The 43,669-nt window shown below is 44.0% G+C and carries 21 protein-coding genes (1 of these 21 cut by a window edge); 2 read left to right on the top strand and 19 right to left on the bottom strand.

Annotation, left to right across the window (positions count from 1 at the left end; translation table 11 throughout):
* Nucleotides 1-446: 446 nt before the first annotated feature.
* From AB4114_RS17565 to AB4114_RS17505, 13 genes are all read right to left on the bottom strand, one after another.
* Nucleotides 447-2,348, bottom strand: a complete 1,902-nt coding sequence (locus tag AB4114_RS17565) for a substrate-binding domain-containing protein (protein ID WP_441989619.1) — start codon at nt 2,346-2,348, stop codon at nt 447-449.
* Nucleotides 2,349-2,352: 4 nt separating this feature from the next.
* Complete coding sequence (locus AB4114_RS17560; RefSeq protein ID WP_441989618.1) at nt 2,353-3,555, bottom strand: response regulator transcription factor; 1,203 nt, start codon at nt 3,553-3,555, stop codon at nt 2,353-2,355.
* A gap of 11 nt (nt 3,556-3,566) precedes the next feature.
* Nucleotides 3,567-5,354, bottom strand: a complete 1,788-nt coding sequence (locus tag AB4114_RS17555) for a cache domain-containing sensor histidine kinase (protein WP_441989617.1) — start codon at nt 5,352-5,354, stop codon at nt 3,567-3,569.
* Nucleotides 5,355-5,405: 51 nt separating this feature from the next.
* Nucleotides 5,406-6,434, bottom strand: coding sequence for a galactofuranose ABC transporter, permease protein YjfF (gene yjfF, locus AB4114_RS17550; protein WP_441989616.1), 1,029 nt, complete (start codon nt 6,432-6,434; stop codon nt 5,406-5,408).
* Complete coding sequence (locus tag AB4114_RS17545) at nt 6,418-7,458, bottom strand: ABC transporter permease (RefSeq protein WP_441989615.1); 1,041 nt, start codon at nt 7,456-7,458, stop codon at nt 6,418-6,420. The genes yjfF and AB4114_RS17545 overlap by 17 nt, the downstream gene beginning before the upstream one ends.
* The gene (locus tag AB4114_RS17540) at nt 7,445-8,965 is read right to left on the bottom strand and encodes a sugar ABC transporter ATP-binding protein (RefSeq protein WP_441989614.1); all 1,521 of its coding nucleotides are present in this window, start codon (nt 8,963-8,965) and stop codon (nt 7,445-7,447) included. Before AB4114_RS17540 ends, AB4114_RS17545 begins: the two co-directional genes overlap by 14 nt.
* A gap of 106 nt (nt 8,966-9,071) precedes the next feature.
* Nucleotides 9,072-10,103, bottom strand: a complete 1,032-nt coding sequence (locus AB4114_RS17535; protein ID WP_236286665.1) for an ABC transporter substrate-binding protein — start codon at nt 10,101-10,103, stop codon at nt 9,072-9,074.
* A gap of 187 nt (nt 10,104-10,290) precedes the next feature.
* Nucleotides 10,291-13,095, bottom strand: a complete 2,805-nt coding sequence (locus tag AB4114_RS17530) for a family 43 glycosylhydrolase (RefSeq protein ID WP_441989613.1) — start codon at nt 13,093-13,095, stop codon at nt 10,291-10,293.
* A gap of 782 nt (nt 13,096-13,877) precedes the next feature.
* Nucleotides 13,878-14,930 (bottom strand): S-layer homology domain-containing protein, encoded by a 1,053-nt coding sequence (locus AB4114_RS17525; protein WP_441989612.1) that lies wholly within the window; start codon nt 14,928-14,930, stop codon nt 13,878-13,880.
* Nucleotides 14,931-14,960: 30 nt separating this feature from the next.
* Nucleotides 14,961-20,408 (bottom strand): family 43 glycosylhydrolase, encoded by a 5,448-nt coding sequence (locus AB4114_RS17520; RefSeq protein ID WP_441989611.1) that lies wholly within the window; start codon nt 20,406-20,408, stop codon nt 14,961-14,963.
* 606 nt (nt 20,409-21,014) lie between these two features.
* A complete protein-coding gene (locus AB4114_RS17515) occupies nt 21,015-22,217 on the bottom strand; it encodes a multidrug effflux MFS transporter (RefSeq protein ID WP_441989610.1) in 1,203 nt (400 codons plus the stop codon).
* 154 nt (nt 22,218-22,371) lie between these two features.
* Nucleotides 22,372-23,316: a hypothetical protein gene (locus AB4114_RS17510; RefSeq protein ID WP_441989609.1), complete on the bottom strand. Its 945-nt coding sequence runs from the start codon at nt 23,314-23,316 to the stop codon at nt 22,372-22,374.
* Nucleotides 23,313-26,648 (bottom strand): DUF5107 domain-containing protein, encoded by a 3,336-nt coding sequence (locus tag AB4114_RS17505; RefSeq protein WP_441989608.1) that lies wholly within the window; start codon nt 26,646-26,648, stop codon nt 23,313-23,315. The genes AB4114_RS17510 and AB4114_RS17505 overlap by 4 nt, the downstream gene beginning before the upstream one ends.
* A 178-nt stretch (nt 26,649-26,826) precedes the next feature.
* Between AB4114_RS17505 and AB4114_RS17500 the strand changes: the two genes are divergently transcribed.
* Nucleotides 26,827-27,654 carry a helix-turn-helix domain-containing protein gene (locus AB4114_RS17500; RefSeq protein WP_441989607.1) on the top strand — a complete coding sequence of 276 codons (828 nt, stop codon included), beginning with the start codon at nt 26,827-26,829 and terminating at the stop codon, nt 27,652-27,654.
* Here the strand turns inward: AB4114_RS17500 and AB4114_RS17495 are convergent.
* From AB4114_RS17495 to AB4114_RS17470, 6 genes are all read right to left on the bottom strand, one after another.
* Entirely contained in the window at nt 27,623-29,713 is a 2,091-nt protein-coding gene (locus AB4114_RS17495; RefSeq protein WP_441989606.1) for a hypothetical protein, read from the bottom strand. The genes AB4114_RS17500 and AB4114_RS17495 overlap by 32 nt on opposite strands.
* 20 nt (nt 29,714-29,733) lie before the next feature.
* Complete coding sequence (locus tag AB4114_RS17490; RefSeq protein WP_441989605.1) at nt 29,734-31,587, bottom strand: hypothetical protein; 1,854 nt, start codon at nt 31,585-31,587, stop codon at nt 29,734-29,736.
* Nucleotides 31,588-31,844: 257 nt separating this feature from the next.
* Nucleotides 31,845-38,399 carry an S-layer homology domain-containing protein gene (locus AB4114_RS17485; RefSeq protein ID WP_441989604.1) on the bottom strand — a complete coding sequence of 2,185 codons (6,555 nt, stop codon included), beginning with the start codon at nt 38,397-38,399 and terminating at the stop codon, nt 31,845-31,847.
* A gap of 97 nt (nt 38,400-38,496) precedes the next feature.
* The gene (locus AB4114_RS17480) at nt 38,497-40,095 is read right to left on the bottom strand and encodes an ABC transporter substrate-binding protein (RefSeq protein WP_441989603.1); all 1,599 of its coding nucleotides are present in this window, start codon (nt 40,093-40,095) and stop codon (nt 38,497-38,499) included.
* A gap of 90 nt (nt 40,096-40,185) precedes the next feature.
* Nucleotides 40,186-41,079 (bottom strand): carbohydrate ABC transporter permease, encoded by an 894-nt coding sequence (locus AB4114_RS17475; protein ID WP_441989602.1) that lies wholly within the window; start codon nt 41,077-41,079, stop codon nt 40,186-40,188.
* Between the two features lie 34 nt (nt 41,080-41,113).
* Entirely contained in the window at nt 41,114-42,094 is a 981-nt protein-coding gene (locus tag AB4114_RS17470) for an ABC transporter permease (protein WP_441989601.1), read from the bottom strand.
* A gap of 243 nt (nt 42,095-42,337) precedes the next feature.
* Between AB4114_RS17470 and AB4114_RS17465 the strand changes: the two genes are divergently transcribed.
* Nucleotides 42,338-43,669 carry the 5' portion of a response regulator transcription factor gene (locus AB4114_RS17465; RefSeq protein ID WP_441989600.1) on the top strand. The gene runs 270 nt beyond the window's last position, so 1,332 of the gene's 1,602 nt are visible here — the first part of the coding sequence; the start codon lies at nt 42,338-42,340; the stop codon falls past the right edge of the window.

The following is a 43,669-nucleotide window of genomic DNA, read 5'->3' as shown; positions in this document are numbered from 1 at the left end:
GCAGTAGCACAAAACATAAAAAAGATCGCCCGACAGCTTGCGAAGTGCGCAAACAAAAGGGGGATCTTTTTTATTGCATGTAAATATGCGTGGAAAGCAAATTGGAGGGTATTGAAAGTTTCATGAAAGCGCTTTACTCGACAGCCTGATTTTCTACATCTATTTTCGCCAAAAGTAACTCGTCGAGCTCGATTGGCTGAAATTAACAACAGAAAATCCATCTATTTACTTTAACAGCCGAAATCCTGTCCATTTAGATGTATAAAATCCATTTATTTACCGCATCACTTAGGTGGAAGTTTTCGTCCAACGCACACGGATTCTTAATGCGCGTTGGGGCAGACACATGTCGGCGGTCAACATACTTTCTGGCGTACAAATGAAAAACAAGTCTAGTAAATGGGCTCAATCGTGCGCCCTTTACTAGACTTGTTACCCTAATTTCTTTAGTATTTCCGTGTCGTAACATCCCGCTTGGCTGTGTCTTGCGCGAAGATTCCCTCGGCAGTAATAATATTGACCGGAATTTCTTTCCCTGCCGCAAGCTCCTTGGCGGCTTTAATAATTTGCGGTCCCAAAAGCGGATTGCATTCTACAGACATATTCAACTTACCAGCGGTCATAGCCTGAAAAGCAAGCTTCGTGGCATCCACGGAAATCACGCCAATATCTTTGCCAGGCTTCATCCCCGCCTGTTCAATGGCCTTGATGGCCCCAAGCGCCATATCATCATTATGAGCAAACACATACTGAGGCACATGACCTTCAGCAATGATCTTCGACATCAATTGTTGACCGCTAGCATACGTAAAATCGCCTACTTCCGAGGCAATAATATTGAAATTGGCTTGCTGAGAAAGCACTTCCTCAAAGCCTTGTCTCCGTTCAATCGCGGGAGCTGACCCCGGTGTACCCTGCAACTCTGCAATTGTCGTGACCCCGCTCACGTTTTTCTTATTCTCGACAAGCCAACGCGCTGCGCGGCGTCCTTCTTCAACAAAGTCAGACCCTATGAACGTCGTCCATAAGGAATCATCCTCGACTTTCACCTTACGATCCGTCAATATAATCGGAATACCTGCAGCTTTGGCCTCAGCCAAAACTTCATCCCAGCCTGACTCAACAAACGGCGTAAATGCGATCACATCCACCTTGGACTTAATAAAGTTGCGAATAATGGCTATTTGTCTTTCTTGATTTCCTTCTGCATTCTGGATGAGCAAATCAATGGCAGGATCTTTCCCCGCAGTGGTCATAATCGATTCCGTATTCGCTGCACGCCAACTGCTTTCGGAGCCAACAACGGCAACGCCAAGCTTCATCTTCTTCGTGTTTCCAGTCCCCGGAATGATTTTTGGCAAAGACTCAGCTTCGTCACCGTCAACATTACCAGGGTAAGCGTTATCATTTGTAATCACATGACTGCGTAAAATAATCTTCTTCGGAATAACCTTTTCTTGATTCAAAATATCAAGGGCATACTGAATGGACTCTTTCCCACCAGTTGGACTTGTTACCGTACCGCTAAGCGTGCCTTGCTTGACCAGATCGTAACCACCGTTCATCGTCTCGAGTCCATCAATTCCGATGATTTTCACATCATGCAATCCGAGGGACTCGACAGCACGATACGCCCCAAGCGCCATGGCATCACTGTGAGCAAATACGAGCTTAATATCTGGTTCTGCCGTTAATGTTCGTTTCAACTCATCTTCCGCCTGATCACGCCGCCAATTGCCATCAATGACTTTGGTAATATGCAGCGCCGGAGTCTTCTCCAGATAGTCACGAAAGCCGAGACTTGTTTCCTCCACGGATGAGGAGCCTATTGCTCCTTTGATCTCAACAATTTTCGAAAACTTGCTTCCTAATAAATCAGCAGCCAACTTACCCGACTTCTTACCTATGGCTAAATTATCAGAGCCAATGAACATGGAATAATCATACCCTGTGACGCCTCGGCCAAGTACGATAACCGGCATATCCTTATAGGCCTCTTTGACAATAGGCGTGAGCTTCTCCGAATCATTTAAAGAGATGATGAGAAGATCAATTCCATAATGTAAAAGTTTTTGCACATCATTGATTTGCTTTTCACTATTTTCAGCGGCATCCGTAAAAATAAGTCTGACATTCTTATGTTTCTCGGCCTCATTGCGAATTTCATTGTACATGGCAATTTGCCTGGATTCATTCAAGTTCGGCTGGCTGATCCCGATCAGGAAATCCTTGTCGGCCTTATCCGACTTTAAACTAACAACGCCAAAAATGGCTAGAATGATGGCCGTAAGCGCCATCACTCCAATAAATCCATATCCAACTAAACGCTTCTGTGAGTTCCCAATCATATGTCTATTCCCCACGTCTTCTATATTCCAATGGCGATACACCCATCACTTTTTTGAACGTATGACTGAAATAATGCTGTGATTGATAGCCAACTCGCCTCGAAATCTCATACATTTTAGATGTGGGGTCGTTCAAATATTGAATCGCTTTTTTAATTCGGATATCCGTTAGACAATCAATAAATGATTTGCCGAGATCCCGTTTTAACAATTTGCTTAAATAGGTCGCATTCACATTCATCTGCTCGGCAACCTCAGACAATGATAGATCTTCTCTGTAATAGTAGGTTTCCAAATATTTCTTCGTCATCATTACAATCGGTGTCAATGTATTTTCTTTGCTGAGGCTGTTCTTCAACTCATGATAAAGCGAAGGAATCTCCTCCAGCTGTTCGGTGACAACATGGGTAAGGAGCATGCTGACACCCAAATATTGCTGCACGGAATGTTCAAACTCCTCATACTTCGCATGCAGAGCCGTCAGATCGCTTACTTGCGAGATCGCAACAATGAATCCATGTTCAACGCTGAGAACTGCAGATATCGGAACCTCAGGAAGCATTTCGGTCAAAATATTTTTGATTGCAAACTCGAGCAGCTGCGGATCCCATGTCTTCGCCGGTGCATTGATCGTCATTTTGCCCAGAGATTTCACTAGAAGTAGACTGACAGGTCCTTGAAAATTCAGCTGATAGAACTCATGATCCTCGTCAAATTGATCCTGAGTTAGTCTTTCCGTAATCCAACTGCGCAAAAAATCTTCCCGCATGGTCACGGCTTTGTCTTCAAATTTATGATTCATCCACTGTGTGTATCTTTGCTGAATCCGATCTTTGTTTAAAACCTCTGCTGCTTTGCTTACAACGGCTTGAAGTTCTGATTTCTGAACAGGCTTCAATAAATAATCGAAGACATTCAGTCTAACTGCTTGTTGCGCATAAGAAAACTCATCATGCCCCGATATCACAATGACTAAGCATCCAGGAACCTCATTTTGCAAGCGTTCAATAAGTTCCAGTCCACCCATAATAGGCATATTAATATCGACAAACATGAGATCAGGACGTACGGTAGCAGCTACTTCAAGAGCTTGTTGGCCATTCTCAGCTTCAGCCACAACCTGTATGCCCATATCTCCCCATGGCAGCGCTTTACATAGACCATTGCGAATGCGAGGCTCATCATCTGCAATCATCAGTTTCAACATCCGTTGTCACCTCATCCTGTTTTTTTAACAACTTGTATCAAAGGATGCCTCACTTCAATAGTTGTCCCTTTGCCAAGTTCACTAAAAATCTGAAGGCCATAAGCCATACCGTAGGTGAGCTGTATCCGCTCATTCACGTTGAACAAACCGATGCCATACTGATCCGAACGATGCTTCTCACCGCGTAAAATCTGATTAAGCTCTTCCAATTTCTCTGGCGGAATACCTGCCCCATCATCCTGAATACGGAAATAGATCATATCCAAATGCCTCTCTGCACTAATGCTGATCGTACCTTTCCCTGTTCGCGCTTTGATCCCGTGATAGATCGCATTTTCAATCAAGGGCTGCAGAATGAGCTTCAGCACAAAGTATCGGTACAGCTCTTCCGAAATGTCAAACTGAATATCCAACTTATCCATATAACGTGACATCTGAATAATCATGTAGCTTTCTGCGTGTTTCACTTCGTCTCGAATCGGAATCCACTCATAGCCTTTATTCAAGCCAATCCGGAATAAATTCGTCAGCGCCCCAATAATTTCAATGATATCGTCAGCTTCATATTCCTGAGCCATCCATTGAATGGTATCCAGCGTATTGTAGAGGAAATGCGGCTTTATTTGCGCTTGCAGCACTTGCAGCTCCGCTTCCCGCTTTTTCTTCTGTTCCACATAAACAAGATTGATTAGATTGTTAATTTCTTCCAACATATGATTGAAGCTGTTCCCTAATTGGCCAATCTCGTCTTTACTTTTTGGAACGAAACGCTGATTTAATTCCCCATTCTTGACATTGGTCATCAGACTCATTAACTTGCGTATAGGTCGAATGAGCGTCCCCGTAAAATACGTCGATAAGAAGACTGCCAGCGCCAAGGTAATAATGGTTACAATCAGGGTGTACAGTTGAATATCCTTAACAACCTTCTCATAATCATCATTCGGAATGACACCGATAAACTTCCAATTATTCGTAGTGGAGTCATTATACAGAATGCGATACCGCTGATCTTTAATCGTTTGCGTAAAGCTACCTTGCTGACCGTTATGCAGCATATCACTTTGAATCCGATACACAATATTGTTCGTTGGCGCATACAAAATTTGGTCTTGGTAATCGAGAATATACATAAATCCAGACTTACCTAGTTTGAGATTCTCGAATATCGATTTCAGCATATCCATGCGCAGATCCATCAGAACGACACCTAGGATTTCATGAGTTTGCGGATCCTGCACAGCGTGTACTAACGATAAGACATCGTAGGAACTGTAATTCTGTGAGGTGGCAACATTACGTCCAATGGGATTACTAATGATCAACGTTTCGCCTGGTGCTTTAATCGCGTCCTGATACCAGTCTTCTTCGGTTAGCGAGTCCCGTGTGATCCGATCCATTTCATAAGACACATAGGACCCCTTCTGGTTGACCAGCATGATTCCGGTTACTTCCTTGTTTCTCATGGCATACATCGTCATCATTTTCGTAATCTGTGAATTGTCTCCAGTTAATGGGCCTGAAACCGTAGCCATTCTCAAAAACTGACCGGAAGATGCATCCTCACTAATATAGGAGAGCACATCTTCTAGGTGACGGATATAGAGATCGACATTACTTTCAACTTGATGAATCATTTGCAGCGTATTCGCATCTGCTTGATTTTCAGAGAACGTGCTGTAGGCCCTGCTCCCCCATAAACTTAACGCAAGAATCGAAATGAGAATAATAATTAGAAAGATACTATTCAGCTTAAATCGGATGCTGCGATCCTGCCAGTAACGAATGAGTACACTCACCCCGATCCTCCTCTGTCGTATCTTCCTCTCTTTCTAGTTCTTCTTATACTATCATATCTCAACGGCATTTTGGATTCGCTTTTTCAACTTCTTGCTCGTGGCTGGATTGCGGTTTCTTTCTCTTCGAGCAACAATGACACGCTGTAACGCGATGAAAGCAAACAGGAGGAATCCGATTACGATCTTCGTCCACCACGAACTAAGTGAGMCTTGAAACATAATAATCGTTTGGATAACGCCTGCGCTTAATACGCCAAGCATAGGACCAACTAAATAACCGAATCCTCCTGTTAGCAAAATACCGCCAATGACACAAGCCGCAATCGCATCCATCTCTCCGCCCATCAAATGCAAACCATAACCAGAAAGCATATAGAAGGTGAACACAATACCGCTTAATGCGGAGCAAAAGCCACTGATCGTATAAACAGCCATTTTCGTTGCATAAACGGGCAGACCCATTAGTTCAGCGGAACGTTCATTCCCGCCAATCGCATACACATTGCGGCCAAATGCTGTGAATTTGGACACATAGATGGCTGCTGCTACCATAACTAGGGCGATAACAACTCCAACCGAGATAGTACCGCTGCCTGGCATTGGAATTCTGTAGTTCGAAATGGCGCTATAGATCGAATTATCGATCACAATACTTTCAGGACTTATCAAAAAGCACGTACCTCGCGCCAAAAACATACCGCCTAACGTAACAATCCAAGGGTGGATGTTAAACCGGCAAATCAGATACCCTTGCACACAGCCAAATCCTGTACCAAGCACCAGCACAGACGGCATCACGACAAAAGGATGAATACCTGCTCGCAGCATTACGGCTGAAATAACACTGATTAAAGCAATTAAAGAAGCAACTGATAAATCAATTCCGCCTGTAATAATGACGAAGGCCATGCCCGTTGCTACAATAATAAGAAAGGCATTATCTACAAATAAATTCAGAAATACTTGCATGGAAAAAAAGCTATCAAACATCGCTGAACCCGCAGCGTACAGCGAGAGGAATAAAACAATCGTCGCTAGAATGGTGATGTTAGCCGATGTAATTCTAAATCGTAGTTTCATTAACAAGCACCTTCTTTTCGCTTTTTCTATGGAACAGACTGTTCAATTTCAAAGTTAATACTTCGGATTGAACCAAGCTTACTAGAATAATCACGACAGCTTTTACGACCATCACAGATTCCGAAGGAACACCTAAAGTATAGATGGTGGTCGTCATGGTTTGAATGAACAGTGCCCCTAAGACCGTGCCTCCTAAGTAAAACCGTCCTCCACGCATTGAGGTACCCCCAATGACTACAGCGAGTATGGCATCTAGCTCGAACCACAGCCCTGCATTGTTGGAATCGGCTCCTGTGATATTGGAGGAAACGATGATGCCAGCAAGCCCGGCGCAAAATCCACAAATAATATAAACCGTCAACAGGATACGGCTTGCATGAATCCCCGTAAACTCACTGGATACACGATTGGAGCCAACCGATTCCAAAAACAAACCAAAGGCGGTCTTCCGCGTGACCAAATAGAGAGCTAGGAAAACAAAGGCTGCAATTACGACAGAGAAAGGTATGCCTAACAAATAGCCACCGCCTACAAACCGATAGGCTTTGTTGGAGATCGTAATAATTTGACCTCTCGAGATGAGCTGTGCGATACCACGACCTACTGTCAACAGAATCAGTGTTGCGATCATCGGTTGTATCTTCAGCTTGGCGACCAGTATGCCGTTCCAGAAGCCGCAAAGGGCACCTATAGCTAAACCTGCTCCTAAAGCGAAGACAAACGGAACGTGCTTTTGCATCAGAAAAGCAGCCAAGGAAGCCGAAATGGCTAGTACCGAGCCTACGGAAATATCAATGCCTTCCATCGCAATGACAAGCGTCATCCCAAGCGCAATAATTAATATCGGTGTTCCACGATTCAGAATATCAATGAGACTCCCAAATAAGTGACCATCTTGCATACGAATATTGAAAAAGCCCGGTGTAAAAAAAGCATTGAAGATCAAGATTAAAATAATGCCAACAGAGGGCCACAATAACTTCTTTTGTGCCAAATTCTCATATAGGGTGTTAAATGGCTTCATCTCTGCTCCCTCCTTCTGCAATCATATGCATAATCCGTTGTTCCGTTATATCTTCACCCGTCAATTCGCCGATAATATCGCGATCTCGCAATACCATGACACGATCACAACATCCAATAATCTCTTCCCATTCCGATGTAATCATCAGAATCGTCATGCCTTCCGCTGCGAGCGACAATATTAATTTGCGAATTTCCGCTTTGGAGCCGATATCGATTCCCCGAGTCGGTTCATCCAAGATAAGCAGCTTCGGATTCGTAGCCAACCAACGAGCTAAAATGGCTTTCTGTTGATTTCCCCCACTCAACTGATCAATGCGTTGTTCCATACTGGACGCTTTAATATGCAGAAGATCCGTATAGTGGTTCGCAATCTCCTGCTGTTTACGCAAGGATAACGGCTTGAACAATCCGCGTTTGGCTTGCAAAGCGAGAACTATATTTTCTCGGACCGTCAACTCACCGACAATCCCTTCAACCTTACGTTCCTCTGGGCAAAAGGCAAACCCATGTTCAATCGCTTTCATAGGAAACATCGCTCTCATCTGTTCACTGCCGATGGATAATGYTCCCTCATCCGCCTTATCGATACCAAAAATCAGCTTAGCCATCTCTGTTCGCCCAGAGCCGAGCAGCCCAGCGAGTCCCAAAATTTCTCCTTTATACAACGTTAAATCGAATGGATTGATAGAGCCCTTGCGGCCCAGTTGCTTCACCGAAACCCATACTTCGTTTTTCTTCATGCCAGCCACTTTGCTCTTGTTCTCTTCTACTTTCCACTCTCTGCCAATCATTTTGGAAATCAACTGCATTCTAGGAAGTTCTTCTGTTGGATATTCCCCAACAAGTTCACCATTTCGAAGAACGGTAATTCGATCAGATACCTCATACACTTGGTCCATAAAATGGGTGACGAAGACGATCGCCATTCCTTCATCTCTCAGCTTTCGCATGATTCGAAATAGCTCTTTGACCTCCTGTTGATCAAGACTCGATGTCGGTTCATCTAGAATAAGCAATCCCGATGAAATATCGACCGCACGTGCAATGGCAATCATTTGTTGGAGTGCGATGGAGAATTCGGCCAACGGTTTGGTTACATCGATTAGAATGCTCAGTCGCGCCAGCAGTTCCTCCGATTTGCGATTCATAACACCCCAATCAATGGCCCCTCCCTTTTTGCGAGGCTGTCGACCGATAAATAAGTTCTCCGCTACGGAGATGTTGGGACATAGATTCACTTCTTGATACACCGTGCTAATCCCCAGTGCTTGCGCATCTTTCGGTGACTTAATGCGTACGTTCTGGCCGTTAAGGAAAACTGTGCCTTTATCCATCTCATAGACACCTGTCAAAACTTTAATCAAGGTGGATTTTCCTGCGCCATTTTGTCCCATCAATGCATGAATTTCTCCTCTTCGAAGCTGAAAATCCACATTCGTTAAAGCTTTGACACCGGGAAAAAATTTACTGACTCCGCTCATCACTAACAAGGGATGTTCTTGCATATGGCACTCGCTCCTCTATCGATTTATGAAACGAAATCAAGAGCATCGAACCCGCTCTTGATTTCGTTTTCTCTCTATGACTCCTGTATGTTGTCAACCATTAACATTAGTATTTACGATTTGGAAGCGCATCGATTGCTTTTTGGCCGGAGAACACGTCTTCATTGGATTTAATCCATTTCGGAACTGTTTTACCCGCTTTCAAATCTTTCGCCGCTTGATACAATTGTGGTCCTAGCAACGGATTACATTCCACAACGGTATTTAGCTTGCCAGCTTTAATCGCTTCGAACGCTTCTTTAATCCCATCGATGGATACGATTTTCACATCTGTGCCTGGCTTTTTACCCGCTTCTTCAATGGCTTGAATCGCACCTAGCGCCATGTCATCGTTATGTGCGTAAACGCCTTGAATATCTTTACCTTCTGGCGATTTAAGAATGGCTTCCATGACTTGTTTACCTGTTGCACGGTTAAAATCACCGCTTTGGGATTTTACGATTTTAATGTTCGGATGTTTTTTCATTTCATCATCAAAGCCTTTTTTACGATCATTTGCTGCGCTCGCGCCAACTGTTCCTTCAAGCTCAACAACGTTCCCTTTGTCTCCCATGTGTTCAGCCAACGCTTTAGCTGCATTCTGACCTTCCGTGATGAAGTCAGAACCGATGAAGCTTGTGTACAAATCTTCGTTTTTCTTATCAATACCACGGTCAACTAGAATAACTGGGATTTTAGCGTCTTTTGCTTCTTTTAGAACAGCTTCCCAACCTGTTTCAACAACAGGAGCCATGGCGATGACATCTACTTTTTGAGCGATGAATGAACGGATTGCTTTGATTTGGTTCTCTTGTTTTTGTTGCGCATCGGAGAACTTTAAGTCAATTGTCGGATCAGCTTTCGCTGTATCTTGAATGGATTGTGTTTCCGCACCGCGCCAGCCGCTTTCCGCACCAATTTGCGAGAAACCGATCACTAGCTTGCTGTCGCCAGCTTTGGCAGTCGCTTCCGTTGTCTTTGCCGTGTCAGGCGCTTTCGTTGCCGAAGTTGTTTCTGTTTTGGTCCCGCATCCGGATACCAATGTTGCTAAAACCGTTGCTGCCACTAGGGCCCCCATGAATCTCTTTTTTTGCACCATTTGTGTTTCCTCCTCTAATTAAATGCTTACAATGTAATTGTAGCTTTCTGCGGTGTAAGCGTCTTTACACGCAAAAGTCATTTTTTGCACTATTCCGTCATACCCACTGAAAAGTGGGGCATAGATGTTAAGAAGGGCAGATCTCATGGATCTGCCCCTCTCTGCAACGCGCTATACCTATGCCATGTTATTGGATAATTGCTCTTGCTAAGGCTGCCAGATCGACAATATCAATGACACCATCGTTGTTCAAATCTAACTTCTGCACTTGCGCCCAATTCGGACTGGATGAGGAGAGGCCATAGCTGAAGGCTAGAATGCCAAGATCGCCAATACTCACTTTGCCATCTGAGTTAACATCCGGCGAGTTTGGAGTTCCCCCGCCTGTCACTTGCACGTTGAACGAGACCGGTGCCATTAACGTCTCCACGCCCTTTGCATTGGCAATTCGCGCTGGAGAGATTGAGATGCTCGCATTGTCTGTTGCCCTTAGCGCTTTCCAATGTAGCGTTAGCAAATCGCCATCTGTGGTTACAGTATTCGCTGCGCCAAGACTTGCAAGCAAGATATGTGCTTGCCCTGTGGCAACCTTTTTAAAGCCAAGTACAACGAGACCTTCCTTCTTGGATACGGCCGATTCAAGATCAAGCTTATCCCCATCATAGTTAATGAGGAGATCCTGAGCATAAACCGCATCCTCTGCTCTACTCGGCACATGCGTCAAGCCATATGTCATCTCGAATTGTTGGCCAGCTGGAACGGCCGTCGTACCTGACAATTTTCCCGCTACTTCGCTCGTATCGATGACATTCGGTACATCTGCCTTATACATCGTCAAATAGTCCAAATTCACATTACCAATGGAACTGTTATCAATGCGATAACTGATGACGTTTTTACCTGCTTGCAGACGCAAACGCTGCGAATCGGTAAACCATTCATTCCAATTAATGGCAGTTTTATCAGGGAAAATAGATTTAGCAAATACACCATTCACATAAACATTGATTTTGGCTCTGCCTGGCAATTGCGTTGTCGGGTTATTCGTGGATTCCCCATTCACTTGTTCACCATAGGCATAACGTGTACCAACGATATAATCACCGGCTTCATGGGCCTGTACGACGAAGCTAGCTTCAGCTCCAGATGTTGTTGGCAAATGAATATAACCTGTTCCTTGATAATTGGTATGCGTATTGTCCGGGGTAATATCACCGTAAAGAACCGCATTTTCAGCTTGATACATATCCCCTTGACCGAGATCTCCAGAAGGCAGGTCTTGCCATTCATTCGGTGAAACGGGCTGGCCAAAGTTAGGTGTACCATCTGGATTCCAATCAAATTTCTTAATATTCACTTCACGCCACCAATTGCGACCTGTATCTTTATACACTCGTGAATGATAGATCATCCAATCTTCCGTGCCGTCAGCGGATTTCACAAATCCAGCTCTAGCAGGGCCCGATATTTCACTCGTTGCTACGAAAACATCATTCGTGCGCGACCAAGAACTCGGATTTAATATATTTCCATCGGTATTCATAAAATAGGACAACCGATAGCCATTGGACGCGTAGTCACCTTCTGACATGGTGATAAATACTTTACCGTCTTTTTGTAACACACGCGGACCTTCCCCGCCTCCGCCTGGCAAGAAGGAGCGATCTACTGAAATCGTATACGGATTATCCATTGGAGCAATAGCGGGCCCAATCGGTTCACCTGCACCTAACGTCCCCCAAACCGCATATAATTGTCCCTGATGCTCAAAGACTGTAAAGTCATTCGCTTGCTTATAGACGCCATTCTCACCGGCATAAATAGCCCCTTTATCTATGAATGGGCCTTGCGGATCTGAAGTGGTAGATTCCAATACCGTTGCCATATGTTGATAGCCGTAATCCTGCCGATCCGCACAGTAATAGATGTACCATTTTCCATTAAAGAAGAAGATTTCGGGTGCAAATATACGCGTTTGCGTCCCCATTGAATCAAATACAAGCACCTTTTCACCTTGATCGGTCAGTGTGCGCGATTTGGACACATACACTTTATTATTGGAGTCCAAGTTGCTTGAGGATACGAAATAATAATACCCATCGTGATACGTGACGAAAGGGTCCTGCCCTTGATAAAGCGGGTTGTTAAACTTGTTAAATACCGCCCTGCTTGTGACGCCCATTTCTTTCATAAAATCGGATCTGGCAACCGACACGTTTTGGATCGCTTGCGAGAGACGCGCCACCTTTTCATCATCATTTAATGCTTGGGAATCAATGGTGTTTAGCGTTGTCTGGGCAGTTACCTTCTGGGTGTGAAGGTTGTTTAGTTCGTCTGAGGTGACTTTATTTGCGAAATTGTCCGCTAAGTAATCCATCTTTTGAATTTCAGCAGTCAAATCTTCTTTTTTCGTGACGAGGACATGTTCAGATGGCAGATACAGTGCTGATTCAGGCACGACTTCTCTACGTTGACTTGCGCTTTCCCACTCCATGCGCAGCCAGGAGCCGCCCCAGCCTTGCAGATATTCAACCTTGATATCATAATGCTTCCCTGCTTCTAACGAAATGGCAACACTGTCTTGCGGGTTATCCCATGTTTGTTGCCAGAAATCAATAATCTTTTCGCCGTTAATCCATAATCGGAAACCATCATCGCCAACCATATGGAATGTGTAATCCTCGGAATAATTAGGGACAATGGTGCCTGTAAACCGGGCTGTATTATAATCGGGTGTACCCGACAATTGGTTGAAAATACTTGTAAACGAGTCCCCATTTAGATTAGCAACAGCTCTTTCTCCTCGGAAATCATCGAAGTTAAACACTGTAATATCTTGACGATCATTCGGATTTTTTTCACATTTATAGAAATCTCCCATCAATCCATGACCATCCGAAGTTGGATCTGCTGCACGAACGTTCAATGGTACGTTTACTGTGCCTGTGACCAGAATGCAGGCCATGAGTATGCCGATGACTGCTTTTTTCATTTGTTGCTCCTCCTACGTTCTCGAATTCATTGCTATCGCTACATGTTAGTAAAACAACCGATTGGACTCCTACACTTGCCTACCTAATTCCTCCTTTTCCCATACTTAACGCTTGACTTAAACTTAGCATATTTATCCAAATTTAGATTTGTAATATCCCGCACTTTTGTTCAAATTTCTTCCTTTACTTCAGCCACAACTTCTACCGCTACTTATACCTCTACCTCTACCTCTACCTCTACCTCTACCTCTACCTCTACCTCTACCTTTACCTTTACCTTTACCTTTACCTTTACCTTTACCTCTACTTCTACTTCTACTTCTACTTCTACTTCTACTTCTACTTCTACTTCTACTTCTACTTCTACTTCTGCTTCTGCTTCTGCTTCTGCTTCTACTTCTGCTTCTACTTCTACCTCTACTTATACCTCTACTTGCTGCAAACAACCTCCCCCCGCCACCGCTCCAAACAAATTAGATGGATTTTATGTCGTTATTTTTGCTGATTATCTCCATCTGGGAGTAATAGATGGATTTCCTGCAGTTAATTTAAGCTAAAATCTACCAGACGGCCAATCTGGATCAAATTAGATGTATTTTTTCCATCTATTTACCAATTTAAAGGGGAATCTGAAGAATTAACTGTACATTTTACATTTAATTGGAAAACCACCCACTCGCAACCAATAGATCTCCAGCATCACGCCCTGTTAAGCTTGGAGTGCGCTTCCCTCCCCCGAAAAAAGACCCTCAGGGCACTTACCCTGAAGGTCTTCTGTGTACTACTTCTTTGGCAATAAGTCTGGCTTCTTCAATATGTTATAGATCAGCATCGCTGCTTGCCCACGATTTGTTGAATCTTTCGGGTGAATGCCATCCMCGTAACCGTGAACGAGCCCTAATTTGACCAAGGTGGATACACTGTTTAACGCATAATCTGAGATATCCGAGACATCGTTGAATGGTTGCAAGGCCGCTGCGTCTTGTTGACTCGCTAGTTTCGTAACTTTAGCCAAAGCCCGCTCGGTAAGTACCATCATGTCTTCTCTGGTTACGGATGCTTGTGGATGGAAGAAATTGTTCTCATCTCCTTGGACGATCCCCAGATCTCTGGCTGTGTTGATGGCTTCCTCGTAGTATTTCCCCTGTTCGACATCTCCGAATTGTGCTCCCGCAGCTCCCTTCAGATTTAGCGCTCTCATCAGAAGTACAACATAGTCTGCACGCGAAACAAGAAGTTCTGGGCTAAATACACGATCGCCAGTACCATTTACAACACCTTTGCCTGCTAAGTAGGCTATCGCATCTTCCGCCCAGCTGAAGTCACCTAAATCATCAAAAGGCAGCGAGCTGTCGATTCGGAATTCAGCTTTGGCATCTGGCTGCTGATTGGTACTAGCAAGGTGGGAATCGACCGATTTCACTTTACTTAGCGACATTTCAGCCTTTCCTTGACCAATTGCCTCGAACACCAAGGTATACAACGTTTGATCGCCACTATCTCCATCCACTTTCCCAACCCGCGTATGTGCCAGTTGTATGTGGTTATCCTTCACGACATAAGGAACCGAGAAACCCGGGATTTGCGTCGTAGCGGTCTTCAAAGTTAGAAGTGCTGGATCAAAGTCCACATTCAATTCATACGCATACAAATCCTTCAACTCATGACCCTTGATGACCACTTCTACCTTCTCCCCTTGGGAAGGACTTGGGTTTGAAATTGTAAGTGTGTAAGACGGTGTTGCTGTTTCGGTTGCCGCAAATGCACTAGGTAGTACAGCACTTGTCGTGGTAATTAACATTAGACAACTTACAAACCATTTATGAAATGTCATGTCGATATGCTTCCTCCCTTACCTATATCCTTATTGCATGATTTCACTAGCAACAATGGAAAGATCTTCGATATCTACTTTGTTATCCTTATTAATATCTGCTTTCACTGCATCTGCATCCCAATCTGCATCGCCTTGCTGCTTACCATAAGAAGCCGCTACCATGGCTAAATCGCCGATTGTAACACCAGCACTTCCGTTGATGTCCGTATGATAGACAGGTGGACCCGATGGCTGTTGAAGCTCCAGAATAAGCCTGTCGATCTCGGCAAAATTCGTCTTTTTCGTTAACTTGATCGTATTCAAACCTTGATTCAACGTTATCGTAATGACAGATGGATTATAACGTCCCCATCCGAATTGTTTGTAATCAATGACTTGATTGGCTCCATCGTTAACGGAAACATCTTGCTGAGCAATAACCGCTCCTCCGGTTCCATTTGCAGCCATGACCGTCATTTGGTAAGTCCCCGCTTTTTCAACGTTTACATGAAATAGGATATAGTCGCTTCCAGCTGTGTCCACATGACCTGCCACTTTGCCGCCAGAAGCTTCGTCAGAATTGTTAATTCTCACAGTTCCTCCAAGAATTGCATCCTCTGCTTCATAGCTGTACATAGAGATCGAAGGTGTGCCTGATGGCTCCTGAATCAATGCCCCATAAGCGACCGGTGTGCCGAAGTTTGGCGTGCCATCCGGATTCCAAGTGAACTTCTGTGCACGAACGGAACGATTCGCCCAGCTTCCGCCAGATTTAAGATCAGCATGATAGACAATCCAATCCTCCAAACCATCCGGCGACTTCGTAAATGAGTTATGTCCAGGACCGAATGCTCCCGCGGATTTGCTGAATACGGAACCCGTTTTCGTCCACGAAGCTGGATTAAGGACATTACCATCGTTATTCGTCAGCATGCCTAAATTGTAATTATCAGTCCAACTGCCGCTTGCCGAATATACGATAAAGATTTTATCATTCTTCATCAAAATTTCTGGACCTTCATTGATCGTCGGCGTACCATCAAGCTCCCAAGCTTGATCAGGTGAAGATAATAGCACGCGAGGTCCACTGATCGTCCATGGATTGCTCATCGGCGCAATGTAAATCTTTTGACTCACATTCGTATCGCCTTCCCAACCAGACCATACGAAATACATGGAATTATCATTTTTTACTAACACAGTACCATCAATGGCCCACTTGTCTGAGGCATCGGCAATTTTACCTTTCAATGTATAGCTGCCTTGCGCATCATTCGTATCGCTTTCGAGCACATACATGCGGTGATTATTGTTATTGCCGTCATCCGCTGCAAAATAAATGTACCATTTGCCATTAATGTTCTGAATCTCTGGTGCCCATAAACCTTTGGAATACATTTGTCCGCTAGGCGGTGTGTAGACCGTAACACGAGGCTCGATTCCAATATCCTGAAGACGTTTCGCTTTCACGACTTGAATCGCAGCATCATTTTCCGATTTCACATAATAATAGTAACCATCTTTGAAAACAACGCTCGGATCTGCCGAACCAGCTCCACTTGAGACAGGTACGATCGGATTTTTGAATTTGCCGCTATCCGTCACCGTGATTACAGCAGAAGCTGTTTTTCCACCAGCCGCCGTGACTGTAATCGTAGCAGTTCCTTTGTTGATTCCTTTCACGTTACCGCTCGTATCCACTTGCACGGTACCAGAGTGGCTGGAACTCCACGTAAGAAGCTGGTTGGACGCATCCGCAGGTGAAATGGTTGCCGTCAGCTTTTTCGTTTCATCCACTTTTACAGTCAACGCTTGCGCATTTAAGGAAACAGCATCTACACTTTTTCCTGCAAAAATAGGGGTTACTGCTTGTTTGGTTAGCTGTGTATGTGACCATTTGACATGTAAACTGGCATCTCCMGTTGCGTGAACATATTCCACTTTCACTGGATATTTTTCTCCAGCCGTTAGTGCGATCGTACCGGTTGTTTCCTCTCTTGTGCTGCTTGTTTTATTGACGACCAATGTCTCGCCAATCCACACTTTCGCGACATTATCGCTATCCACGTAAATCGTATGTGCCCCAGAATTCGTCGGTTGCACCGTTCCCATCCAGCGCGTAGAGAAATGATCCTCTCCAATGCCTACAGTTGGGTCTGGCGAACCTGTTCCCTTCTCATTTCCAAGATCGAAATCAATCTTCGGTGTGAACGATGTTTTAGCTAATGTTGTAAAGTTCTCGTCCTTGAAGTAGCTTACGTTAAATACAGGCAGCGTATCGAAAGCTGTTCCTGTTAATGCTTTAATGTCGTTCACATCCCACGGATGACCATCCGGATACGTAATTCCATGGAATGGCATCGACGGCTCCGAAGTTAATGGATTCGTATCCGATCCCCAAGGGAAGCGTGTGTTATCCCGACCGATACCGAATTCCCACATAACGAAACCGATCTCTTTCTGACCGTAATGTTCCACCATACCTGGAACCGTTTGCGTCGATCTATTCATCGCTTCATCCGCAAGAATTCCCTTGCTGACCCCGTAAGGTGTCGGGTAATCGGACTCATACGGATGCCAAGTGATGAAGTCTGACGTAGCATCGCCGCTAAATTGTCCACCTGTTGAGGATACCGGATGGTTGGTGTCGATTTCTTTGATCCAAATACGTGCATCATTCATGATCTGCTTCGTGATTTGATCCATAAGTCCACTCTCGCCATTGCTCGGCTCATTATAAATGTTCCAGAAAGCAATCCGCGAATCATTTTTATGCGCATTGACAATTCCCTGCACATACGCTTTCAATGCATCTTTATTCGCTGCATAGTTGGATTTAACTGCATCCCCAGGACCTTCTACCCAACGGCTGTTATGCGCACCGTAAAGTGGAGCTAATTGTGGCCCCATGACCGGATTGTCATTCCAACAATCATCGAAAAAGGCAAGTTCCACTTTGATGCCATGTTTGTCGGCAAGTTGCAAGAAATCTTCCAGATTGGCTAACAATCTCGCGCTATCGTTTTCCCATAGCAAGTTATGTACGAATATCCGTACAAAGTTGATGCCATACATTTGCGCATAGCCCAATTCACGATCGTTAATCTCATGATCATATTCGTTCCATTGCTGAATCTGATTCACAACATTCGTTGGTACGAAAACTGCGCCTTGTACCCAAGACCAGTCGTACGTCGGCATCTGAACTTCGCCTAAGTCTTTGACACTAATATTGTCATAGCTTGTGGCAACGTAATGAGCTCTGACACCGATCGCCCCAGTTGTATAGGTCGTATCTACCGCACTTACGATATGCTCGCCATTGATATAGATATCGATATGGCTGCCTACCGCTTTCACCTTCATGCGATAGACTGTATTTTGCGTGACTGGATATATTATGGATGCGAGTTCTTTCCAATTGTTATTCAGTCTTCCTAACTGCACACGTCCATTTGAAGTTAGTCCCGCGTAATAACCTTTCATGTTATCTCCGCCATTGCTCGGATTCGTAACTCGGAAAATTAAGCCTGCATTATCGTTATTCACGCCGTTTTTCAACATAATGTCAGCCTCATATTCAAAGTTATCGAAAGAAGTACCCGTTGCAACTGATTTAAAGCCAGGGCCTTTATCCGTTATTTGATAAGCCTTGCTTGCAACATTCCATGTTCCTTCATAGGTCGTCCAACCAGTCGCATTGTCATCGTTAAAATCATCCAAAAAAGTATGGCTGACTAGCGTGAACGTCGCACTCTGAACCGCGGAGTCAAGCATGCCATATTTAGTTGCCATAGCTTTCACCGTCGATGTGGCTGTCAAAGTGATTGGACCGTTATAGAGAGGTGACGCCGCTGTAGGCGTGCTGCCGTCGGTCGTGTAGTGAATGTCGGCACCGACTGTCGGGCTCGATATGGTGACGATTTGCGAACTTGGGAATGAACCCGAATTCGGATTAATAACCGGTGCTGCCACAGGCAGTACCACAGGAGTTAACTGCTTTAATGAAACATTGTCATAAGAAACTTGTAGATTCTCATTCCATGCTCGTAGCCCAACTGTGCCCACCGAGTAGGTTGCATCTGTAAAATCGTAAGCTAACATCTCATTCACATATATGTAAAAATGAGTTCCGATTGCAATCACTTTCAGATGATTGTAGTCATTCGGCTTGACGCCGCTTACAACTGTTGAGGCAATTTCTGTCCATGCGCCATTCGTTCCCGCAGCGCTCATCTTACCGATTTGAAGCTTCCCGGCAGCATTCATGCCGGCGTAGTACGCATTTATTTTATCCACACCATCAGCTGGCGCCGATGTTCGGAAAACCACACCGCTATTGGAAGATACTGCATCCTGCGGGTTCATATCAACTTCAAAAACAAAGTCTTGATAAACCCCTTCCACGACGGACTTTGCCCCTCTAGGATTAGTAGCCACATAATTATAAACGCTTTGCGTTACAGACCATGTCGTTTGGACAGGTTGGCCCAAATAATTCGTCCAGCCTTGCGCATCGCCATCGTTAAAGTCATCGGTGAATGCTGGTGTACATTCCGCAATAATATAAGAGGATGTCACCACATTCGACACCATTTCGCCTGCTTTTTCCGCGTAAGCTTTGATGATCACATCGGATGTCACCACGATTGGTGAAGTATAGATGGGAGAAGATGCATTCGGCAGTGTGCCATCAAGCGTATATCGGATCGTTGCCCCTGCGGTTGGCGTTGTGAGCGCAACATGCTGTTCGCTGTTGTAAACACCAGCAGGTATATCGAACACTGGAGCAGCTGTCTCCGACGACGCATACTCTTTGACCTCGAGATTATCAAAGTTCGTAGTCCCCCACCATGTTCGAAGACCAATAGAACCAGAGGAAGTAATTTGTTTGCCGTCATTATCAACAAAGTCAATCTTCGGCGTAATCATATCATCGATAAACACTTGAATGTGATTGCCTACCGCGACAACTTTCATATGACCACTACTATAAGGATAGGAGACACTTGTCAATTCCTTATATTCGTTGCCGYCTGCACCAACAACTCTGGAGAGCATAAGCTTTTTGTCCACACGCAGTGCAGCGAAATAGCCATTATACCCATCAGCCACGTCACCAGTCGGCGAAGTGACTCGAAATAATAATCCCGATTGATCTGAGTTGATACCAGATACTTGGAGATCCGCTTCATAAACGAAATCTTTAAAATTAGTAGTTTGAAATACCGTCTTGGAACCTGGTGAACCCGTCGTTCTATACTGTTTCGATGCATTGACTGTCCAAGACCCTCTGTTCCCTGCATTCTCGGATCCATACGTTGTCCATCCGTCTGCAAGTCCATCATTAAAATCCTCCCGAAACACAGGCAATGGATCACCCGTTGCTGCGGATACAGATGCAGCAGGCAATAATGAAACTGTCATACATAACAGCAGCATATACGCCCAAGCTTGTCGAATCTGTTTGCGATGAAAAGCCATTACACGTTTCAACCGATTTCCTCCCTCTACAATCAACAATGTCATTCATGCTTATCCTTATTTTGACTGATGAACACTTTCATGTATTTAGATTATTTGGCATTCCTTTATACTTTTCCGACAATTCGCAAAAAAAAGAGCCCAACCATCTCAATGATGGTTGGGCCGACTTGCTTACTATTGTGTGTGATAATACGACTGTCTCCTTTGAAGGCCTGCTCTCTATGCTTTCCAGGATTGACGCCAAACCTCTTGAGGAATTGGTGACTAAGATACGAGGCATCCCCAAACCCGCATGCAGAAGCGATTTCTGCAAGGCCAACTTTTCTTCTATTAACTGGAAAATATGTAGCTATTCAAACGAAATTTGCTCAAAAAATCGATATAACTGTAAAACATGTAGTTAAAAATGCCTTTTTTGTTCCGATCGCGTAAAATGGATTAAATTAGCTGTAGGTTATCCATCTATTCAGCGCTAGATCGAGAAATCCAAAAATGTAACTGTAGAAAATCCATCTATTTGTCCCTCAAACTTATAAATTCTCTCGTGCAAATAAAAAATGCCCGAGATTATCCCGAGCATTCCAAAACAAACGTACAATTGTGTTAGTGACTTCCTCAAGCCGTTTCTTTCGACCCTTTTTTCACTAAAAGGAAGTAAGACAGCATCGCTGCAGCGCTTGTTGTTAAAATAATGACACCCAGCGGAACCGCCGTGTGTTCCCCAGCAATCCCAACTAGCGGAGAAACGACCGCTCCGAGTAAAAAGGGTACGACACCCATTAACGCGGCCGCGCTGCCTGCCATATGTCCCTGGCTCTCCATCGCAAGCGGAAAAGCTGCTGTCGATGTAATACCGATCGACGCTACAAAGAACACAAGCGGGATCACGAGTGCATATAACGGCCCATGGAATATTCCCACTAGCAAGACGGCAATGCTGGCTGCTCCAGCCATATATAAACCGAGCAACAAGAAGAATTGCTCCGACACACGATGAGCCATCCGACCGACCAACTGAGAACCGATAATCAAGGTAATTCCATTGGAACCGAATAACAATGCAAATACCGTAGGGGAAACCCCATAAATATTTTGATAAATAAATGGTGTGCCCGAGACGTAAGCGAATACCCCCGCGATCATGACCCCCTGCGCAAGCATATAACCCGTGAATGAGCGGTCGCGCAAAAGCGATCCATAATTGCGCAGTTGCTGAGCAAAATTACTAGGACTGCGGCGCTCCATAGGCAGCGTTTCTTTGAGACTCCATTTGGTCATGGCAAGGAGGAACATCCCCAGGAACGCTAATGCAACGAAGACGCCAACCCAGCTTGTTAGCGATAGAAAACCGCTTCCGGCTACAGGCGCCACAAGTGGGCCTAAGTTTCCGACAAGTAAGAGCAATGAGAAAAATTTGGTGAGTTCGTGGCCGCTAAACATGTCACGTGCAATTGCCCGAGAAATGACAATGCCCGCTGACGCAACAAACCCCTGCACAAGTCGTGCAAAGATCAGCAGCCATATACTCGGTGCGATCGCGCAAGCTATGGATGCCACAACATAGAGAGCCATGGAAATGAGCAGCGGTTTGCGCCTGCCGTAGACGTCACTGAGTGAGCCCATAACCACTTGGCCAACACCAAGTCCGAGTAAACAGGCGGTCAGGCTAAGCTGTACGAGGGATGCTGTTGTACCGAATTTCTCTACAATCTGTGGAAAGGCCGGTAAATACATATCAATGGTAAAAGGGCCAAGTGTCGAAAATAAACCGAGCAGCAGCGCTAGTCGAACGACATGCTGATTGTTCTTGTTTGTCATCTTATGAGTTTCTCCTATACTCCCATTCCATATCCGGAACTTTTCTCTGTATTTGGTTACACCATAACATAACTGTATTGTTTTTGACAACAGTTAATTGTGCGCATCGAAATGAAAAACAGACAACTGATCATTCATCAGTTGTCTGCTTCTTTCATTTTATAACTTGCTGCCAATCACCAGCACCAAGGATGAGTTCAACATGCCATTCATAGGAGGTTTTGGCTGCAATCCATTGCGCCGTCCCGTTATCGACGGCCATTTCAAGTGAATCGTAATAACCAATACTAGGCTCTAGTGCACACGTAACTCGATCATTGAACATCCCTTCGTCTATCCATACCCCAAGATAGGGAACCTTCTCAGGAGACACAGATACAAGTAGAAAGTTACCACTATCTTCACCTAGTAAGCCAGACCACCCTTCTGACACCGGTCCATTATAATAAAACTTTCGCCCATCACCCGTCACGACTGGGGAGAGCAGCGATACATCCTTCCAGGGATAGGAAGCGCCATTCTTCAAGGTATGACCCTCGTACACACAGAGCATCTCTTCCATCTCTGCTGGAAGAAGTATGCGTGTAGGCTCTGTGATGGCAAACTGCGGATGTGGCACCCACAGGAAGGGAATAGACTGGTCGCTCGTATTCTCAATCTGGTATGTCAGCCTTACTCGATCCCCAGCTGTGAACGATATTCGTCTCGTAAAGCAATATGGAAGCTGTGGACTCTTAACCAAGCAAATAATCTCGTTCTCTTCGATCGTATATGCCCAAGGGAGTGCCCATACTTCACCATGATCGGGCACATTCACACGCTTATCCAATTCCCACGGACATGCCGCAATCGTTGGAAAACATTCATCCCAGCCGCTCATATCCCAATCTGTGAAGGTAGAGCCGTATTCAGGTACTTGCAGTGCACGATCACCCGAATCCAGCATCCATTCCTTTTCGGTTGTTTTATTCACGATGGAGACCAATTTCCCTCCGAGTTTTGGGACTGTTTCTATACGGATCTGTTCACTCTCAAGCATGATCGATGTAAAGCCTTTATACAATCCCATTTGCACGTGTACGACACAGGGACTACTCATTCAATCCATCCACGATGAATCCGTGCACCCGTATGATTCGCTTCCATAAGAAGCGCTAAGTCAAATTGCTCCTTTGCCAGCTCCTTATGCCCCAAACCAAGATGCCCAAGCCCCATCATGTAACGGCAATGAACTTCATTACGGACATTCAAATTATCTTCGAACACGAGGAAGTCCGGTAAAGAAACCGCGAAATAATCGAATTTCACTTCATCAAATAGATGCTTTTCGGCATAATCAACCAATTTATTAAAGCGACGTTTAGCTTCTTTCTCATTACCTAATGCTAGCCAAGCCATCCCTTGATAGAAAATCATATCTGGCGGCTGATCATTGTAATACATCGCGCTGGCCGGCTCTTCTAATCCTTGCGATGCAATGCCGAAACACTCCTGCGCAAGCTCAGTTTCATGTAATCTTAGATGTGCAAGGCCGAGATAGTAATACACATTGTTTTCTTGTGCGCCTGATAGTTTACCTTCTCCTAAATTATCTGGATAGACGAGCGCATGCCGCAATAAAGTGACCGCCTCTTTATAGCGATTCTCGGCCAATGCTTGTTTGGCTAGTTCAACTTGTGCAAATACATGTTGGCCAGTCACTTTGCCTTCCCCACCTTCCCAAGGGTGGAAACTACGTGCTTGGAGGGCTTGAACAGCTTGCTCATGGAAACCTTGTGCATTCAGTAGGGTAATATACTCGACATAGAGATCGTCGCGCTTGTTAACCAAAGCTTGATGTTCCCCAAGCTTTGCGCAGCGGATCTCTGCTGTGTATCCAAGTTTTTTGTACAATTGATCCAACTCGTAGAAAACACGTGCATCATCTTGTCTGCAAGCGAAAGCCGTCTCCATAGCCGTAAGGGCTGATGCTGCATCACCGCGCTTGTTGAAATAAGCGAKGGACAGATTGCGATGTACCGTTGGGAAATCATCTCGTATTGAACGTGATGCTTCCCAATGCGTAATTGCATCTTCGTGTCTTCGTTTATCGTAATACCAATTTCCCAGATAGTAATGCGCTTTGTCATCGGATGCATCGACTGCGATCACACTTAGCAGCACTTGTAAATCGAATAAGCTATTCGGGAAGCAGTAGTCTGATGCTGCCGTATTGCCAGCCTTACGATACAATGCTCCTCGTTCCGAATGACCAATTCGCTCATTCAGATAGCTCAATGTGTAAGCCAACATAGGATATACGTCTGACTGATTGTGATCTTCCACGACGCGGTCCAGCAATTCAATCGCTTCCTCAAACAATCCGCAATTCGCATAATCGGCTGCTACATTCAAATAATTATGGGCATCTCCGCGCATCAGTCGCACAAGCTCAGCTTTCACTTCGTTAGCTAGGGATTGGTCACCTAGACTGGAAAGCGTAAGGTATTTCTCATTAGCTGAACCGAAATCAGCGATATCAAGGGCCAATGTCTCTTGGGAGTAGACGAATGCTTCTTGTGTCCGTCCAAGCTTGCGAAGAAGCGCAGCTTTCAGATGGCGAGCTTTGTAATTGTGTGCGTTCCGTACCAGTGAACGTTCAACGAGTTCCAACGATTCTCCGTAAACACCTTTCTCACATGCAATTTGTGCAAGTGTGAAGAAACCAGCGTCCTGCCAAGCGGCAGACCATGTCGATTTATATAGCGCAGCAAAAGCTTCTTCCAAACGTCCTTGAAGCTTAAGCGAAACACCTAACTGATAGAGAGCTTCACTGTCATAAGGATTCGGGTTCCGCCACGTGAGCGACTTCACCGCTGTACGGAAATGAGCTTCTGCTTCCGTAAATAAACCGCGGCGGAGTAACAGTGTTCCGTAGGCGACATTAATTCGGCTGTCGCTTGGGTCACGTTTTAATCCTTCCAAGTAATAAGCCTCAGGCTCGAACGTTGCATGGCGATACTGTTCCAGATGCAGCCCAGCCAAATATAGCTGCTCATTCGTTTGCAACTCTTCCGGAGACTGCAGCGGCTTAGCTGCATCGGGCACTTGCTCAATGGATGGTTTCGCAGGCTGATAAGCAATCAGCAAGGTGCCATTGGCGTCCCGAACTGTCAGTTTCAAGTCGTGTGGTTGATCGTTGCCATCCAGTGTAATCACGGACTTGAACGTTTGCGTTGGGGATAGCTCGGCAACTTCCTTCAAATATGTGCGGCCACGGCCTTTCAGTTCCACGACAGCGCCCTCAAATAGGGAAGTCGCATAAGCAAGCACAGTCGCTTCGCCTGTCTTGTCATCAACTTCTAAGTTGATGGCCGCATCGATGGATGCATTTTTCACGACACCGATATTTTTGTAAGGCATGAAATATTGCTTGAATGATTTCTCTTCATACGGCTGAAGCCACGTGAAATCAGGTTGATTGTCTGTGTAAACACCTGTCATCAATTCGATGTAAGGGCCATCTTCATCGGTTAGATTGCGATCCCATGCTTGGCCGAACTCGCCATTCCCCCATGTCCATTGCTTTTTCCCAGGTGAAACATGATGATTCGCTACGTGAAGCAAGCCTGCCCCAACACCATGATCATAACCGCCGACGAAGTTATAGTCGGATTTATAAGCCATATAGGAGGTCGGCACCGGAATATTTTTATAGCGTGAAATATCAACGCCAGCCGAGTAGTCCATTTTGTAATACGTTCCTGTCGCGATTGGAAATCTAGATACATCCCGTTTACCATGGTCGAACACCGCAGTTACATCTGGAGGAAATACCGATTGCGTATGCTCATTCACCGCTACCGCCGGGTTAGCCCACCATAGGAATGTCTGTGGTTCCGGCGTTCGATTGTACAGCTGAGCTGATATTTCCAGATACGCTTTGCCCGGATAGAGGGTGAAACCCGCTGTAACTTTCGTTCCATACATCCGATCAATTTCACTAACCCAAACGGTCGCGCTGCCATCTTCATTTTCGGTTAGCTTATACTCAACTGGACCATACGTATTCGGACGGTGATGCTGAGGCCAGTTAAACTCGATACCGCCTGAAATCCATGGTCCTGCCAGGCCAACCAAGGCCGGCTTGATCACGCGATTGTAATAGACGAAATCGTAATCATTCGTTTTATCTAGGGCACGGTAAATGCGTCCGCCAAGTTCAGGCATGATCTCAATGCGAACATATTCGTTTTCCAACATCACCATTTGATAGGGTTGTGGTTTCTTCTCATCTTCAATTTTATCGATAACCGGATGCGGATACACCTTACCCGAACTTCCTTGATAGACACGTTTCTCTAGGAACATGGGATTGCGATCTGGCTCTCCGATAGCATAAGTCGGAATCGACGTTGTTTCTTCCCAAATGCGAACTTTCTGACTCAACATGATCACTCCTTTATCTTATTGTCTCTACTTTACCCTGACAGAAGCCAATCGCCAATTGACAAAATGCTTAATGTAATGGATTATATTCTTATTTACTTGAAGGAAGTGATGGAAACTGGATACCACTAGAAAACCTGAAGGATTTAAAGAAGAGAAATTATTTATTCTCCCCGATTACATGCAGACGGAACTAAACCGTTCAGAATTGACACGCGATTTATTTATAAGCGATATTGGATTTTTCCCCCAAGCACAGCATCATTATCGAGAACGGCCCGAAGGCAGTGATGCCCATATCTTCATTTTTTGCTCAGACGGAGAAGGCTGGATCGAGTTGGATCAACAACGAACAATCGCTTTGACTCAAAATCATTTAGCCGTTATTCCGGCCAAAACGCCGCATCGCTACGGAGCATCCTCGCATGCACCATGGAGTATTTACTGGTTTCATCTGCGTGGCGACCATGTTACTTCTTTCATACGCATGTATGGGATGGATGCAGGTCCACTTCATTTACCGATTGGCGCCATGAGCGAATTTAAGGATGTATTTGATAAGTGTTATGCTCTTCTCTCTGACAAAACCTATTCGTTGCCCATCCACACGCACGTATCACAGTCCATTCGGCAGCTGATTAGCGGCATAGGCATCAGCGCAGGTGGTACGGCCAAAGACAAAAAAAGAGAGCAGTATCTCGAACTCGCCATCCGCTACATGAGCGATCGTCTGGAGGATTCGATTAAGCTCCCTGAATTGGCCAAGCATACGGGCTTGTCGAAACAGCATCTCATTTTGTTATTTAATGAAGAGACCGGATTCCCTCCGATTGAGTACTTCTTGCGTCTAAAAATTCAGAAGGCTGCCCAATTACTTAGTTTAACGGGTCTGACGATCAAAGAAGTTGCTGCAACCATTGGKATCACAGATCCTTATTATTTTTCGAGATTATTTAAGAAAATGACGGGTACTTCACCTAGTGCTTATCGGAACGTTCCGAAGGGGTAGTGTCTTTTTCCATAGAGAAATGAAGCTTAATCGCCTTACTCACATCCTTACTTATCCATTGAGCAAGTCGATAGTTGCCATTGCGATTCGGCATCAACCCCGGTAGAAGCTCTAGCTCAACATCGTCTGATTCACCAACAGGCTGAATCACATAACGTGAATTCGCATAGGAGACAACCAGCTTATTCCCCTCTACGCGAATGGTACTCTCATCCGTTCCGTTGGATACGAGTACTGGAACCGTGACGCCAATGGCGGATAACGGCATGTCTTCCGCTGCTTCAACAGACCACTCGGTTGTGACACCTTCGACAGCAATGCAATACGATTCCGTGATCGCCGCTAGGCCCTCGACACCGGGTCTTGGCATTAAATCTGCTATGGCTCGCTTATACGCAGGATGAAGATCATCACCAGGTGTACGCAGATCCATCTCGTTTAAGAGTTGAAGTCCTGTTGCGGCATAATGGACTTGGAAAGACAAAGCAGCAGAGTCTGCTTGAACATTTGCCAGATTGGCTTGCCAATGCATCTCCTCAGGTTTGGTTGGCACCCCGTCCTTATCCAAGGAGGCAAAAGCTTCATGCTTTCTTCTGCCAAAGCCTGCTAACCTATGCCAGACGCCGTGCCCATCCCTCCAAGTCAGACCAATAGCTGCTGGTGTATGCGGACGCGGAATGACTTGCTTAGCCACAAAATAATTCAAGTGCACATTTCCGCTGAGCCCAGGTATCCCCATCGAAAGTGCCGATTCATCTGGGAAATCCGCTTTGTGCAAGCGAACCCAGCCGGTTGCATCATGCCCCATTTGTGCAGACGTATCCATGACAACATGATAACTGCCTTGTTGCGGTCCTGTTGTTGCATAGATCCGATGAAAAGACTCGATCGGTACCACATAGCCGCCTAAATCCGCAGGCGTTGCCTGTTCCCGTATGCTTTCGTCAGCTCTTTCGAAGCATGAAGCAGCAATTTGAGCCGCATATAAGCTGTACGTCGAATAATAGGCGTAAAATTCCCAACCATTTCGAAGCTCGCTAGCGAACCGATTCTTCAACAACCGGAATTCTACGGGATCTTCGATCCAGCGCAGAATCGATTGCATCGCTTTCCGTGCAGCACGCTTGAAGGTCCCAGCCCATGCGAGATCTCCTTCCTTCGCATAGCGCGCAGCCTCACGTTCACAGAGATAGGCATAGGTCAAATCATTCCAAATGATTTGGTTACTCCTGCCTCCAGAGCTTGTCCCTCCTGTTGTCGATTGCATAAACAACATCGTTTGGGCACCTTTGCGCAGCTGCGAATCTAGGAATTCCTTCCATTCCCCGTCATATCCGGCATCTAGTAGTCCGCTAAGCTGTTGGCGTGCCGCCAAATCATAGGCAGCAGGTAGATTCGGATCGCGATAGAGCCCTTCCCGCGTGAACCGCGTCATTTGCGGTTTCAAATACTTGTCGATGAAAGCTATAGAATCCGTTAATCCTTCACGATACCTCATCATTTCGCCATGCATCGCATAGGTCGCCCAGTTGCGGATGGAGCGAATATCCGGAAAATTCCGAACCGTTTGACAATAAAAGGACTCAGGCTCAACCTTAGACAAATTCATTTTCCAAGCATCGCTTCTCTTCGTTTCCACCATCGGCGTCAGTAATTGATAAGCCCGAACCAGCATATAGGTCGTGAAATCAGCGTGGTCGTCCGGAACTCTATTCTCCCCTAAACAAGTGCAAGCCCAATCCATTGCGAGCAAAATTAGATCTTGCAAATCCTTACAACGATCATTCGCGAGTAGAATCGCCCCAGCTTTGGCAAAAGAAGCGGTCGCAAACTCATGCTCTTTCCCATCGCTAGGATCTAATATTCCTCCGTTTTCATTTTGAAATGGAAAGAATTGACGAACTCGCGCTTCAGCGAAATCCAGATAGATGTCACGAGATAACCCAGTTACTACACAATTATCGTGCTTACACTCTTGTTGAAACTTATCAATGTGAGGTTGAATCGGGTTTAATCCCTTTAAACTTTCTAGATAATCCATTTCATCTGCGCTAAACATGCTGCACCCCCAGGTCATCGTTAATCTTCTCTGATTTCGAATCGAAACTGGACCGTCATTTCCAGTTCCACTTGCTTGCGATCCAACACAATCCGGTAAAATGGCATACCCGTTTTGTAGTGAGAGTCTACCAGGAGATGCTCGATTTCAAGATTCCACTGCTCAGGATCGTAGATGAGTGTCACGGCATTCATTTGCAGCCGGCCGTTTCCTGTCTCTTGAGGCTCTAGAGAGCTGATGAAAACCTCTTGAAACGCAGCTGATGCTTTATTCAAAACAACGTGATCCGTTATGAGCAATTGGGGGATCTCATCCAATGGACGTTTCCACACAAACTCTCGCGTGAGGCGCTCCAATGCAACGCAGTCGTAAGCTTTCGTCAAATCAAGGGTTACTTCTAGTTCATCTTCTGAGATTTGCTGGTGCAGAATCTCTGACCTGTATGACTTGCCAAATCCTTGTCTGCAGCCATCTACAATGGGTACGGAATGCCCATGAGAACCTGCGTTGATCATCTCGTACCTAATCTTGGGTTGAAAATATTGTCTGGTATAGCGTCCTAGTCCTAAATCAGCCAGCACATTCTGACCATTCACATGTAAAATAAAGTGCCCCAGATCGTTATGATTGTGTGGCTCTTCATTATGTCCACCTTTAGCAGCAAATGCTGTAATCCCGCCATACGCATGCTTAACTTTCGAAATAACCCATTGATTTCCTGTGAAAATTTGTTCCTGAATCCTGTCGCTATCATCTGCGGCGTGCATAATTTCCGAACCCAATGACCAAAGAATCCCTCTCGTTACATCTAGCCAATTACCCGGAACAGGTTTCATTCGGTATTCGTCTGTAGGAAGCTGCAGATTGGGTACATATTGCTGTAAGCGCTGAATAAGTCCTGGATTCAAGGTGACCTCCTCGGCCGAATCCGAGAAATTGACGACTTTCCCCGCTGTTAGCATACAAAATTGAGGAAACTGTGAGATCGCTGCAACCTTCTCATCGCTGAGAAGAGAAATGCGCCCATGGGTTCGTTCCTTTAACAATTCTGCAAAATAAACAAAGTGTGAAAACCCATATTGCCAATAAGCTGGCCCCTCTGGTGTTGCACCCTGCTCATCAAATCCAGAAAAGTAATTCCGCAGAACCCCGATCACACGCCAAAGCATGCCAGCCAGCTTCTCACTATCTTCGATCATGTAAATGGCCGTTGCCCCTATACTTGAGGAGCATACCGCTGGCCAATTGTTTGTTTTCAATTCCCAGTTTTGAGGTGTGGGGTCATTGAAGTACACGTTGAAAATCCTCTTTTCAATCTCCTCGTTCACCCGATGAATGATCCAGGGATGCAAACGATCTTGAAGCAAATGAACTGTTTCCGCCAACGTGAATGCGGTCATCCCAGCAAGAAGGTCTACTGTTTCACGAGGTGGAACAGGTTGATCCCAGATACCGTTCGGATATTCATTCACGTATAGTCCCACATGAGCTGGTATTACCCACGTGTATTCGTTGCATACGTTCCAGATCGCGTTCTCTAGTCCTGACTTCCATTTCGGATTATCTTCTGTCATCGCAAGCGTGCTGAAAGTATGAACACCCGCATACAACTGTTCGAAAACATTCTGATATGTCGCTCGATCCCCCGTATCACCAAATAAAGTGAACTCCGTAAAAAGCGGGGCTCGAACGGGATTTTCAATGAGATGTTCTGCTCTCTTTTCTAAGGAAAGCCAGAAATCCGAGTAGTTGTCATCTTTCCGGATCCGACGCCAATTCTCAGGATCAGTTGCTTCTGAATAAAGGGTACGTGGTAAATGCTGCGTTTCCTCTAATGCATTCTTTAGCTGACGAAAGGTTAATTGTTGAAGCATATTTATTTCCCTCGCTTTCCTAATAGAAAAGAGCCATTGCTGACAATTGCAATGACTCCATATACGTTGGTTATCTATACATTAATTTTACGAAACTGGGCGAGGTATGAATAGGGAGTCAATTTAAAGATAAAGCTAATAAATTGCTCTCGTGAAAGAGATTGGATATGAAAAGCAATTAAAGTTACTTTTTTCAACTTATGAAAAAAAGAAGGCACTCCTTGTGAGAGTGCCCTCCTTGGCTTCGTTCGATATACCTATTCAATCGCTTGTGTTGCTACTAATAAGTTATACAGGACTTGAGCAGCTTCGGCACGAGTCGTGATGCCTTGCGGATCAAATTTGTCCGCTGAGCGACCTTGAATCAAGTTAAGGGACAATGCCGTTTTCACAAATTCAACCGCCCATAGTGATACTTGATCCACATCTGAGAAAGAGTGAGTGGCTGTACCAACAGCTTTACCCTTCTTAAACTCGTATGCTCTGAGAAGCAAAGTAACCATTTCCTCACGAGTAATTTGCGCATTTGCATCAAACAATGTGGCGCTCTTACCTTGGACAATACCTGCCTTCAAGGCAATGGATACCGCATCAGCATACCATTCGCCTGATTTCACATCGGTAAATGTCATTTCGCCTTTTTCCGTAAGTTTCAAAGTTCTAACCAGAAGCACTGTGAATTCAGCACGAGTTACACTGCGTCCTGGTTCGAAGGTCGTAGCACTTGTACCGGTCAAGATTTGCTTCGCTGCAAGTTCCTTGATTACGTTGGAAGCCCAGTGTCCAGATGGCACATCCGTGAATGTCTTCGTAACTTCAAGAAGAGCATATTTACTAAAGTGGTTGATTTCTGCCGATATGACACCATTTTTGACTTTGCCTCCGACATACTCGAGTTTACCATCATTCGCCAGATAGTAGATACCTGCCAATTTCGGATTCATCGAAGAACTAACCTTGAATTCAAGCTTGATCGGTTTATCAAACTTCGAAAGATTGATCGTTTTCCCGTCAGCTGTTTGAATAGATAAATTGAATTCAAACACATCACCGAATAGTTTATTTACTGTATTCGCAGACTGACTACTTTTGTTAATAAGTTCTTTCGCATCCGCAATGGATAGCGGGCTCATCTTCAGTGAAATGGTACCACCTTTTAACTCATCCGCGGAAAGTGTTCTTGTTAGTTGCTTTAGCACCTCGGATGGAATAGATAGGGTCAACGCATCTGATTTGATATCCAAATTGTTACGCTGAATTAGGTCAGCCGTATTCCCCGGAAGTTTGATCTCCGTCGTGTTAGCAGGAATCTCGACCGTTGTTCTTCCGTTTTCGCTTTTCGTTAATTGGCCAGGATCAATGATGACAGTACCCTCAGGTGTTGGTACTGGTACTGGTGTTGGTGGTATAGAACCACCCGATTCATTATTCGGTACTGACTTGAACGTAACATGAATCGTATGATTGCTTGTCACATTGGCAAACGTGTATGTATTGCCTGTTACCGTTTCACTTGCATTGTCTACAATCAATGTGTCGATCAAATAACCACTATCTGGTATGAATGTGAAAGTTGCGTATGTTCCTTCCGTTACAGTTACATCGCCCATGATGGCACCACCGATACCTGCAGTAGCCATGATCGTATAAATATTTGGTGGAACTTCCATGACATTGATGTGAATCTCTGCACCAGTGTTCGCAAAACGGTTTCCATCGAAACCATTCCAAGTAAATACATCTGTTCCTACATAATCAGTAGTTGGGCTATAAGTAATGTTGGCAAAATCGCTTGCGAGAATCACTTGATCTGCCACTACATCTGTGCCGCTTAATTTCAGTGCACCATGGGTTGGCAGTGTAAGAATCTTGACACTAACCAAGGCATCACCATCAAAGTCACTGAAGCCAAAGTTTGTAGCCATAAAATAAACGGCTGTGTTTACAGTAGCTGTAAGCGTTGTGTTAGAAACGATTGGTAGCTTATTCAATGAAATAGATACGGTTTTGGTAACCGCATTTCCCAGATTGATACCATCATAGCCTACAATACTCACGCCACGAGATCCAACACTTGGGGTTGTTAAATTGTTTTTGTACTGCACGGCTTGCAAAGCTGCCTGCCATTGCGCAGCAGTTGCACCACCTGCAGAAGTAAGTGTAAGAATACCTGTGGTTGCATCGTAGCTGCCTGCAATATCGCCCATTGTGCTAGGCGCATTGGTAAGCTGCAGTACATCTTCTGTGCCCTTGAAGCCATCCACGATGCTTACCATTACTTTCGCAGTATCAGGAATAGCAGCGGTATCTAGATCTTTAAATGAGATAGCACTGTCAATAGCTACACCCGTTGTATCCGCAAAGTATGTGGTCGCATTAGCAGATGGTGTGATCACAGGCCCCATCGTGTCATTTGTGGTTGTTATGGCCACATTATCCCAATAAGAAGTTAAAGATTTGGACAATGCATCCTGCCAGAAATCACCAATAGCTATGACATCAGGCTCTAACGATGTCAGTGTCTCTGTACGTACGAACTGATTGTCAATATAAATTTTAACTTTACCAGTTTCAGTAAAGTCATACTTCATCTGATGCCATCCTGTTGTTCTAGAAATCGTAGTCGCAGCAAACGCACCATTTGTTCCTCCTGCAGCAACTGGCTGGGCTGCACGTACGGCATATTTGGTTTGTGAACCTGCTGATGGAGACTTAAAGTAGGGTCCAACATACCAACTATTCTTATTAGAAGCATCAGTACTTGATGACTTTACATTTAAAACCTGATTAAGAGTTCCAGCAGTAGAATCGTCATATAGCCAAGCTGTAACCACCTTGCCATAAACCCCGCCAAAATCGCCAGTCTTAATAATAGCATTAATATTTCCGTCATTATTAGATGTAAAAGCTCCTAAAGAAGCATAGCTTTGATAGCCGTCGTAGCTTTTGACTTTCGTGGTATCTGGTATCGCATTCGGATTATATTGCGTCCAAGTACCAAGCTTAGTTGGGGATACGGATGTATCCGCTTTGATATTCTCGAAGTTCTCAAAAAAGGATGTCTGGATTACATTCACAAAAAATGTCTTTGTGATGACTGTAGCACCATCCGTTACCTTAACGGTCATAGTGGACAAACCAACAGGAAGCGAACCACCAGTTGTAAATGGCTGATTTGTACCAAGGGCATTTGTCACGCTCAAAGTAACCTGTGGATTAATTCCACCTCTGATTAATGGTGAGAAAGTCACAGCGGCACTAGTATCTGTTATGGAGGCTGTTCCCACTGTTAAGTTGTTTGGTACAGTGACGTCCAACGGTCCTTTGAGAGTGGTTGTGTCCACAACATTCACATTATCAAAGTTACCTGTACTGTTTTCCCCAGTGAAAAAGTCTCCCAACGCAATGGTGTTAAAAGAAATAGCTTTGTTGGAATACCCTACCCATACTTGATCAATATACATATCCACACCAGTACCGGATGAATAATCAAATGTAAGCTTATGCCAACCTAATGTACGAGTAACGGTTGACGTTTGCCACTCACCAGTGCCAAGTGTAGTTGAGTAATTCGTTGCAGAATTTGCAGTGTGGATACCTGCGCCATACATATTAGCAATCTTATCAAAGTTTGTTGCACCACTGCTGTCAACATGTGCAATAAGGCTCTTATTGCCTGCCGCCATGTCGTCATAGAAATCTACTGTTGCAACCTTTGCATAGGATGAGCTTAATACTCTATAGACTGCATTTTTGTCTACAGAGCCATCTAGTTTAAAGCTAAAGTTACCCTCTGACTTAATCGTTGAATCGAGAAGAGGCGTACCAAAGCCCCACTTCCAGTTAGCAGGATGCCATGAATCTTCAAAGCCATTAAAGTATGTGCTGCCCGGTGGATAGACAGGCGTGTAAGCTGAATCCTCTGATAATCCCAACTCATCAATGTAGCCTCTTAACGTGTTGGTACCACTTTTTTTCACATAGTAAGCCAAACTGGTATCATTCGGTCCAGTTGTAAAACTAATACTATGTGTAGGGCGGGCTGTCGCACCAGCGACACCAAAGGTTGAAGCCGTTGCTTGCTTTACAGGTGGATTCGTTGCAAGCCCAGTAATCCCTAATTCAAGATAGTCTGAAGCTGCTGCTGGCGATTGTTTAAATACGATGAAGTCCATAAACATACAAGTACGTGCCAAAGCCGTTGGGTTTGTGTTTATAAACTTCAAGTAAATATCCGCTGTTGTACCGCCTGCAGGTAGGTTTGCCAGTGTATTTATAGCCCTATAGCCCCAACCTACATTACTACCCAGTGTCTGTGAAGCCATCAACACGCCACCTGCCGCTGGGTCACCCTTATACATCTCTATCTTACCAGTAGAGTTTTCAGAAGCAGTACCAAACATTACTTTGTCTACACCAGTTGCAAACTCAACATCTGGGAATTTTAGTGTAACAGATGAACCTGAAATAAATGCGCCTTCTGAATTACGGAAACTAAAAGAATCAGGAGCGGTTGCTGGTGTGACTGGAATTGCATCTGAATAGTATCTACGTTCACCCATTACCTTACCCCAAAGCGAGGCTGTGTACTTGGTGTTTGGCTTTACAGTAACTGTTTGGGAAATCTGTTCGTTATTTTTTAGGACTGCACCTGTGTAGCCATCTTTTATAAGCATACCTTGTGCTTTTTGTCCACCGTTTCTAAAATCCCATGCGTTATGTGTAATGATGGATGGAGAACCTATAGTAGTCCAATTAGCCAATCCGTCCACAAAACCGCCGTTCTTTAGCAGCTGTTGATAAGGTAATTTCTTCAACTGGAACGTTGGGTTAATATTTGAAGCATTCGCCATATCATAGCCAGCAGTCCAAACTGCTCCCGGCTGAACTGCGCCTTGTACAGCAAAACCCGTCGTGTGTCCATCTGTTACACCTGGAATTTCGATGCTTCGATACTGCTCTGGTGTTTTCAGTCTGAAATCGCCATTGGCTGGGTCTACAAAAATTGCACCAATAACAGCATTCGCACCCGTAGTATTATACTGCTCAACTGCTCCATTGGCCGATTGGGAGGCAAATGCGCCACCAAAGATGTTGCCAATGATTACCGTTCCAAAAGTTTCAAGTTGATCATTAGTGTCGCCCCAAGAGCTAAAACTATTGTCTTTTGAGTTGTGAATTGTATTGTTTAGAATCGTCATACGCTCGTTAGGCGTATTAAAAAGCATAGCAACTTTCGTGTTGTAGATAATGTTGTCATAAACTTTTAAGTTTCCAGACACGTTATCAGGATAGATCCCCTCTACGTTTGCCGAGTTAGGTACATCATAAAGAATATTGTGGTGAATTTCTGAACCATCAAAGTCATGGTTTACAAGGTAAATGATACCGCCATCGTAGGAAATCTTCATCGTATCATGCATCTTGTTGTACTGAATGACGGAGTTTTGGAACTTACCGCCAATAGCTGCACGACCCACGTTATAGATTTCGTTGTGGCTAACCAGCTGATTGTAGCCATAGATTCCTACACCATCTTGATAATAACCAAAAAGGTCAACATCGTGAATGTTGTTGTTGATTACCTTGTTGTCATGCCCCAACATTTTGATGCCGTAACCATACATGTCTTTGATTTCACAATCACGCACCGTGTTGTTATAGCCATCTAACTCAAACGATTTTGTAAGTCCGTCTGTTAGCACACTCATTGTAAAAAGTTTGTTATAGGAATCTACTTTTTCGATAACAGCACCTTTGAATGTGTTGTCATGAGAGTTTTTAAAGTTCACTCCCGCAGAACGAATGTTAATACCTTGAATGGTAATATTTGAAAGCCCCTCTAAGTCAAAAACATTCTCTCTGTTTTTAAACTCAACTTGACCGCTACTTGGGTTAATAACCGAAGCGGAAGCATCTGTAAAGTACACATACAACTTACCGGTAGCAACATCTTTATACCACACTGCTGCGTTCGATGGTTTTGTAGCTGCGCCCGCAATAAGCTTAAGTGCTTGATAGCTGTTAGAAAGATACATACCACTTGCTACACCAAATGATTTTGGTGTGTATCCAGATAACGGCCATTTAAAGGTGATTTTATCTGCTGTATTGCTAAGAACTTCACCGGTCTGTGCAGAGAATCCATTGTTTGACGATGCATAAACGAGTGCACCTGTCCATGCATTCGTTGTCATGCCAGTAAATCCACGTACATACTCGTTGTCATACGTTAAAAATTGTCCGTCTGCATTCACAGTACCCGATGGGTCAACGTCTACATTTGTAGCACTCACAAATTTTCCATACTTTGACTTGACTAAGAGTTCACTGTCTTTTATATATGGAAATCTTGCTGGGCTCATGGATACAGGGTTACCAGTCGAATCCGTAAAAAATGCAATGTTGCCATTACCGCTATCAAAATTCCAAGATACATTAGCCTCAAAAATGCCAGCATCTGCGGTTTCTGTCCATCCTGCCACCAAGTCGCCTCCGGACATGATCACTTTTTCACCGCCGTAGTTCTTGAATGTTACATTGTCACTTGCAGGTGTAACCGTCTCACGATAAATGCCAGTCCTAATCTCGACGGTGTCACCGCTAGTTGCCACAGTAGCGGCTTTTTGGATGGTCTTAAACGGTGCAGCTAAAGAACCATTGTTATTGTCGTTTCCATTTGTACCATCAACGAAGTAACTTGCTGCAGCTGCAGCAAATGTTTGTACCGGCATCGATAGAATAGGCGCGCAAATCATTAGAATCGCTACCAATAGGGCTATCATTCTGCGCGATTTTGTAAACGCTGTCATTCGAGGGCCTCCTAAAATAAAATCGATTTTTGAGTAAGAGAAAGAGAGCCATTGCAATAAAACAATGGCTCTTTTCTTCACATCAATTTCCTACAGCCTATTTCTTCGTTTTCAAGAATTCATCCACTTGCTTTTGTAGTTCAGCTGTAATTTTATCTGAACCTGCCTTTTTCATTTTGTCAATAAATTCCTTGTATTTCGCATCAGAATCAGGAACAGCGCCGGTTTCAAGAATTTGTGTTGCTCCCGAACCCGCATATTCTTTTACAACAGCCTGAATCTGAGCAAGCTCCGTTTTAATTGGATCCAGATTAGGTTTATATCCTAGTAATGGAGAAATTGTTGCACCTGCATTGGTATCTTGCCAAATTTTCGTGAAATTTTCTGGATTTGCTTGTGTTTCGAAACTATTAGCTGTATTACCAGAAGCCCAGTTCCATTGACCATATTTCGCATCTGGAGTCCCTTGACCTGAGTAACCGATAGTTTCAATTTTAGTATCAGAAATCTTCTTGTAATGCTTACCTTCAATACCCCATACAAGAAGGTTATATAAATCTTTTCCTTTCTGCGAATCTAATAGGTTTAGAAGCTGCATCGCACGTTCTGGATTTTTAGACGTTCTAGGAATAGCTAAGTTAGTTGAATCAGACAAGTTGGAGATCACATACTTCTCTTCCATAGGAATAACCTGAACGGGGAATCCATATCGTGTACTATCAATCTTGGATTGATCTTCAATGCTGCCAACCATCGTATGGAACCAAGCAATATTTCCGTCTGACTTGCCTTCATCTTGACGTTGATTTTGCATGCTCAAGATATCTTTGCGAATGTACCCTTTGGCATACCAATCCGTCATCGTTTTGATAAACAACTGCTCTTGCTCGGTTTCATAAATATTGACTACCTTTAAACTTTTCGGGTCTTTCAAATCACCAGCTAATTTGAATGGTGCAGTTAACATATTGTGATGCTGCATTCCTGGAAGATTCGCTGTGCTAAAGCCTTTGCGTAATTGGTTGTTCTGCTTCAACTTCTCAAGATAATTTTCAATAACAGCTAAAGATTCTTTGGAAACTGGCCCATATTTATAAAAGGTTTCCTGCGCAAGCTTCGGATCGATATATCCTTTATCGATAAACTCTTTCGGTACACGCAGCGTTGGACGATTATCTACAGCTTGTTGATAGTTTGGAATCGCATACAATTTACCATTCACACGGGCACGGTCCAACACCCAAGCAGGAATCTCTTTTTTGAGATCAGGTGCGAATTTATCAACCAAGGCATCTAGCTCCAAATAAGAACCTTTGTTGACTTCACCGGGATAATCCAAGACATAACCTGTCCAAGCAATGTCAATTGGTTCTGCCGCTGCCGCCATTAACTTCCATTTATCTGCATATGCCGTGTTAACAATGGGTTCAAATTCTACCTTTGTATTTGGCAATAGCGTAGCCAACTTCTTGTTAAACTCATCCCAAACCTCTTGCGAATCCGCTTGTTTCCCTGAACCAAACGTGACAAACTTTAATGTCACCTGCTTTGGTGCTTCTGAGGCTGCAGCACTTGCTGTTGCCTTAGTCGTGGTGGTTGGTGAGTCTGTGCTCGTTTTACTACATCCGGTTATAAGTAAAGCCGTTGTCATACTTAGAACAATCGTCTTGCTAAACACACTTTTAAGCGTCTTCATATTTCTTTTATCCCCTTTCAATCTGCTCAAATAGTATATTATACAACTCCGAAGCCAAGCAACAACCTCGGAATTGGTATAAACATGTAATTATCCTTTTACAGCTCCAACTGTAAGACCTTTAGAGAAATATTTTTGAAAAAACGGGAAAACAAGCAGTAATGGACCCGCAGCCACAATGGCCATTGCAAAGCGAATGGATTCAGATGGAAGTTTATATAAATTCACATTTTCCATCGTTAAATTGTAAGTCATCGCATTCTTGAGGAAATCGATTTCCATTAAAATTCGTTGCAATAGAAATTGCAGCGTGTAGAGCTTCTCATCACGAATATAGATTAAGGAAGTAAACCAATCATTCCATTTATCTAATAATACGAATAGCCCGATGGTTGCAAGTGCTGGTTTAGATAATGGCAGTATAATTTGCCAATAAACTCGAAATTCGCTAGCGCCATCCATTTTTGCTGATTCGACCAGAGCATCAGGCAAACCTTGAAAAAATGTGCGTAAAATAATGATATAAAAGGCATTTGCAAGTGTCGGAAGTATATACACAAAGATCGTATTATTCAGATGAAGATACTGTGTGATGAGAATGTAACTCGGAATAAGTCCGCCACCGAATAGCAACGTGAAGAAAATAAACATCACAATCGGTTTACGAAGCTTAAAATTTTTGCGAGAAAGCGCATATGCACAAGTGGACATCACAATCAATCCACAGAACATACCTCCCACTGCCTGAACAGATGTTGTTAGATACGCGTATAAAATTTGGTCCGGCTTACCGAATATGAGTTTGTATGCGGTAAGATCAAACTGCATCGGAATTAACTTATACCCATACTGCAACAATGATTCCTCGTTAGAGAAAGAGACGGCGATAACGAGTAGAAACGGTATGATAAATGCTAAACTAAATAATACCAAGATGACATGAATGAATTTATTGCCTAAATTAGCAGAGAATGACTTAGACATTCTTGGCGCCTCCTTCTTACTTTTTTCGAACACATTAGAATAACGAATTCTCAGGTCTTATTTTAGTTACAATCCAATTACTAATGACGATTAGAATCAGTCCAACAACCGATTGGAACAATCCTACTGCGGCCGATATGCCAAAGTCCCCAGCACGTAATCCTCGATAAACGTACGTATCAATGACATCCGTTGTTGGATATAACACCCCGATATCCCTAGGAATTTGATAAAATAACCCAAAGTCTCCTCTGAACAGATTACCAATTGCCAGAATAATGATGATGGTCAACACTGGGGCAAGCGATGGAAGTGAAATGGCGAAAATTTGTCTCATTCTTCCTGCCCCGTCAATCTTGGCAGCTTCAAACAATTCCGGATCAACGCTCATCAAGGCAGCGTAATAGATAATGGAGCTTAATCCAACAGTTTTCCAAATTTCAACCGATACGATGATGTAAGGCCAATACTTGGCATTCGAGTACACATCAATCGATTCGAATCCGAAGAAATGCAGCAATTGATTGAAATAACCTAATGTAGGATTGAATAGCGCGTAGGTCATGTATCCGACTAATACCCATGATAGAAATTTCGGCATAATCATCGATGTTTGATAGAATTTCAATGCCAATTTCCCACGAATCTCGAACAGCAAAAGCGCCACTGAAACGGCCGCAATATTACCCAATACGATAAATATAGCCGCATAGCTTACTGTATTTCTTGTAATCCGCCAAGCATCCATGGAGGTAAAGAAGTATTCAAAATTTTTGAACCCGACCCAAGAACTCCCTAGAATGCCTTCGCTATACTTGTAATCTTTAAAGGCGAGTATGATCCCGAACATCGGGGTATAGTGGAAAATCAGGTAATAGAGAATCGCTGGCAATGTTAGAGCAAATAAAGCTATATTTTCTCTAACTAATCTTTTAAAGGAATTACTTCTGAGTGGCTTAGTGTTTACTTTACTTTTTGTTTCATCCGATAGGTTATTTATGACTGTCTCTCTCATCCTGCGCTCCCCCTTTGCTTTAATTTAATTCTACGAAATAGGGGTATAATTGAATAGGGAGCCAAATTAAACAAACGGTTACCAAATTGTGCAAATCACGGGGATAAAGTTACTGAATGCAAGTAAGGTTACTTATTTCAACCAATACAGTGAAAGAACCTAGAAATACTCCAAATTCCAGCTGCCTTTGAGCTATAATGAGGTAAGCGATAAGAAATGCATACAGCGAGAGGATGGCGTACTATGTACAAACTTGTGCTAGTTGATGACGAAGAGATTGTACGCAGAGGATTAAGATATTTCCTAGATTGGGAATCACTTGGGTTTCAAATCGTAGCTGATTTCGAGGACGGTAAAGAAACAATTGACTATTTAAAAAACAATGAAGTTGACATTGTGTTATCGGATATTCGAATGGCAGAGATTAATGGCATCCAATTAGCCAAACATATCTATGAGAACTACCCGCAGATTCGTGTCATTATCATTAGCGGTTACAAGGATTTCGAATATGCTCAACAAGCCATTGCTTATAATGTAGAGAATTATTTGCTAAAGCCGACGAAATACGATGAAATTACACATGTATTCGAAAGTTTGAAATTAAAGTTGGATCAACAGAAAAGTGCTACCATTCACCAGCAACAGCAATCTGTTCGCTTTGATGAGCTTCTTCCTCTATTGAAAGAGCAATTTTATACAGATTTAGTCATGGGAGCCTTACGGAATACGAATGAGCTTTATAAACGCGTACAATTATTATCTCTTTCCTTAGACCCAACCCATTGTCCATGTGCTTTGGTTGACTTAGAGCTATGTGAGCCTGAGAAGCTGACCATAAAGCCAGAAAAGCTCACTTATTCATTAAAAAGTATTTTCCTAGCTGAGAATGATAATTTTTTATATAAAGCCGTATTCAATGAATATCAAGGAATGAAGTTACTCGCTTTTCCGAATCAGGCAATTCGGCAAGAGGACCTAGAAAATCAACTTGTTCTAGAGATGAATGAAATTATTTCTCGAATCCGAAACAATTTTGATATTGAGATTCGTTATGACGTAACAGCTACATTTCATAACATGGTTGAACTAGCGCAATTTAGTGTACCCTTAAAGCTGGTCTATGAAGAGACACGGGGAAAAGATCGGTTAGAGCCAATCGAATATGACAATCTGTTGGAGAAGTACAAGCTGTTCATGGCCCATATTACGGACGGTCAAATAGAAAATACCATGAGCTTGCTTGATCGATTCATGGACGAATTTCGAGATCTGCCAATCTCCTTTGTTCATCGTTTGATCATGGACCTGTTCGCTATGGTTTTTCGCTATTACGCAGATCGGGGCTTGGTTGGCAAAATACCTCATGAGACCGCTCACAATTACCATGCTGTCATAGAAATAGGCGATCTGGAAAATGTACGTAAATGGGCCAAGCAGTTCATCCGTGATCTCATGGTACTTAATATGAATTCCAAAGAAACGAATGCCAAGTTAATCGTCGATGCAGCGCAGAAGTATATCCTGCAGAACTTTCATCGGGATTTGTCGCTTGAGGAAGTGGCTAATCATGTT

Origin of the sequence: Paenibacillus sp. 2RAB27 (assembly GCF_052115445.1) — a bacterium.
Lineage (GTDB): Bacteria > Bacillota > Bacilli > Paenibacillales > NBRC-103111 > Paenibacillus_E.
Note: the sequence above shows the minus strand (reverse complement) of the source record. Positions and strands in the feature narration are given on the sequence as shown.

Coding starts and splice junctions, on each gene's coding strand:
- AB4114_RS17530 (WP_441989613.1), bottom strand. CDS start 13,095: ATGAAAAAAGCAGTCATCGGCATACTCATGGCCTGCATTCTGGTCACA.
- AB4114_RS17495 (WP_441989606.1), bottom strand. CDS start 29,713: ATGTTTAGCGCAGATGAAATGGATTATCTAGAAAGTTTAAAGGGATTA.
- AB4114_RS17475 (WP_441989602.1), bottom strand. CDS start 41,079: ATGTCTAAGTCATTCTCTGCTAATTTAGGCAATAAATTCATTCATGTC.
- AB4114_RS17480 (WP_441989603.1), bottom strand. CDS start 40,095: ATGAAGACGCTTAAAAGTGTGTTTAGCAAGACGATTGTTCTAAGTATG.
- AB4114_RS17490 (WP_441989605.1), bottom strand. CDS start 31,587: ATGCTTCAACAATTAACCTTTCGTCAGCTAAAGAATGCATTAGAGGAA.
- AB4114_RS17470 (WP_441989601.1), bottom strand. CDS start 42,094: ATGAGAGAGACAGTCATAAATAACCTATCGGATGAAACAAAAAGTAAA.
- AB4114_RS17545 (WP_441989615.1), bottom strand. CDS start 7,458: ATGAAGCCATTTAACACCCTATATGAGAATTTGGCACAAAAGAAGTTA.
- AB4114_RS17515 (WP_441989610.1), bottom strand. CDS start 22,217: ATGACAAACAAGAACAATCAGCATGTCGTTCGACTAGCGCTGCTGCTC.
- AB4114_RS17485 (WP_441989604.1), bottom strand. CDS start 38,399: ATGACAGCGTTTACAAAATCGCGCAGAATGATAGCCCTATTGGTAGCG.
- AB4114_RS17565 (WP_441989619.1), bottom strand. CDS start 2,348: ATGATTGGGAACTCACAGAAGCGTTTAGTTGGATATGGATTTATTGGA.
- AB4114_RS17535 (WP_236286665.1), bottom strand. CDS start 10,103: ATGGTGCAAAAAAAGAGATTCATGGGGGCCCTAGTGGCAGCAACGGTT.
- AB4114_RS17510 (WP_441989609.1), bottom strand. CDS start 23,316: ATGAGTAGTCCCTGTGTCGTACACGTGCAAATGGGATTGTATAAAGGC.
- AB4114_RS17560 (WP_441989618.1), bottom strand. CDS start 3,555: ATGTTGAAACTGATGATTGCAGATGATGAGCCTCGCATTCGCAATGGT.